Origin of the sequence: Mesorhizobium sp. M0152, assembly GCF_040322415.1 — a bacterium.
In the GTDB taxonomy this organism is placed as follows: Bacteria; Pseudomonadota; Alphaproteobacteria; order Rhizobiales; family Rhizobiaceae; genus Mesorhizobium.
The window spans coordinates 1-56,929 of sequence record NZ_JAMYTH010000030.1; the positions used below are offsets into that span (position 1 = coordinate 1).

Annotated in this window: 51 protein-coding genes, 2 pseudogenes and 1 riboswitch (1 of these 54 cut by a window edge); of the genes and pseudogenes, 37 read left to right on the forward strand and 16 right to left on the reverse strand. The window is 63.1% G+C overall.

From position 1 onward, the window contains the following. Positions 1 to 222: 222 nt before the first annotated feature. The 4 genes and pseudogenes from NKJ26_RS24635 to uraH all read right to left on the reverse strand — a co-directional run. A pseudogene (locus NKJ26_RS24635) lies at positions 223 to 420 on the reverse strand (XdhC family protein); the annotation flags it as partial. A gap of 62 nt (positions 421 to 482) precedes the next feature. Further along, a complete protein-coding gene (gene xdhB, locus NKJ26_RS24640; protein ID WP_352697743.1) occupies positions 483 to 2,822 on the reverse strand; it encodes a xanthine dehydrogenase molybdopterin binding subunit in 2,340 nt (779 codons plus the stop codon). Next, entirely contained in the window at positions 2,822 to 4,306 is a 1,485-nt protein-coding gene (gene xdhA / locus NKJ26_RS24645) for a xanthine dehydrogenase small subunit (protein WP_352697745.1), read from the reverse strand. The genes xdhB and xdhA overlap by 1 nt, the downstream gene beginning before the upstream one ends. A gap of 3 nt (positions 4,307 to 4,309) precedes the next feature. Continuing rightward, positions 4,310 to 4,684: a hydroxyisourate hydrolase gene (gene uraH, locus NKJ26_RS24650; RefSeq protein WP_352599882.1), complete on the reverse strand. Its 375-nt coding sequence runs from the start codon at positions 4,682 to 4,684 to the stop codon at positions 4,310 to 4,312. Between the two features lie 219 nt (positions 4,685 to 4,903). Between uraH and puuE the strand changes: the two genes are divergently transcribed. The 14 genes from puuE (at position 4,904) to NKJ26_RS24720 (ending at position 20,280) form a co-directional block, all read left to right on the forward strand. Continuing rightward, on the forward strand, positions 4,904 to 6,322 hold the full coding sequence (gene puuE / locus NKJ26_RS24655) for an allantoinase PuuE (RefSeq protein WP_352697747.1): 1,419 nt from the start codon (positions 4,904 to 4,906) through the stop codon (positions 6,320 to 6,322). Positions 6,323 to 6,332: 10 nt separating this feature from the next. Beyond that, entirely contained in the window at positions 6,333 to 7,196 is an 864-nt protein-coding gene (locus tag NKJ26_RS24660) for a bifunctional allantoicase/(S)-ureidoglycine aminohydrolase (RefSeq protein WP_352599877.1), read from the forward strand. Beyond that, a complete protein-coding gene (locus tag NKJ26_RS24665; RefSeq protein WP_352697749.1) occupies positions 7,193 to 7,699 on the forward strand; it encodes an ureidoglycolate lyase in 507 nt (168 codons plus the stop codon). Before NKJ26_RS24660 ends, NKJ26_RS24665 begins: the two co-directional genes overlap by 4 nt. After that, positions 7,696 to 8,289, forward strand: coding sequence for a nucleoside deaminase (locus NKJ26_RS24670; protein ID WP_352599874.1), 594 nt, complete (start codon positions 7,696 to 7,698; stop codon positions 8,287 to 8,289). Before NKJ26_RS24665 ends, NKJ26_RS24670 begins: the two co-directional genes overlap by 4 nt. A gap of 95 nt (positions 8,290 to 8,384) precedes the next feature. Further along, on the forward strand, positions 8,385 to 10,370 hold the full coding sequence (locus NKJ26_RS24675) for a CocE/NonD family hydrolase (RefSeq protein ID WP_352697751.1): 1,986 nt from the start codon (positions 8,385 to 8,387) through the stop codon (positions 10,368 to 10,370). A 154-nt stretch (positions 10,371 to 10,524) separates the two neighbouring features. Beyond that, positions 10,525 to 12,111: an ABC transporter substrate-binding protein gene (locus NKJ26_RS24680; protein ID WP_352599870.1), complete on the forward strand. Its 1,587-nt coding sequence runs from the start codon at positions 10,525 to 10,527 to the stop codon at positions 12,109 to 12,111. A 16-nt stretch (positions 12,112 to 12,127) separates the two neighbouring features. Next, positions 12,128 to 13,087: an ABC transporter permease gene (locus NKJ26_RS24685; RefSeq protein ID WP_352697753.1), complete on the forward strand. Its 960-nt coding sequence runs from the start codon at positions 12,128 to 12,130 to the stop codon at positions 13,085 to 13,087. A gap of 10 nt (positions 13,088 to 13,097) precedes the next feature. Then, the gene (locus NKJ26_RS24690; protein WP_352599866.1) at positions 13,098 to 13,922 is read left to right on the forward strand and encodes an ABC transporter permease; all 825 of its coding nucleotides are present in this window, start codon (positions 13,098 to 13,100) and stop codon (positions 13,920 to 13,922) included. After that, entirely contained in the window at positions 13,922 to 15,592 is a 1,671-nt protein-coding gene (locus NKJ26_RS24695) for an ABC transporter ATP-binding protein (RefSeq protein WP_352697756.1), read from the forward strand. Before NKJ26_RS24690 ends, NKJ26_RS24695 begins: the two co-directional genes overlap by 1 nt. Positions 15,593 to 15,619: 27 nt before the next feature. Then, a complete protein-coding gene (locus tag NKJ26_RS24700) occupies positions 15,620 to 16,504 on the forward strand; it encodes a hypothetical protein (protein WP_352697758.1) in 885 nt (294 codons plus the stop codon). Positions 16,505 to 16,531: 27 nt separating this feature from the next. Then, positions 16,532 to 17,371 (forward strand): alkaline phosphatase family protein, encoded by an 840-nt coding sequence (locus NKJ26_RS24705; protein ID WP_352697759.1) that lies wholly within the window; start codon positions 16,532 to 16,534, stop codon positions 17,369 to 17,371. Positions 17,372 to 17,604: 233 nt separating this feature from the next. Beyond that, positions 17,605 to 18,171, forward strand: coding sequence for a sigma-70 family RNA polymerase sigma factor (locus tag NKJ26_RS24710; RefSeq protein ID WP_352697761.1), 567 nt, complete (start codon positions 17,605 to 17,607; stop codon positions 18,169 to 18,171). After that, complete coding sequence (locus NKJ26_RS24715; RefSeq protein ID WP_352697763.1) at positions 18,168 to 18,836, forward strand: anti-sigma factor; 669 nt, start codon at positions 18,168 to 18,170, stop codon at positions 18,834 to 18,836. The genes NKJ26_RS24710 and NKJ26_RS24715 overlap by 4 nt, the downstream gene beginning before the upstream one ends. Next, the gene (locus NKJ26_RS24720; protein WP_352697765.1) at positions 18,826 to 20,280 is read left to right on the forward strand and encodes a S8 family serine peptidase; all 1,455 of its coding nucleotides are present in this window, start codon (positions 18,826 to 18,828) and stop codon (positions 20,278 to 20,280) included. Before NKJ26_RS24715 ends, NKJ26_RS24720 begins: the two co-directional genes overlap by 11 nt. Here NKJ26_RS24720 and NKJ26_RS24725 read toward each other — a convergent pair. Beyond that, positions 20,270 to 20,782 (reverse strand): DUF8737 domain-containing protein, encoded by a 513-nt coding sequence (locus tag NKJ26_RS24725; RefSeq protein WP_352697818.1) that lies wholly within the window; start codon positions 20,780 to 20,782, stop codon positions 20,270 to 20,272. The genes NKJ26_RS24720 and NKJ26_RS24725 overlap by 11 nt on opposite strands. A 102-nt stretch (positions 20,783 to 20,884) precedes the next feature. Here NKJ26_RS24725 and NKJ26_RS24730 point away from each other — a divergent pair, with 102 nt between their 5' ends. Further along, positions 20,885 to 21,793, forward strand: coding sequence for a LysR family transcriptional regulator (locus tag NKJ26_RS24730; RefSeq protein WP_352697767.1), 909 nt, complete (start codon positions 20,885 to 20,887; stop codon positions 21,791 to 21,793). A 140-nt stretch (positions 21,794 to 21,933) separates the two neighbouring features. Here NKJ26_RS24730 and NKJ26_RS24735 read toward each other — a convergent pair whose 3' ends face one another. Then, positions 21,934 to 22,956, reverse strand: coding sequence for a LacI family DNA-binding transcriptional regulator (locus NKJ26_RS24735; protein ID WP_352599852.1), 1,023 nt, complete (start codon positions 22,954 to 22,956; stop codon positions 21,934 to 21,936). Between the two features lie 363 nt (positions 22,957 to 23,319). Between NKJ26_RS24735 and NKJ26_RS24740 the strand changes: the two genes are divergently transcribed. From NKJ26_RS24740 to NKJ26_RS24760, 5 genes are all read left to right on the forward strand, one after another. After that, positions 23,320 to 24,675, forward strand: a complete 1,356-nt coding sequence (locus NKJ26_RS24740; RefSeq protein ID WP_352697769.1) for an ABC transporter substrate-binding protein — start codon at positions 23,320 to 23,322, stop codon at positions 24,673 to 24,675. A gap of 211 nt (positions 24,676 to 24,886) precedes the next feature. Next, on the forward strand, positions 24,887 to 25,900 hold the full coding sequence (locus NKJ26_RS24745) for a carbohydrate ABC transporter permease (RefSeq protein ID WP_352697771.1): 1,014 nt from the start codon (positions 24,887 to 24,889) through the stop codon (positions 25,898 to 25,900). A gap of 1 nt (position 25,901) precedes the next feature. Beyond that, positions 25,902 to 27,056, forward strand: a complete 1,155-nt coding sequence (locus NKJ26_RS24750) for a carbohydrate ABC transporter permease (protein WP_352599846.1) — start codon at positions 25,902 to 25,904, stop codon at positions 27,054 to 27,056. A gap of 4 nt (positions 27,057 to 27,060) precedes the next feature. After that, positions 27,061 to 28,725, forward strand: coding sequence for a beta-galactosidase BglA (gene bglA, locus NKJ26_RS24755; protein WP_352697773.1), 1,665 nt, complete (start codon positions 27,061 to 27,063; stop codon positions 28,723 to 28,725). A 30-nt stretch (positions 28,726 to 28,755) separates the two neighbouring features. Beyond that, positions 28,756 to 29,868 (forward strand): ABC transporter ATP-binding protein, encoded by a 1,113-nt coding sequence (locus NKJ26_RS24760; RefSeq protein ID WP_352599844.1) that lies wholly within the window; start codon positions 28,756 to 28,758, stop codon positions 29,866 to 29,868. A 76-nt stretch (positions 29,869 to 29,944) separates the two neighbouring features. On the opposite strand, the gene NKJ26_RS24765 is transcribed toward NKJ26_RS24760, so the two are convergent. From NKJ26_RS24765 to NKJ26_RS24780, 4 genes are all read right to left on the reverse strand, one after another. Continuing rightward, a complete protein-coding gene (locus NKJ26_RS24765; RefSeq protein ID WP_027023902.1) occupies positions 29,945 to 30,181 on the reverse strand; it encodes a DUF680 domain-containing protein in 237 nt (78 codons plus the stop codon). Between the two features lie 62 nt (positions 30,182 to 30,243). Next, positions 30,244 to 30,453, reverse strand: coding sequence for a DUF680 domain-containing protein (locus NKJ26_RS24770; protein ID WP_352697775.1), 210 nt, complete (start codon positions 30,451 to 30,453; stop codon positions 30,244 to 30,246). Positions 30,454 to 30,522: 69 nt separating this feature from the next. Continuing rightward, positions 30,523 to 30,729 (reverse strand): DUF680 domain-containing protein, encoded by a 207-nt coding sequence (locus NKJ26_RS24775; RefSeq protein WP_352697777.1) that lies wholly within the window; start codon positions 30,727 to 30,729, stop codon positions 30,523 to 30,525. Positions 30,730 to 30,796: 67 nt separating this feature from the next. Beyond that, entirely contained in the window at positions 30,797 to 30,997 is a 201-nt protein-coding gene (locus NKJ26_RS24780) for a DUF680 domain-containing protein (protein ID WP_352599838.1), read from the reverse strand. Between the two features lie 490 nt (positions 30,998 to 31,487). Beyond that, positions 31,488 to 31,690, forward strand: a riboswitch (cobalamin riboswitch). 110 nt (positions 31,691 to 31,800) lie between these two features. On the opposite strand from NKJ26_RS24780, the gene NKJ26_RS24785 reads away from it, so the two are divergent. From NKJ26_RS24785 to NKJ26_RS24815, 7 genes are all read left to right on the forward strand, one after another. Next, positions 31,801 to 33,048, forward strand: coding sequence for an aromatic ring-hydroxylating oxygenase subunit alpha (locus NKJ26_RS24785; RefSeq protein ID WP_352599836.1), 1,248 nt, complete (start codon positions 31,801 to 31,803; stop codon positions 33,046 to 33,048). A 101-nt stretch (positions 33,049 to 33,149) separates the two neighbouring features. Continuing rightward, positions 33,150 to 34,250, forward strand: coding sequence for an FAD-binding oxidoreductase (locus tag NKJ26_RS24790; RefSeq protein ID WP_352697780.1), 1,101 nt, complete (start codon positions 33,150 to 33,152; stop codon positions 34,248 to 34,250). Positions 34,251 to 34,376: 126 nt separating this feature from the next. Beyond that, on the forward strand, positions 34,377 to 34,808 hold the full coding sequence (locus NKJ26_RS24795) for a PqqD family peptide modification chaperone (RefSeq protein ID WP_352697782.1): 432 nt from the start codon (positions 34,377 to 34,379) through the stop codon (positions 34,806 to 34,808). A gap of 37 nt (positions 34,809 to 34,845) precedes the next feature. Beyond that, a complete protein-coding gene (locus NKJ26_RS24800; RefSeq protein ID WP_352697784.1) occupies positions 34,846 to 35,889 on the forward strand; it encodes a serine kinase in 1,044 nt (347 codons plus the stop codon). Further along, positions 35,886 to 36,638 (forward strand): glycosyltransferase family 2 protein, encoded by a 753-nt coding sequence (locus NKJ26_RS24805; RefSeq protein WP_352697786.1) that lies wholly within the window; start codon positions 35,886 to 35,888, stop codon positions 36,636 to 36,638. The genes NKJ26_RS24800 and NKJ26_RS24805 overlap by 4 nt, the downstream gene beginning before the upstream one ends. 1 nt (position 36,639) lies before the next feature. After that, positions 36,640 to 37,317: a glycosyltransferase family 2 protein gene (locus NKJ26_RS24810; protein WP_352599826.1), complete on the forward strand. Its 678-nt coding sequence runs from the start codon at positions 36,640 to 36,642 to the stop codon at positions 37,315 to 37,317. Next, on the forward strand, positions 37,314 to 38,789 hold the full coding sequence (locus tag NKJ26_RS24815) for a nucleotidyltransferase family protein (protein WP_352599824.1): 1,476 nt from the start codon (positions 37,314 to 37,316) through the stop codon (positions 38,787 to 38,789). The genes NKJ26_RS24810 and NKJ26_RS24815 overlap by 4 nt, the downstream gene beginning before the upstream one ends. A gap of 89 nt (positions 38,790 to 38,878) precedes the next feature. Here the strand turns inward: NKJ26_RS24815 and NKJ26_RS24820 are convergent. From NKJ26_RS24820 to NKJ26_RS24845, 6 genes and pseudogenes are all read right to left on the reverse strand, one after another. Then, positions 38,879 to 39,158, reverse strand: a pseudogene (locus tag NKJ26_RS24820) (molybdopterin-binding protein); the annotation flags it as partial. Between the two features lie 21 nt (positions 39,159 to 39,179). Further along, positions 39,180 to 40,400 (reverse strand): glycosyltransferase family 87 protein, encoded by a 1,221-nt coding sequence (locus NKJ26_RS24825; RefSeq protein ID WP_352697788.1) that lies wholly within the window; start codon positions 40,398 to 40,400, stop codon positions 39,180 to 39,182. A gap of 57 nt (positions 40,401 to 40,457) precedes the next feature. Next, complete coding sequence (locus NKJ26_RS24830) at positions 40,458 to 41,087, reverse strand: alpha-ketoglutarate-dependent dioxygenase AlkB family protein (RefSeq protein ID WP_352697790.1); 630 nt, start codon at positions 41,085 to 41,087, stop codon at positions 40,458 to 40,460. Between the two features lie 265 nt (positions 41,088 to 41,352). Continuing rightward, positions 41,353 to 41,826, reverse strand: coding sequence for a peptidoglycan-binding protein LysM (lysM, locus tag NKJ26_RS24835; RefSeq protein ID WP_352599818.1), 474 nt, complete (start codon positions 41,824 to 41,826; stop codon positions 41,353 to 41,355). Between the two features lie 91 nt (positions 41,827 to 41,917). Then, positions 41,918 to 42,355 carry an alternative ribosome rescue aminoacyl-tRNA hydrolase ArfB gene (gene arfB, locus NKJ26_RS24840; RefSeq protein ID WP_352697792.1) on the reverse strand — a complete coding sequence of 146 codons (438 nt, stop codon included), beginning with the start codon at positions 42,353 to 42,355 and terminating at the stop codon, positions 41,918 to 41,920. Positions 42,356 to 42,435: 80 nt separating this feature from the next. Next, a complete protein-coding gene (locus NKJ26_RS24845; RefSeq protein ID WP_352697794.1) occupies positions 42,436 to 44,046 on the reverse strand; it encodes a phosphoenolpyruvate carboxykinase in 1,611 nt (536 codons plus the stop codon). A gap of 345 nt (positions 44,047 to 44,391) precedes the next feature. On the opposite strand from NKJ26_RS24845, the gene NKJ26_RS24850 reads away from it, so the two are divergent. The 10 genes from NKJ26_RS24850 to addB form a co-directional block, all read left to right on the forward strand. Then, on the forward strand, positions 44,392 to 45,093 hold the full coding sequence (locus NKJ26_RS24850) for a response regulator transcription factor (protein ID WP_010912942.1): 702 nt from the start codon (positions 44,392 to 44,394) through the stop codon (positions 45,091 to 45,093). A 74-nt stretch (positions 45,094 to 45,167) separates the two neighbouring features. Continuing rightward, positions 45,168 to 46,952 carry a sensor histidine kinase gene (locus NKJ26_RS24855; protein ID WP_352599811.1) on the forward strand — a complete coding sequence of 595 codons (1,785 nt, stop codon included), beginning with the start codon at positions 45,168 to 45,170 and terminating at the stop codon, positions 46,950 to 46,952. Beyond that, positions 46,949 to 47,413, forward strand: a complete 465-nt coding sequence (locus NKJ26_RS24860; RefSeq protein ID WP_502903193.1) for an HPr kinase/phosphorylase — start codon at positions 46,949 to 46,951, stop codon at positions 47,411 to 47,413. Before NKJ26_RS24855 ends, NKJ26_RS24860 begins: the two co-directional genes overlap by 4 nt. Positions 47,414 to 47,577: 164 nt before the next feature. After that, the gene (locus tag NKJ26_RS24865) at positions 47,578 to 47,979 is read left to right on the forward strand and encodes a PTS sugar transporter subunit IIA (RefSeq protein ID WP_010912939.1); all 402 of its coding nucleotides are present in this window, start codon (positions 47,578 to 47,580) and stop codon (positions 47,977 to 47,979) included. Further along, positions 47,976 to 48,272 carry an HPr family phosphocarrier protein gene (locus tag NKJ26_RS24870; protein WP_352599809.1) on the forward strand — a complete coding sequence of 99 codons (297 nt, stop codon included), beginning with the start codon at positions 47,976 to 47,978 and terminating at the stop codon, positions 48,270 to 48,272. The genes NKJ26_RS24865 and NKJ26_RS24870 overlap by 4 nt, the downstream gene beginning before the upstream one ends. A 181-nt stretch (positions 48,273 to 48,453) precedes the next feature. Beyond that, on the forward strand, positions 48,454 to 49,854 hold the full coding sequence (gene ahcY / locus NKJ26_RS24875) for an adenosylhomocysteinase (RefSeq protein ID WP_352599807.1): 1,401 nt from the start codon (positions 48,454 to 48,456) through the stop codon (positions 49,852 to 49,854). A 199-nt stretch (positions 49,855 to 50,053) separates the two neighbouring features. Continuing rightward, positions 50,054 to 52,609: a sensor histidine kinase gene (locus NKJ26_RS24880; protein ID WP_352697796.1), complete on the forward strand. Its 2,556-nt coding sequence runs from the start codon at positions 50,054 to 50,056 to the stop codon at positions 52,607 to 52,609. 8 nt (positions 52,610 to 52,617) lie between these two features. Then, on the forward strand, positions 52,618 to 54,129 hold the full coding sequence (gene tsaE, locus NKJ26_RS24885; RefSeq protein WP_352697798.1) for a tRNA (adenosine(37)-N6)-threonylcarbamoyltransferase complex ATPase subunit type 1 TsaE: 1,512 nt from the start codon (positions 52,618 to 52,620) through the stop codon (positions 54,127 to 54,129). After that, positions 54,126 to 54,854, forward strand: a complete 729-nt coding sequence (locus NKJ26_RS24890) for a nucleotidyltransferase family protein (RefSeq protein ID WP_352697800.1) — start codon at positions 54,126 to 54,128, stop codon at positions 54,852 to 54,854. The genes tsaE and NKJ26_RS24890 overlap by 4 nt, the downstream gene beginning before the upstream one ends. Further along, on the forward strand, positions 54,851 to 56,929 hold the 5' portion of the coding sequence (addB, locus tag NKJ26_RS24895; RefSeq protein WP_352697802.1) for a double-strand break repair protein AddB. It continues 1,056 nt past the right edge of the window; the window shows 2,079 of its 3,135 coding nt (coding positions 1–2,079); its start codon is at positions 54,851 to 54,853; its stop codon lies beyond the right edge, outside the window. Before NKJ26_RS24890 ends, addB begins: the two co-directional genes overlap by 4 nt.

The window sequence follows — 56,929 nt, forward strand, 5'->3', positions numbered from 1 at the left end:
ACTGCACCCGCGGGGGGGGGCGCGGCCGCCGCGGGGGGGGGGAGGGGGCGGGGGGGGGGGGGGGCGGGCCCCGGGGGGCGGGGGGGGCCGGGGGGGGGGGGGGGGGGCCCCGGGGGGGGGGGGGCCCGCCGCGGCAGTGCTCGGCCCTGTTTTGGGTCGCGCACTGCCTCTGCCGACCCCCTCTGACCGCTGCGCGGCCATCTCCCCCTCAAGGGGGGAGAAAAGCATCTGCCTAGCCTTGTCGATGGCCATAAACTCAAGCTGGCCACCGCCAATGGTTCCGAAAAGCCCAGCCTGCGAGACCAGCATGAAGGCGCCCTTCTCGCGTGGCGTCGAGCCTTTGGTGCCGGCCACCTCGACCAGGGCAACCCGACCGGTTTGGCCTAGAAAGGCTTTCAGGCTTTGTACTTTCGACATCATCATTCGCATTCCCGTGCGGGAAATATAGAGTTTCTCAGCCCGGTTTGCACGTTTTGCCGGACTCAGGCCTCGGCTTTCAGGCGCTCGATCGCCATCAGCACGCGCTCCGGCGTTGCCGGGGCATCAAGACGCGGGCAGATCCTGTGATCGGCGACGCTTGCCACCGCGTCCGACAATGCATGCAGCACGGACATTGCCAGCGGGAATGGCGGCTCGCCGACCGCCTTGGAGCGATGGATCGTCGGCTCGCCCGCTTCCGACCAGTCGGCCAGCGTCACGTTGAAAATTTTCGGCCGGTCGGAGGCAAGCGGGATTTTGTAGGTCGACGGTGCATGGGTGCGCAGCTGCCCTTTGGTGTCCCACCACAATTCCTCCGTGGTCAGCCAACCCATGCCCTGGATGAAGCCACCCTCGACCTGGCCGAGGTCGATGGCGCGGTTCAGCGAGCGGCCGGTCTCGTGCAGGATGTCGGTGCGCTCGACCATGTACTCGCCGGTCAGCGTGTCGACCGAGACTTCAGAGCACGAGGCGCCATAGGCGAAATAGTAGAAAGGACGGCCTTCGCCCTTGTCGCGATCCCAGTGAATTTTCGGCGTCTTGTAGAAACCGGCCGCCGAGAGCTGAATGCGCGCCATATAGGCCTGCTTGACGAGGTCGGCGAAGGCGATCTCCTGGTTGCCGATACGGACCCGGTTGGGCAGGAACAGCACCTGGTCGCGCGGTACCTGGTATCTCTCGGCGGCGAAGTCGATAAGCCGGTCCTTGATTTGCCGCGCACCGTTCCGTGCCGCCATGCCGTTGAGATCGGTGCCGGACGAGGCTGCCGTGGCGGAGGTGTTCGGCACCTTGCCGGTGGTGGTCGCGGTGATCTTCACCTGGTCGAGGTCGATCTGGAACTCTTCCGCCACCACCTGCGCGACCTTGACATAAAGGCCTTGGCCCATCTCGGTGCCGCCATGGTTCAGATGCACCGAACCATCGGTATAGACATGCACCAGCGCACCGGCCTGATTGTAATGCGTGGCGGTGAACGAAATGCCGAACTTGACCGGCGTCAGCGCCAGGCCGCGCTTGATGAAACGGCTGTTGGCGTTAAAGGCCGATATCTCGCGCCGCCGCCGCGCGTAGCTGGCGCTCTGCTCCAGTTCGGCGACAATGCGGTGGATGATATTGTCCTCGACCGTCTGGTGGTAGGGCGTGACGTTACGGTCGCTGGTGCCGTAAAAATTCTTTTTACGGATTTCGAGCGGATCCTTGCCGACGGCAAAGGCAACCTCATCGATGACGCGTTCGGCGCCGACCATGCCTTGCGGGCCGCCGAAACCGCGGAAAGCTGTGTTCGACACGGTGTTGGTGTAGAGCGGCGCCGATTGCGCATGCACCGCCGGCCAGAAATAGGTGTTGTCGCAATGGAACAGAGCGCGGTCGGTGACGGGTCCGGACAGATCCGCCGAGAAACCGCAGCGCGCCGCGAACATGAAATCGACGCCGAGAACATTGCCGTCATCGTCGAAGCCGACTTCGTAGTCGACGAGGAAATCGTGTCGCTTGCCGGTGGCGATCATGTCGTCGTCGCGGTCGGGACGGATTTTTACCGCGCGATGGTGCTTCTTGGCGGCGATCGCTACCAATGCCGCAAACTGATTGCCTTGCGTTTCCTTGCCGCCGAAGCCGCCGCCCATGCGGCGGATTTCCACCGTGACGGCGTTGCTCGGCACGCCGAGCGCATGGCTGACCATGTGCTGGATTTCACTCGGATGCTGGGTCGAGGAATAGATGGTGACGTCCTGGTCCTCGCCGGGTACGGCCATGGCAATGTGGCCTTCGAGATAGAAATGCTCCTGGCCACCGATGCGCATTTCTCCTTTCAGCCGGCGCGGCGCTGCCTTGATCGCGGCGGCCGCATCGCCGCGCTTCAGGGTCAGAGGCGGCGTGACGAGCTTGTGCTCCTTCGGATCAAGCTCGCCAATATCGGTGACGAAAGGCAATTCCTTGTATTCGACCCGGACTAGTCTGGTGGCTCGGCGTGCCTGCTCGCGGGTTTCGGCAATGACGCAGAAGATCGGCTGACCGTGGAACTGCACCTTGTCGTCGGCCAGCACCGGCTCGTCGTGACGGCCGGTCGGCGAGATGTCGTTTTCGCCAGGAACATCCTTTGCCGTCAGCACATCGACGACGCCGGCGGCAGTACGCACCGCCGACAGGTCCATCTTGACGATCGTGGCATGCGTTGCAGTCGAAAGCCCGAGGCAGCCATGCAGCGTGCCCGCCGGTTCCGGCATATCGTCGATATAGACCGCCGTGCCGCTGACATGCTTATGCGCGGAATCGTGGCGCTGGTCGGTGGCGACACCGCCGGCGATCTTTTCAGCCTTGAGGTTTGACGTGGCGTGCTTGTTCATCACGCCGCCTCATGCCTTGAAACCTGGATCGGCTCTTTCGAGCCGCTGGTCTCGGCGAAGAAGCGCAGCAAAAGGTTGCGCGCCGCCAGCGCCCGGTACTCGGCCGAAGCCCGCATATCGGTGAGGGGCGTGAAATCCTTGGGATACTCTGCCATCGCCGCTTCAACCGTCTGTTCGCTCCACGGCTTGCCGAGCAGCGCTTTTTCGACGGCCGCAGCCCGCTTCGGCGTTGCCGCCATGCCGCCATAGGCGATCCGGATGTCCGCGACCGTGCCGTCCTTGGCCAAGGTCAGGAAAAAGGCGCCGAGCGCCGCCGTGATGTCTTCATCGCGGCGCTTGGTGATCTTGTAGACGGCAAACTTTGTTCCCTTGGCCGGTACAGGTACGTGAACGGCCTCGACGAATTCGCCAGGCTGCCGGTCCTGCTTGCCATAGGCGATGAAGAAGGTTTCCAGCGGGATCGTGCGCCGCTTGTTGCCCTTGCGCAGTGTCAGCCGTGCGCCTAGTGCAATCATCGGCGGCGGCGTGTCGCCGATCGGTGAGCCATTGGCGATGTTGCCGCCGATGGTGCCCATGTTGCGCACCTGTTCGCCGCCGATGCGATCGAACAACGGTCCCAGCGCCGGGATGCGTTTGGCGAGCGTCGAGAAGGCTTCGGAGTAAGTAACGCCGGCGCCGATGGTGATGACGTCCTTGTCTTCGGAAATGGTGCAAAGCCCGTCGAGATCGCCGATGAAGATCACCGGCGAGATGTCGCGCATATGCTTGGTCACCCACAGGCCGACGTCGGTCGAGCCGGCAACGATGGTGGCGCCAGGTTCCTTCTCCAGCACGGCGGCGAAATCATCAACGTCAGCCGGCACGACGAACCGCGCCTTGCCGGTGCCGATCTCGACACGGGCGCCGTCATGCATGGCCTCGAGCCTGGCCGTGATCGCCTTGCGCTCCGCGGCCAGCGGGTCCTTCGCCGCGTTCCCGTAGCTGGAAATGGCGCGGGCGGCGCGCATGATTGCCTCATAGCCGGTGCAGCGGCAGAGATTGCCTTGCAAGGCTTTTTCTATCGCCTCGTTCGACGGATCTGGTGATTTCATCCACAGACCGTAAAGCGACATGATGAAGCCCGGCGTGCAGAAACCGCATTGCGAGCCGTGGAAATCGACCATCGCCTGCTGCACCGGGTGCAACTGGCCTGGCTCGCCACGCAGATGCTCGACGGTGACGACATGGGTGCCGTCGAGCGAACCCAGGAAGCGAATGCAGGCGTTGACGCTTTCATAGACCAGCCCGCCACCGGCCGAGAGCTTGCCGACCAGCACGGTGCAGGCGCCGCAATCGCCCTCGGCGCAGCCTTCCTTTGTGCCGCGCAGCGAGCGGTCGAGCCGCAGCCAGTCGAGCAAGGTCGCATCCGGGGCCACCGACGAAAGCACGACGTCCCCACCATTGAGAATGAAGCGGATGTCGTTACGGATCTTGACCTTGGCCATGCCTCAGCTCCCCCTGTACGTCGAATAGCCATAGGGCGAAACGAGCAGCGGTACGTGATAGTGCACCGGCTCGGCCATGCCGAAGCGGATCGGCACACTGTCGAGAAAGGCCGGCTCCGGCAAATCCGTTCCCAAACCTCGCAGATAGTCGCCGGCGGCAAATACCAGTTCGTACTCGCCGATGCGGAACTCGCCTCCCGCCAGCAACGGCGCGTCGCAACGGCCATCGGCATTGGTGACGACGGTCTTCAGATGTGTCCGCGCATGGCCATCGAGGCGATACAGCGCGATCGACAGGCCGGCCGCCGGCTTGCCGGTCGCCGTGTCCAAAACATGGGTCGTCAGGCGCCCGCCATCGGCTTTCGACGTTTCTGCCATTGGCCGCCTCCCATTCCAATGCGAACGAACTGGTCCAATACGAATGAACTGCCCGCTACAGTGAACAACACTGATGAATTGTGCGCCAATTAAAGGCGATGCATAAGTCCCGGTCGAGCGGAGTGCGACAAAAACACTTTCAAAAATTTTCGGGGGAATGCGCGAGCGGTCCTTTCGATATCCTAATCATACTTCGGGCCATGCCCAGCGGGAGGGACGATGCGTTACACCAGGGACATGCGCGGCTACGGAGCCAATCCGCCGGATCCGAAATGGCCTGGCGGTGCGCATGTGGCCGTACAGTTCGTCGTCAACTACGAAGAGGGCGGCGAGAACTGCGTGCTGCATGGCGACAAGGCCTCGGAGGCCTTCCTGTCGGAGATCGTCGGCGCCGCACCCTGGGTGGGCCAGCGCCACTGGAACATGGAATCGATCTACGAGTACGGTGCCCGCGCCGGCTTCTGGCGGCTCCATCGCCTGTTCAGCGAGGCTGAGGTGCCGGTGACCTGCTATGGCGTTGCCACCGCGCTTGCGCGCTCGCCAGACCAGGTCGCCGCGATGCAGGAAGCCGGCTGGGAAATAGCCTCGCATGGGCTGAGATGGATCGACTATCGGGACCACAGCGCCGAGGATGAGCGCCGTGATCTCGAAGCGGCGATCCGCCTGCATTACGAGGTGACGGGCGAGCGCCCGACCGGCTGGTACACGGGCCGCACTTCGGTCAACACGGTGCGTCTGGTGGCCGAAGAAGGCGGCTTCGACTACGTGTCTGATACCTATGACGACGAACTGCCCTATTGGTTCGAGCATGCCGGCGGCAGCCAGCTCATCATCCCCTACACGCTCGACGCCAACGACATGCGCTTCGCCACGCCGCAAGGTTTCAACTCGGGGGACCAGTTCTTTGCCTACCTGAAAGACAGTTTCGACACGCTGTGCGCCGAAGGCAAGGCAGGCCGGCCGCGCATGATGAACATCGGCCTGCATTGCCGGCTGGTCGGGCGCCCGGGCCGCGTGGCGGCGCTGAAGCGCTTCGTCGATTATGTGAAGTCGCACGACAGGGTCTGGCTCGCGCGACGCATCGACATCGCCCACCATTGGCAAGAGAACCATCCCTACCAGCCGCCGGCGCTCAGGCCCTCGAAGATGGAGTTCGAGACGTTCGTCCACACGTTCGGCGGCGTTTTCGAGCATTCGCCGTGGATCGCCGAACGCGCCTATGAGCTGGAACTGGGCCCGGCGCACGACAGTTCGGGTGGCCTGCACAATGCGCTCTGCCGCGTCTTCCGCTCCGCCAGCGAGACCGAACGGCTCGGCGTGCTCAACGCCCATCCCGACCTTGCCGGCAAGCTGGCCAGCGCCAGGCGGCTGACAGCGGAATCGACCCGGGAACAGGCCTCGGCCGGCCTAGACGCGTTAACCGACAAGGAGCGCGAACTGTTCTCCAAGCTCAACGCCGCCTACGTCACCACTTTCGGATTCCCCTTCATCATCGCGGTGAAGGGCAAGACCAAGGAGGCGATCCTGGCGGAATTCGAGGCGCGCATCGGCAACAGCCGCAGCGTTGAATTCGAGACCGCCTGCAAACAGGTCGAGCGCATCGCGCTGCTCCGCCTCAGGGATATGTTACCGCAATAGGTTTGAACCCATGGATACGATCAGGATGCCCGAGCGAACCTATTACGCGCCGCAAGGCGGCCATTCCGGACAGAGCGAGCTGCTGACCGGCCGCGCCGTCTTCACCGATGCCTATGCCGTTATCCCCAAAGGCGTGATGCAGGACATCGTCACCAGCGCTCTGCCGTTCTGGGACAAGACCCGCGTCTGGATATTGTCGCGGCCGCTGTCCGGGTTCGCCGAGACGTTTTCGCAATATATTGTGGAGGTCGCGCCTGGTGGCGGCAGCGATCGGCCGGAACCGGACGAAGGCGCCGAGGGTGCGCTGTTCGTGGTCGAAGGCGAGTTGACGGTCCTGGTTGCCGGCAAAAAGCATAATCTAAGGCCGGGCGGCTTTGCCTTCCTGCCGCCGGCGAGCGGCTGGACGGTTCGCAACGAAAGCAAGGCCGATGTCCGCTTCCACTGGATTCGCAAGGCTTACGAAGCCGTCGACGGCATCGAAGCGCCGGAAGCCTTCTTCACCAACGAACAGGAGATCGCGCCGTCACCGATGCCCGGTACCGAAGGCCGCTGGGCGACGACGCGTTTCGTCGATCCGAACGATATGCGCCACGACATGCACATGACCATCGTCACGCTCGAGCCGGGCGCCGTCATTCCTTTCGCCGAGACCCATGTCATGGAGCACGGCCTCTACGTGTTGGAGGGCAAGGCGGTTTATCGGCTCAACCAGGACTGGGTCGAGGTCGAGGCTGGCGATTATATGTGGCTACGCGCCTTCTGCCCGCAGGCCTGCTATGCCGGCGGCCCGGGAAAATTCCGCTATTTGCTCTACAAGGACGTCAACCGCCACGCCAAGCTCGGCGGCGCCGGTATCGCAAGGCGGGCGCCGTGACCCGCATCGTCGCGCGGCCGCTGACCCGCGAGAGCTTTGCCGCATTCGGCGACGTCATCGACATGAGCGGCGACAACCATTACCCGATCAATGGCGGCAAGGCCGAGCGCTACCACGATCTCGCCACCGCCGAAGCGACGGGGCCGAACGGGCGCGTGCTGATCTCGATGGTGCGCGGCACGCCATACGAATTGCCGCTGAAACTGACGATGGTCGAGCGGCACCCCTTCGGCAGCCAGGCCTTCATCCCGCTGTCGCCGCGGCCGTTCCTGGTCGTCGTCTGCCATGATGGTGCCGAGGGGCCGGGCGAGCCGCAAGCCTTCATCACCGCGCCCGGGCAAGGCATCAACTACCGGCGCAATCTTTGGCACGGCGTGCTGACGCCACTCGGCGAGCCTCAGGATTTCGTGATCGTCGACCGTGGCGGCGACGGCTCCAATCTCGAGGAGTTCCATTTCTCGCACCCCTACGAGATTCATCTCCCTGACGAGACCCGGTCATGACCGACATTTCGCTGATCGACCGCCTGCTCGATGTGATCGAGCACGACATCGTGCCGAAAACGGCCGATGGTGTCGCCCTCGGCAACAAGCTGTTCGGCGCGGCGATCCTGCGCAAGGACGACCGTTCGCTAGTGCTGGCCGAAACCAACAACGAGATGGAGAACCCGCTCTGGCACGGTGAGGTGCATTGCCTGAAACGCTTCTACGAAATGCCTAAGGCGGAGCGCGTCGACACTGCTGACGCCATTTTTCTCGCCACACACGAACCCTGCTCGCTCTGCCTGTCGGCGATCACCTGGACCGGCTTCGACAATTTCTACTATCTGTTCAGCCACGAGGATTCGCGCGACAGCTTCGCCATCCCGCACGATCTGAAGATCCTTAAAGAGGTCTTCACTCTCGATCCCGGCGGCTACAATGCCGAGAACGCCTATTGGAAGAGCTTTTCGATCCGCCGGCTGGTGCGGGCGCTGCCCGAGGCCGAGCGCCAACGGCTGGAAGCACGCATCGGCAGGATTTCGGCGCGCTACGATGAATTGTCTGAGGCCTATCAGGAGAGCAAGGCCGACAACGACATTCCGCTGAATTGAGGGTGTGGAGCGGACTGGGCACAGGTCGCATTTTTCGCTGCTCCAGTCGCGAATGGCGATTGAAAGTGGCGTTGCCGCGGGGCGTTATGCTGACCATGAAAACCGTCACCGAATTTCCCCGCAAGGTCGTCGAATTCCCGGACATGGGCATCGTCATGCCCGACGGCTGCCGGCTGTCGGCGCGGGTGTGGATGCCGGAGGATGCCGGCGACGACCCGGTGCCCGTCATTCTCGAGCACCTGCCCTATCGCAAGCGCGACGGCACCATCTTTAGCGATCAGCTGACGCATCCCTATTTCGCCGGCCATGGCTACGCCGCGATCCGCGTCGATATGCGCGGCAACGGCGATTCCGAAGGGCTGATGGACGACGAATATTCCGAGCAGGAATTGCAGGACGCCTGCGACGTGATTGCCTGGGCTGCAAGCCAGCCCTGGTGCAACGGCAATGTCGGCATGATGGGCATCTCCTGGGGCGGCTTCAACTGCCTGCAGGTGGCGGCCAAGCAGCCGCCGGCGCTGAAGGCGGTGATCAGCCTGTGCTCGACGGTCGACCGTTACGCCGACGACATCCACTACAAGGGCGGCTGCCTGCTGATCGAGAATTTCGGCTGGGCCTCGACGATGCTGTCCTATTCGTCACGGCCGCCGGACCCGCTGATTGCCGGCGACAACCGTTGGCGCGACCTGTGGCTCAACCGGCTGGAGAACCAGACTTTTCTGGCTCCACTCTGGCTCAGCCACCAGCACCGCGACGCCTATTGGAAACGCGGCTCGATCTGCGAGGATTTTTCCGCCGTCAAGGCCGCCGTGCTGTCGATCGGCGGCTGGCATGACGGCTACCGCAACACCATCTCGCATCTCGTCAGCAACATCGGTGCGCCGGTCAAGGGCATCGTCGGCCCCTGGATCCACAAATACCCCCATTATGCGGCGCCCAAGCCCGCCATCGGCTTCCTGCAGGAAGCGCTGCGCTGGTGGGACCGCTGGTTGAAAGGTATCGACACCGGCGTCGAGGCCGACCCGGCATACCGTGCCTATGTGATGGACAGCGTGCGTCCCGCTCGCTGGCACCCGGAGCGGCCGGGCCGTTGGGTGGCGGAGCAGGAGTGGCCGTCACCCCACATCAAGGCGCAAGCGATCGAATTGATCCCGGCAGGCGGCAAACCAGCCATCGTCGCCTCGCCGCTGAATTGCGGGATGGCCGGCGGCGAATATTTCCCGTTCACCTTCGGCCCCGAACTGCCGGGCGACCAGCGCCCCGACGATGCGCTGTCGGTTTGTTTCGACCAGCCGCAACTCACTGAAGCGATCGACATCGTCGGCGCGCCGGAAGTCGAGGTGCGGGTCTCCTCCGACCGCCCGCAGGCCAACATCGCGGTCCGGCTCTGCGACGTGCACCCAGATGGCGCCTCGGAGCTGATTTCCTACGGCGTGCTCAACCTGACACACCGCAACTCGCATGAATTCCCGCAAGCCCTGGTGCCCGGCGAAACCGTGTCGGCGCGCGTGGTGCTCGACCAATGCGCTTACCGCGTGCCGGCCGGCCACCGCCTGCGCATTGCCGTGTCGAACGCCTATTGGCCGATGATCTGGCCTTCACCGGAGCCAGTCCAACTCACCCTGTCGACAGCGACTCTAGCTCTGCCGCTGCGGCCCCTGGCGACAGGCGACGAAGTGGCGTTCGCCGAGCCCGAAGGCGCCACTCCCTGGGCGACAAAAACGATCCGGCCTGCCAGTTCGGAGCGCCACGTCGATCGCGACGAAAAGACCGGAATAGTGACGCTTTCCATAACGGATGATTTCGGCGAAGTGCGGGATCTCGACCATGGGCTGGCCAATGGCAGCATCGCGCGCGAGATCTGGACGATCCATCCTGACGATCCGTCGTCAGCCACGGGAAAGACGCACTGGACGCAGGCCCTGTCGCGAAATGGATGGTCGGTGCGCACCGAAACAACCGCCGAAATGCGATCGGATGTGCAAAACTTCATCGTCAGTGCCAGAATCGAAGCCTTCGAGGGCGAAACGCTCGTTTTTGAGCGCATTTTCGAAGAAAAGATTCCGCGTGCGTTTCTTTGAGTGCTGAAGCCGTTGGTCCAATTGCGACGTGCGATTTACGCCACGGCATGTCGCATTCGGTCTTGCTTACCGCTTTCCCTTGCGGTCATTATTCCCCTTACAAGAAGCAAGAAAATCGACCGCAGAGTCGGACCAACAGAGTGAGGAACTCAAAATGTCAAACGAACTGGAATTCCTTAGCCGGCGCGTTGCGTCCGGCAAACTGAGCCGTCGTGATTTTCTCGGTCGGGCGGCAGCGCTCGGTGTCACCGCGACCTTCGCCAACTCGCTGCTTTCAAGTGCGGCACGCGCGGCGGGACCGGTCAAGGGCGGCACGTTGAAGGCCGGCCTTGTCGGCGGCGAATCCACCAACAGCCTCGACCCCGCGCTGTTCATGACGCAGGTGCCGTTCGCCTTCGGCAAGATGTGGGGCGAACTGATCGTCGAGCTGTCGCCTGAGGGCAAGCTCGAGAACCGCATCGCCGAGGAGATCGGCTCGTCGGACGACGCCAAGGTCTGGACGCTGAAGATCCGTGATGGGGTCGAATTCCACAACGGCAAGACGGTGACAGCCGAGGACGTGGCCGCCACGCTGGAGCGCCATTCGGACGAGAAGTCGAAATCGGGCGCGCTCGGCTACATGAAAGGCATCGAGACCATCAAGGCCAACGGCAAGGAAGTGGTGCTGACGCTGAAGGAGGCCAACGCCGACCTTCCCTACCTGCTCAGCGATTACCACCTGATCGTGCAGCCCAACGGCGGCAAAGACAAAGCCGATGCCGGCATCTCGGCCGGCCCCTATAAGGTCACCACCAATGAGCCCGGCGTGCGCCACGGCGGCGAGCGTTTCGCCAATTATTGGCAAGGCGACAAGATGGGCCATGCCGACCAGATCGAGATCATCGTCATCAACGATGCGACGGCGCGCACGGCGGCGCTGCAGGGCGGCCAGGTCAACATGATCAACCGCGTCGAGCCGAAGATCGTCGACCTGATCAAGCGTGTGCCGGGCGTCACCATCCGCAATCACGCCGGCCCCGGCCACTATGTGTTCATCATGCATTGCAACACGGCGCCGTTCGACAACAACGACCTCAGGATGGCGCTGAAGCTGGCGATCGACCGCGAGGAGATGCTGAACAAGGTGCTGCGCGGCTACGGCTCGCTCGGCAACGACTTCCCGATCAATTCGTCCTATCCGCTGTTCACGGAGATCGAGCAGCGCAAGTACGATCCCGACAAGGCCAAGTTCCACTACAAGAAGTCGGGTCATGACGGCGCCGTGCTGCTGAGGACGTCGGACGTCGCTTTCCCGGGCGCGGTGGACGCCTCCCAGCTCTTCCAGCAAAGCGCTGCAAAGGCAGGCATCAAGATCGAGCTCAAGCGCGAGCCCGGCGACGGCTATTGGAACGAGGTCTGGAACAAGCAGCCCTTCTGCGCCTCCTACTGGGGCGGTCGCTCGACGCAGGACCAGATGTACTCGACAGCCTATCTGTCGACTGCTGACTGGAACGACACGCGCTTCAAGCGTCCGGACTTCGACAAGATGGTGCTGGCCGCCCGCGCCGAACTCGATGAGGCCAAGCGCAAGCAGATGTACCACGACATGGCTGTCCTGGTACGCGACGAAGGCGGCCTGATCCTGCCGATGTTCAACCAATTCATCGACGCGACCGGTGCCAAGGTCGATGGCTGGGTGGACGATCCACACCAGGAACTGATGAACGGCTACGCCCTCGCGAAGTGCTGGCTGCAGGCCTGAGTCCGGCTTTGCGGATATGTCTTCACCCGTCCTGAAACTAATTGCCCAGCGCATCGCGCTGGGCATCCTCCTTCTGTTGGCCATATCGGTCCTGATCTTCGCCGGCACCCAAATCCTGCCCGGCGACGTCGCGCAAGCCATTCTCGGACAATCGGCGACGCCGGAGTCGCTTGCCAATCTGCGTGAACAGCTCGGGCTGAACAATCCGGCCTATATCAGGTATTTCCACTGGCTCGGCGGTGTGCTGACCGGCGATCTCGGCACCGCGATGTCGAGCGGCCAAGACATCGCCACGTCGATCAAGGGCCGGCTGTGGAACACGCTCTTTCTCGCTTTCTGGGCGGCGGTCGTCGCCGTGCCGCTGGCGATCATCCTCGGCCTGATCGCAGTGCGCTACCGCAATGGCTGGGTCGACAAGCTGATCTCCGGACTGGCGCTTGCGTCGACCTCCTTTCCCGAATTCTTCATCGGTTATGTGCTCGTCTATTTCTTTGCCGTGAAATGGCAGATCTTCCCGGGCATCTCGACCGTCTATGACGGCATGCCGTTCGGCGAGCGCATGCAGGCGATCGCCCTGCCTGCGGCCGCGCTGACGCTGGTGGTGCTGGCGCACATGATGCGCATGACGCGCGCCGCGATCCTCAACGTCATGCAGTCGGCCTATGTCGAGACGGCGGAACTGAAGGGCCTGTCGGCGTTCAACGTCATCCGCAAGCATGCCTTCCCCAATGCGATCGCGCCGATCATCAACGTCGTCATGCTCAACCTCGCCTATCTCATCGTCGGTGTCGTCGTGGTCGAGGTGATCTTCGTCTATCCCGGCATGGGACAATATCTCGTCGATCATGTCACCAAACGCGACGTGCCGGTGGTGCAGGCGGTCGGCCTGATCTTCGCCGCCGTCTACATCAGCCTCAACATCATCGCGGACATAGCTGCCATCGTCGCCAATCCGCGCCTGCGGCATCCAAAGTGAGGGGGCGGTCATGCTCGACATAAAACGCATCCCCATCCCGGCGCTGATCGGCATCGTACTGACGGCACTGTTCGTCTTGGCGGCAGTCTTCGCGCCATGGATCGCACCGCATGACAATGGCGAGATCGTCGGCGACGTCTGGGAACCCATGTCGGCGATGCATTGGCTGGGCACCGACAATCTCGGCCGCGATCTGTTATCGCGCATGATCTACGGCGCCCGCATCACCCTGTTCATCGCGGTGCTGGCCACCGCGTTGTCCTTCTCGCTCGGCGCCATACTCGGCTTCTCGGCGGCAGTATTCGGCGGCTGGTTCGACACGCTTCTGTCGCGCCTTGTCGACCTCCTGATGTCGATCCCGACGCTGATCATGGGCTTGGTCGTGCTCTCCGTTCTGCCGACCAACCTGGTGACGCTGATCCTGGTCATGGGCATTCTCGACTCGACCCGCGTCTATCGCCTGTCGCGCGCCGTCGCCGTCGACATCAACGTCATGGACTATGTCGAGGCCGCCAAACTGCGCGGCGAAGGCAGCGGTTGGATCATTTTCCGCGAGATCCTGCCCAATGCGCTGTCGCCGCTGGTCTCCGAACTCGGCCTGCGCTTCATCTATGCCGTGCTGTTCCTGTCGACGCTGTCCTTTCTGGGGCTGGGCGTGCAGCCGCCGGATGCCGATTGGGGCGGCATGGTCAAGGAAAACAAGGACGGCATCGTGTTCGGCATAGCCGCCGCGCTGATCCCGGCCGCGGCGATCGCGGCGCTGGCGATCTCGGTCAACCTGGTCGCCGACTGGATACTCAACCGCACGACGAGCCTGAAGGGAGGACGCGGGTGATGGCTGACAGCAAAGCGAAGCCCGGGCAAGCGAAACCGGGCGTGCTGCTCGACATCCGCAACCTGCGCATCGAGGCCACGGTGTATCCGCCCGGAGAGCCGCCGAAGAACATCGTGCTGGTCCACGACGTCTCGCTGACGCTGGAGAAAGGCAAGGTGCTCGGCCTGATCGGCGAATCCGGCGCCGGCAAATCGACCATCGGCCTGTCGGCGATGGGCTATGGCCGCGGCGGCGTGCGCATCACCGGCGGCGAGGTGATCCTCAACGGCCGCGACATCCTCAAGGGCGGCAAGCAAGGTTTTCGCAAATTGCGCGGCCGCGAGGTCTGCTATGTCGCGCAGTCGGCGGCCGCCGCCTTCAACCCGGCGCACAGGCTGATGGACCAGGTGGTGGAAGCCACCTTGCTGCACGGCACGGCAACGCGGGCCGAGGCCGAGAAGCGCGCGGTCGCGCTGTTCAAGAAGCTCAGCCTGCCGAACCCGGAAACTATCGGCGAGCGGTTTCCGCACCAGGTCTCGGGCGGCCAGCTGCAGCGCGTGATGACGGCGATGGCGCTGTGTTCCGAGCCGGACCTCATCGTCTTCGACGAACCGACCACCGCGCTCGACGTGACGACGCAGATCGACGTACTGGCGGCGATCAAGGACGCCATCCGCGACACGCATGTGGCGGCACTCTACATCACCCACGACCTTGCCGTGGTCGCCCAGGTTTCGGACGAGATCATGGTGCTTCGCCATGGCAGGCTGGTCGAATGGGGCGGCACCCGCCAGATCATCAAGGAGCCGCGCCAGGAATACACCAACGCGCTGGTGTCGGTGCATGAGATCGAACATGCCGAGCAGAAGCCGGGTACCAGTCCGTTCCTGTCGGTGAAGAACGTCACCGCGGCTTATGGCGGCGGCCACGTCAAGGTGCTGAAGAACGTCTCGGTCGACATCTATCCGGGCCAGACATTGGCCGTCGTCGGCGAATCCGGCTCCGGCAAGTCGACGCTGGCGCGCGCCATTACCGGTCTGTTGCCGCCAGAACAGGGAACCGTCACCTTCGATGGGCGGCCGCTGGCCAACCGGCTCGCCGACCGACCGAAGGAGGACCTTCGCCAGCTGCAGATGATCTACCAGATGGCCGACGTGGCGATGAACCCGCGCCAGACCGTCGGCACCATCATCGGCAGGCCGCTGGAGTTCTATTTCGGCATGCGGGGCAGGCAGCGCGATGCCCGCGTCGCCGAACTGCTCGACAAGATCGAGATGGGCAAAGGGTTCATCGACCGTTACCCGGCGGAGCTTTCCGGCGGCCAGAAGCAGCGTGTCTGCATCGCCCGCTCGCTCGCCGCCAAGCCCAAGCTGATCATTTGCGACGAGGTGACCTCGGCACTCGATCCGCTGGTGGCGCACGGCATATTGAAGCTTCTGCTCGACTTGCAGCAGGAGGAAAGCGTCGCCTATCTGTTCATCACCCATGACCTGGCGACGGTGAAGTCGATCGCCGATTCGATCGCGGTGATGTATCGCGGCGAGGTGGTCCGCTACGGCTCCAAGAGCAAAGTGCTGACCCCGCCTTTCGACGCCTATACCGATCTCCTGTTGTCATCGGTCCCCGAGATGGAGATCGGCTGGCTGGAAAAGGCGATCAAGGGACGGCGCATGGAGAGCGCGGGGAATTAGAATGGTTGCTTCGCTCAGGGCGATGTTGTGACACCAAACGAATTGCTGGAATACGAAACTCATTTTGCAGGTTATCAGAGTTTTCTAACAGGGAACGTTGAGAGAGATGCCCATTGGCATTTCGAAGCCCAGGAGACACATGCTCTTCATGTGCTTGATGCCATTCAAGGCCTTCAGCTAGAGATAGTCGAACTTAGTGGCAAAGTTAAAAATGAGGATGCCTTCTACAATCTGAACTTCGGAGCTGCTCGTCGCTCTCGGATGATATGGGGGGCGTTTCGCCAGCTACACTACATGATCGCCCCTAATCGTAACGATCCTATGTTACACGACGATGTTTTTGAGGCCGCGCGAGCTCTTAACGACATATATATCCACACGCGTGGAATGCTTGATAACTACGCTTGGACCTTGATTCATCTATTTGGCGATGAACCGTCAAAGGCGCTGCGCCGCAACGATGTCGATTTGTTCGGGAAGAAATTCCAATTGGCCTCCAGTTTCTCCGAGTTTAAGAGGATTCTAACTCCGTATGCCGACTGGAATCTCGAACTCAAAGAAAGGCGCGATCCAGTCGCGCACCGAATTCCACTTTCTGTTCCTCCATCGTTTCTCAACGATTCGGATGCGGCCGAATTTTCGGAAATGAATGAGCGATTCGACGCGGCTCGGCAGCGATTCTCGGAACTTGCCCAAAATGGCGCGCCGCAACCTGAAGCCAATGCTGCTTCCGCTGAGGCCGACGAACTCTATGAGCAGCTTCAGAAAATTGGGAGGTTCGTTCCCATAATCGTCCATGACCCTAAGCAGGGAGGCACTCGCATCTATCCAACAGTTCCGCAAGATATCGGAAGGATGGTGCGGATTAGCCGAGAACTAAACCACGGAATTTCTGAAAGACTTGGCTCATAATCATCTAACGTCGAGAGCACTACCAAAATGCCCGTCTCTTCCAAGCTTTTGCTGATCATCCTCGACGGCGTGCCTTACAGGAACTGGCGCCGGCTGATGGGCAATCTCGAAGGCTGGGTGCAATCCGGCGAGGCGCGGGTCTGGAAGATGCGCTCGGTGCTGCCGTCGACTTCCGCCTGCTGTTACGCCTCGATCCACACCGGTGTGTCGCCGCAGGTGCATGGCATCTTGTCCAACGAGAACCGGTTCCGCGTCGAGCAGCCCGATATCTTCTCCGAGGTCAGCAAGGCCGGCGGCAAGACCGGTGCCGTGACGCACTCCTACTGGTCGGAATTCTTCCGCGCCTATCCGTTCGACCTGGTCGAGGACATGGAGTTCGACGAGCCAGGCGGGCCGATCACGCATGGCCGCTTCCATACCATGACCGGCTACAACGCCCGCAACCAGATGACGCCGAGCGACGTCGACCTGTTCGCGACGCTGACCATGCTGACCAAACGCCATGGCATCGACTACGGCATCCTGCACACCTGCACGCTGGATTCGATGGGCCACCGCTTCGGCCATGACTGCCACGAGATGGACCATGCCGTCTATGCGATGGACGGTATGCTGGCGGCCTTTCTGCCGCGCTGGATCGAAGCCGGCTACGAGGTCATCGTCACCGCCGATCATGGCCAGACCGACCGCGGCCACCATGGCGGCCACGACGACGAGATGCAGGATTTCGCGCTCTATTATTTCGGCCTGGGCAAGGGACCGCAGGCCGACACGCTGCTCGACCAGCTGCAGCTCGCGCCGACAGTGCTGACGCGGCTGGGCGTGCCAGTGCCGGCGACGATGAAGGCGAAGCCGTTTTTGGGGTGATGGAGTAGCGCAACGCTGGTGCCGCCCCTCATCCGCCTGCCCGTCCTCCGCAGCAGCTGCGCTGCAGCTGCGGAGGGTGGACCGGCACCTTCTCCCCGTTTAGGGCGGTGAGAAGGGACACACTCTGGCAACCGCCCCGCTCTTCGGTTAGCTTTCAAATTCCTTGGCGGAGGATGAACCTTTTTGGACCGACCAGCGACAGAGCAGTCAGGAGCCAGGCGGCTCGACCGGCCATGACGGCGGCGATTGAGACCGATCGTGCGCTTGTCGACCGGGTCGCGAAGGGCGACCGGGCCGCCGTGCGGCTCCTGTTCATGCGTCACCACGCGCGGGTCTACCGCTTCGTGGCACGCCAGACGGGATCGGAAATGATGGCCGACGATATCGCCAACGAAGTGTTTCTCGAACTGTGGCGCCAGGCGCCGAGCTTCGAGGGTCGGTCCGAAGTCTCGACATGGCTGCTCGGGATCGCCCGGTTCAAGGCGCTGTCCCTGCTGCGCAAGAAGAAGGAAGACTGGATCGACGACGAGGCCGCCGCCGCAGTGCCGGACAGCGCCGACACGCCCGAGGTCGTCACCATGAAGGAGGACAAGGCCGCAGCCTTGCGCCGTCTCATCGACGCTTTGCCGGAAGAACATCGCACGGTGATCGACCTTGCCTATTATCATGGACAGTCGGTGACAGAGATCGGCGAGGTGCTCGGCATCCCTGTCGCAACCGTCAAGACCCGGATGTTCTACGCCCGCAAGAAACTCGGCGAGGCGTTGAAAGCCGCTGGATACGACAGGGGGTGGCCATGAGCGCCGCTGAAAAAATGTCGCGCCGCGACGAAATGGAAACGCTGCTTCCGTTCTACCTGAACGGCTCGCTGGAAGGTTCGGAGCTGGAAGCCGTCGAGGAATGGCTGGCCAGCGATCCGGCTGCACTTGCCGCCCTTGGCGAGGCGGAAGCCGAATTCTCCAGCACCGCCGCCGCCAACGAGGTCATCCGCCCGCCGGCCGATGCGCTCAGCCGTTTCGCCAAGGCGTTCGACGCCGAGGCCGGACCGGCGCGGGCGCCTGCGGGCTCGTCCTGGCTGGCGCAGGCCTGGGATCGCTTCATGGCGGTGCCGGTGGGCGTCGCCTGGGCGGCGGCCGCGGTGCTGCTGGCGCTGGTCATGGTCCAGTCGTTCGTGCAGCCCGGCGGCAAGGGCAATGATTTCGAGATTGCCGGCGCGCAAGACGACCTGGCGAAGATGCCGTTCGCCCTGGTGAAGTTCAAACCGGATGCCAAGATGTCGGATATTTCCGCTTTCCTAGATGGCAACGGGCTGAAAATCATCGGCGGGCCGAACGCCGACGGCGTGTTCCGACTTGGCATCCCCACCGGCAACGCGGCCGACTATACCAAGCAAATCGGCCTTATTGCCGCCCAGCCTTTCACCGAGACCGTGATCGAGGGAAGGAAACCTGCTGATGGCGGCTGAAGCGGCCATTCGATTTGCGGCAATTGTTGGGGCGGCGATGACAGTCGCCGCCATGCCCGCATCGGCGCAGACAGAAGATCCCAATCCCGACCGGACGAAGATCGATTGCCGCGACGAAAGCAGTGCAGCGGGAGTGGACTGCGCCGAGGGCGGCGGTGACGCGAATGGCGGACCGGGCGCGGCGCAGCCCGGCGCCGTCTTTTTGCCTGCCCTGATCGTCGATCTTTTCCCCAGTCCGGCCCAAGGTCCGGTGCCCCTGCCGACGCCCGCCACACGCCAGGATCCGGCAGGCGGCACGTCGCCAGCCGCCCCCTCGCAACCCGGAAGCTCGGTCGGCGGGCCGACCGTCTCGCCTACCGATCTCATCGCCGTTCAGCCGCCGCGCGCCGTGGTCGGCGATTTCGTGCCCGACGAGGTGCTGGTGACCGTCGACGGCGATGCCGGCGCCGTGCAGCAGATCGCGGCCTCCTTCGGCCTCGAAGTGCGCTCGCAGCGCCAATCGCGGCTGCTTGGCACCACTTTGGCGCGTTTCGGCATTCCCGACGGCCGCCCCGTCGGCGTCGTGCTGGCGCAACTGGCCGCCGACGGCCGCACCCAGCGGCGCGAGGCCAACCATGTCTATTCGCTGCAGCAGGCCGCAGGCATCGTCAACTATGCGTTCGAGCGCATAGCGCTCGATTCCAAGGCGGCCAGCGGGCAAGACGTCCGCATCGCGGTGATCGATACCGGCATAGACGACACCAATCCGGCGCTGGCCGGCGTCATCGCCGGACAGTTCGACGCCATGCCCGGCGTGCCGATCGAAAAACGCGATCATGGCACCTCGGTCGACGGGCTGATTGCCGGTGTCGGCGCGCTGGAGGGCATGGCGCCCGGCGCCAGGATCTATCACGCCCGCGCGTTCGAGGGCGGCAAGTCTACCATGGACGTCATCCTGTCGGCGCTCGACTGGGCGGCGGAGCAGGACGTGCGCATCATCAATATGAGCTTCGTCGGTCCGAAGAACGACCTGCTCGGGGTCGCCTGCCGCAATGCAAGGGCGCTCGGCATGGTGCTGGTTGCCGCCGCCGGCAATAACGGGCCGAAAGCGCCCTACGGCTATCCGGCCGCCTTCGACGGCGTCATCGCTGTGACCGCCACCGACGCCAAGGACGGGCTGATGCCGCAGGCCAATCGTGGCGCCTATGTCTTCATCTCGGCGCCCGGCGTCGAGATGGTGGCACCAAGCGGCGCCGGCTCGGACGTCGTCACCGGCACCTCGTTCGCGGCGGCGATCGTGAGCGGCGCCATCGCCAATCTCATCCATGCCGCGCCCGATCGCTCGGCCGACGATATCGAGAAAGCCTTGGCGGCAACGGCTAGGGATCTCGGCCCAAAGGGGCGTGACAACGACTTCGGCTATGGGCTGCTAGACATCAAGGCGGCAGGGGCGGCTAAGGAATGACCTGCTGCAAGTCACGTTTTTTCCCAGCCCGTACCAGAAGGTAGAATGCGGCGATGTGCGTGATCATCAGCAGCGGCACGTAGATGATCGGGATCGCATAGGCGGCGCCCAACTGCTCCGCGTGCGCAGGAAGACCGAGCTGGATGGCGTGGTAATAGGCGGCGATGAGATCGACCGTCCCCACGAGATTAAACGCCACGACGAGCGGCCAGAAGAGCCGAGGTATCCTCACCATGAGCAGCACCAGCATGGCCAACACTCCTGTTGCGAAATCGCCATAAGCGGCGAATACGGCAAATCCGGCGGGCAGATCGGGGCCGACGACGCCCGGAAGGATGAAGACGAGCCCGAAGAAGCGGAAGCTATGCAAGGTGGCAATGGCGCGTTGCGCCGCGACCCCGTCCATCGAGTTCAGCCACGGCAGACCGTAGGCGCCGAAGCAAAGCAGCCACGTGACATAGCCCAGGACAAGCTGGACCTGGAACAGGACTTCCGTGGACATCTGGCATCCTCTTGAGAGGTTGTTTTTCATGCTGTGTTCGAGCGTCATCAATTCCTAATCCCGCTTCCATAATTCGACCATCCGCTGTAATCGAAACAACCTATGAAGCAGAGCTACACAATCCGGCACGGCGCGCTGGAAGGCGTCGAGGTTTTCCTGGCCGTCGCCAAGCGCCGCAATTTCCGTCGTGCGGCCGCGGATCTCGGCGTGACGCCATCCGCGGTGAGTCAGGCGGTGCGTGCGCTGGAAGCGCGCATGGGTGCGGCGCTGTTTGCCCGCACGACGCGGAGCGTTGGCTTGACCGAGGCCGGTCAGCGGTTCCTCGACCGCGCCGGCCCTGCGTTCGAGGAGATCGTCGCGGCCGGCGAAGCCGCTCGTGACGTCGGGCAACGGCCGACCGGCCTGCTGCGGCTGTCCGTGCCTCGCGCCGTCGTGCCGCTGATCCTGGAGCCGATGATCGCGTCGTTCTGCCGAGCCTATCCCGAGATCGAGCTGGAGATCGCCGCGAGCGACGAGATGGTCGATCTCGCGGCCGGCGGGTTCGACGCCGGCATCCGCCTCGGCCAGTTCATCGCACCCGACATGGTCGCGGTGCGGCTGACGCCGCCTTTCACGTTCGTGGTCGTCGGCAGCCCGGACTATCTGGAACGCCACGGTTACCCCGAACGCGTCGACGATTTGCGCCACCATGCCTGCTTGCGCTTGCGCCGGTCGAACGGCGCCATAGCGCCCTGGTCATTTGTCGACGGCAACGGGTCGATCGAGGCTATGGTGTCAGGCCCGCTGATCGCGCACGACTATCCGACATTGCTGGGGGCCGCGATGCAAGGCGTCGGGCTGGCGCAGACGCCTCGACCTGTCGCCGAAGGCCCGATAGCCGAAGGAAAACTCAAGGCGGTGCTGGATCACATCGCCACCACGACGCCGGGCGTCTATCTCTATCATCCCGGCAAGCGCCAGGTCCTGCCGAAACTGCGCGCCTTCATCGATCATCTCAAATCCACAGACTGAGACGACAATGGGTTTGATCCCAAGCGGCTCACCGTTTCACGGAAGCGCCGAACGCTCTATCCCTTCATTTTAGGCAATTTGCTGGGGAAAGCGCTATGCGCTTTTCCGGGGAAACCGTTCACATTTTTCCTGGAATTGCCTTAGGCAGGCGCACCCGCCACCGAACCCCTGACCACCAGGTCGACCGGCCAGACCTCGCTGCGGGCGCCCTCCTCCAGTCCGGAGATCCGTGCCGCCAGCCGCTCGGCGATGCGCGCGCCGGCAAGACGGATGGACGAGCGCGTCGTCGACAACGGCACCGAAAAATTCTCCGGCCTCAGCCAGGGAAAGACGTCGTCATGGGCGATCAGCGACACGTCGCCGGGAATGGCCAGGCCGAGGTCGCGCACCGCGCGCACGACGCCCAATGCCATGATCAGACTGGAACAGGCGATCGCCGTCGGGGCGTCGCTCGCCTCCAGCAAACGCCTGGTGGCGCGATAGCCATTCTCTTCGGTCATGACCACCGAGCAGACATGATGTTCGCCCAGCGTCATCCCGCTTGCGGCCAACGCCCGGCGCACGCCGCGCTCGCGATGGACAGCGAAGGTCTCGCGGTCGTCGCCGTTGATCAACGCCAGCCGCCGATGGCCAAGCTGGATGAGAAGCCTGGCCGCCTCGTGGAAGGCACCCTCATTGTCTATGTCGAGATAGGGATAGTCGAAATCGAAGCCTTCGCTGCGGCCATGGACGATGAAGGGAATGCCGAGCGTGTTGACCAGCGCCACGCGCCGGTCCTCGGGTTTTGGCGAGGAGATGTAGACGGCGTCGACCTGCCGGTTGGCGACGATGCGCCGGTAGGTGGTCTCCTGGTCGTCGGCGTCGGCCGGCGACAGCACCAGGTCGAGTTCGTGCGCGCGGGCATAATCGCCAAGGCCGGACAGAAACTCGACGAAGTGCGGATCGATGTCGACGGCGGCTCCCGTCGGCAGGACATAGCCGATCATTCCGGTCTTGCCGGTCGCCAGCCGCCGCGCGCTCGGATTGGGGCGGTAGCCGTGGCGCTTGGCGGCGTCCATCACCCGCCGGCGGGTTTCCTCGTTGACCTCGGGATAGCCGTTCAGCGCTCGGCTTACCGTGGTCTGTGAAAGCGCCAGCATATGCGCGAGCTGCTTCAGGTTCACGAGAGGCCTCCACGCCCCAAAGCGCTTTTAAGTTGAATCGACCCAAGCGCCACAAAGGCGCGCTCATCCAGCAGCGACCATAAGCGCGGACGGGACGGGTTTGAAACAAGAATTTCTGCTGCACCGCCGAAAAAGCATGCTGCAGCGCACCTTTTCGAGCACCGAATGCCTGAAATTAAATCGATTAACCCGAGCGCCTCTTGACTCCCGAGTGATTCAATGGCGAGATCAGAAAAGCCAAAGCGCTTTGGAAGGCTCTTCGAAAGGTTGCGGTTCCTTTCCGACTGAGTCACAGTCCTGCGGCGTCGGCGGGCGGAATGGAGGTTCCGTCCGGTGTTTGTGACCCCACTGGGAGGAATACCGATGAAGAAAATGCTTTTGCTGGGCGCCGCGCTTGCCACGCTCGCCCTGAACGCGCCCGCGCAGGCTGAACTGAAGTTCAAGCCGGGCGAAGACAAGCGCTTCAACTGGGCAAATTACGAAGAGCTCAAGAAAGTCGACCTCAAGGGCGAGACCCTGTCGATCTTCGGGCCGTGGCGCGGCGAGGACGAAGGCCTGGTGCGCGGTGTACTCGATTATTTCTCGGAGGCCACCGGCGTCGAAATAAAATATTCCTCCTCGGAGAATTACGAACAGCAGATCGTTATCGACACGCAAGCCGGCAGTCCGCCCAACATCGCCGTGCTGCCGCAGCCCGGCCTGATCCAGGATCTGGCATCGAAGGGTCTTTTGACACCACTCGGCGACGATACCGCCAAATGGATCAAGGACAATTACGGCGCCGGCCAGTCATGGGTCGACCTCGGCACCTTCAAGGACAAGGACGGCAAGCCGGGCTTCTTCGCCTTCCCCTACAAGGCCGACGTAAAGTCGCTGGTCTGGTACTCGCCGGATAATTTCGAGGAAGCCGGCTACAAGGTGCCGAAGACGCAGGAAGAACTCGCCGACCTCGAGAAGAAGATCATTGCCGATGGCGGCACGCCATGGTGCATCGGGCTTGGTTCGGGCGGCGCCACCGGCTGGCCGGCAACCGACTGGGTCGAAGACCTGATGCTGCGCACGCAGTCGCCGGAAGTCTACGACAAATGGGTGAAGAACGAGATACCGTTCAACGATCCGGCGGTGGTCAACGCCATCGACATTTTCGGCAAGATCGCGACCGACGACAAGATGGTCGATGGCGGCGCCAAGGCGGTGGCGGCGACCGATTTCCGCGATAGCCCGAAGGGCCTCTTCTCGGTGCCGCCGAAATGCTACCTGCACCACCAGGCCTCGTTCATCCCGACCTTCTTCCCGGAAGGAACCAAGATCGGCCAGGACGCGGATTTCTTCTATTTCCCGCCCTACGCGTCCAAGCCTGACCTCGGCACGCCGGTGCTCGGCGCCGGCACGCTCGCCATGATAACGAAAGATAGCAAGAGTGCTCGCGCGTTCATCGAATTCCTGAAGATGCCGCTTGCGCACGAGATCTGGATGGCTGAAGGCGGCTTCGTGACGCCGCTCAAGACGGTCAACAAAGAGGCCTATGCCAGCGATGCGCTGAGGAAGCAGGGCGAAATCCTGGCCAATGCCTCGACCTTCCGCTTCGATGGTTCCGACTTGATGCCAGGCAAGATCGGCGCCGGCTCCTTCTGGACCGGCATGATCGACCTGGTCGGCGGCAAGTCCGCGCAGGACGTCGCCACCGACATCCAGAAGAGCTGGGACGCCATCAAGTAAAAGCTCGGGTAGTAAAACGTCTGGCAGCTGGCCTCGGCCGCACTTCAGAACTTCCTGATCCTCATACTGGATCCGGGCCTTGCCGGCCCGGATCCGACCGGCAGCGACGCCGGACCGGCTTTGCGTTCGATCGTTCCGACTAACTGAATCGGCGCATCATCCATCGCCAGGATTGTTCGGCCTGGCCGGTCATGCGCAGGGAGAGGGACCCATGGCGGCTCAGATTTTCTCGGCCATATTTGTCATCATCGTCGGCGTCGGCGGCTGTGTCGCCTATTTCTGGGGCGCCAACAAACTGCTCGACATCACCTTTCCCTCGCGCGGCGTCTCTGGTGCTGCCGCCGTCGACAATCTGCGCCGGCAAGGCCTGATCCGGCCCTGGCTGTTCGTCGGCCCGGCGATGATCATCCTGACCATCTACCTGATCTACCCGGTGGTCGAGACGTTGCGGCTGTCCTTCCTCGATCGCGGCGGCGTCAGCTTCGTCGGCCTGGCCAACTATCAGTGGGCCTTCGGCGACCGCGAGTTCCGCAATTCGATCCTCAACAATGTGCTCTGGCTGGCGGTGGTGCCTGCCGCCTGCACGTTCCTCGGCCTGATCATTGCCGTGCTCACCGACAAGATCTGGTGGGGCACGATCGCCAAGAGCCTGATCTTCCTGCCGCTGGCCATCTCCTTCGTCGGCGCCAGCGTCATCTGGAAATTCATTTACGAGTACCGCGGCGAAGGCCAGACGCAGATCGGCATCCTCAATGCCGTCATCCAGCATTTCGGCGGCCAGCCGCAGGTCTGGATATCGCTGCCGTTCTGGAACAATTTCTTCCTGATGGTGATCCTGATCTGGATCCAGACCGGCTTTGCCATGGTCATCCTGTCCTCGGCGCTTCGCGGCATTCCTGAGGAAACGCTGGAAGCCGCCGTCATCGACGGCGCCAACCCGTTCCAGATCTTCTGGAAGATCATGGTGCCGCAGATCTGGGGCACCATCGCCGTCGTCTGGACCACGATCACCATTCTGGTGCTGAAAGTGTTCGACATCGTGCTGACCATGACCAACGGCCAATGGAACAGTCAGGTGCTGGCCAATCTGATGTTCGACTGGATGTTCCGCGGCGGCGGCGATTTCGGCCGCGGCGCCACCATCGCCATCATCATCATGATCGCGGTCATTCCGATCATGGTCTGGAATATCCGCCAGGCCAATAAAGAGACGGGGGGACACTGAGATGGCCGTCGCGACCGGAAATTCCTTTGCCAGCCGCTTCGGCGTCCACATCGCGGTGCTGGTCTTCGTTACGATCTGGACCATCCCGACACTCGGCATCCTGGTCTCCTCGCTGCGCGACAAGAACCAGATCATCGCCTCGGGCTGGTGGAACTCGTTCGCCAGTTCCACCCAGACGGAAGCCGGCCGCCTGCCCGCTGCCTCGGCGCAGGTCGAGAAGGACGGCAAGTTCGTCCTCGAGGGCAATATCTTCGGCGATGGGGCCAAGCGCGACATCAGCGCCTTCGGCGTCAAGTCGGCGGCGCCAACGCAGTATTCCGCCGGCACGTCAGCCGATCTCGGCGACGGCGTGACCCTGCAGCTCAATGCCGACGGCAGCTTCGTCATGCAATCGCCCAAGGCATTCGAAGGCGATCGCGGCCAGCGTGTCTACTATGCCTCGTCGGCACCACCGAAATTCACCACCGACAACTACCGCACGGTGCTGTTTTCCGAAGGCATCGGCCGCTCGTTCATGAATTCGCTGACCGTCACCATACCGGCGACGGTCATCCCGATCCTGATCGCGGCCTTTGCCGCCTATGCGCTGGCCTGGATGCGCTTTCCCGGCCGCGCGCTGCTGATTGCGGTCATCATCGGCCTGCTGGTGGTGCCATTGCAGATGTCGCTGATCCCGCTATTGAAACTCTACAACGGCGTCGGCGCCTTCTTCGGCATGCCGTCGAAAACCTATCTCGGCATATGGCTGGCGCATACCGGTTTCGGCCTGCCCTTCGCCATCTACCTGCTCAGAAGCTACATTGCCGGGCTGCCGCGAGAGATCATGGAATCGGCGCGCATTGATGGCGCCAGCGATTTCGAGATCTTCGTCAAGATCGTGCTGCCGCTGTCGTTCCCGGTGCTGGCCTCCTTCGCCATCTTCCAGTTCCTGTGGGTATGGAACGATCTGCTGGTGGCGATGGTTTTCCTGGGTACGGAAGCAGACCAGATCGTACTGACCGCCAAGCTCAATGCGTTGCTTGGCTCACGCGGCGGCGATTGGGAGATCCTGACGACATCGGCCTTCGTGACCATCATCGTGCCGCTGCTCGTGTTCTTCTCGCTGCAGCGCTATTTCGTTCGCGGGCTGCTTGCCGGCTCGGTGAAAGGAGGCTGAGACAATGCAATCCGCTTTGAAGGCCAGTTCGAAGCCCGATCTCGCCGTCGACCGCGACTGGTGGCGAGGTGCGGTGATCTACCAAATCTACCCGCGCAGCTATCAGGATTCGAACGGCGATGGCATCGGCGACCTCAAGGGCATTATCGGGCGATTGCCCTACATCGCCGCGCTCGGCGCGGACGCCATCTGGATTTCGCCGTTCTTCAAGTCGCCGATGAAGGATTTCGGCTACGACGTCTCGGACTATTGCGATGTCGATCCGATGTTCGGCACGCTTGCCGACTTCGATGCGCTGACGGCGGAAGCGCACAGGCTGGGCCTCAAGGTGATGATCGACGAGGTGCTGTCGCACACCGCCGACATTCATCCGTGGTTCAAGGAAAGCCGGTCGAACCGCACCAATCCGAAAGCCGACTGGTATGTCTGGGCGGACGCCCGGCCGGACGGTACGCCGCCCAACAACTGGCTGTCGATCTTCGGCGGATCGGCGTGGCAATGGGACACCAGCCGCCAGCAATATTATCTGCACAATTTCCTTGCCGAGCAGCCGGACCTCAACTTCCACAACCGCGAGGTCCAGGACGCGCTGCTCGACGTCACCCGCTTCTGGCTGGAGCGCGGCGTCGATGGCTTCCGGCTCGACACCATCAATTTCTACTTCCACAGCCAGGGGTTGGAAAACAACCCGCCGCTGCCGCCCGAGGAACGCAACGACCAGACCGCACCCGCGGTCAATCCCTACAATTACCAGGACCACATCTACGACAAGAGCCGTCCGGAAAACCTCGGCTTCCTCGAACGGTTTCGCGCCCTGCTCGACGAGTATCCGGCGACGGCGGCGGTCGGCGAGGTCGGCGATTCGCAACGCGGGCTGGACGTGGTGGCCGCCTACACCGCCGGCGGCAAGCGGGTCCACATGTGCTATGCCTTCGACTTCCTGGCGCCGGAAAAGATCAGCGCGGCCAAGGTCCGCTCGGTGCTGGAGGCGTTCGGCAAGGCGGCCAGCGACGGCTGGTCTTGCTGGGCCTTTTCCAACCATGACGTGATGCGCCCGGCTTCGCGCTGGGCCGCTAACGAGGCCGACCCGGCCGCCTATCTCAAGGTCATCTCGGCGCTGCTGATGTCGCTGCGCGGCTCGGTCTGCATCTATCAGGGCGAAGAACTCGGGCTCGGCGAAGCCGACCTTCGCTTCGAGGATCTGCAGGACCCCTATGGCATCCGCTTCTGGCCGGAATTCAAGGGCCGCGACGGCTGCCGCACGCCGATGGTGTGGGATGGCAGCGCCACGAATGGCGGCTTCTCCTCGGCAAAGCCCTGGCTACCGGTGCCTGCCAAGCATCTGTCGCAAGCGGTCAATGTCCAGCAGGGCGATGAAGCGTCGCTGCTGGAACATTACCGGCGCTTCCTGACCTTCCGGCGCGCCCATCCAGCGCTGGCCAAGGGCGATATCACCTTCTTCGAAAGCGAGGGCGATACAGTTGCCTTCACCCGCCAGGCGGGCAATGAACAGGTCGTCTGCGTCTTCAACCTTGGCGCGAGGCCGGCCGAGGTTGACCTTGGCGGCCGATCGCTGCAACCTTTGTCCGGGCATGGATTCCCGGGACAGTCCGGCGGCGGTTCCGTCCGCCTCGGCGGCTACGGCGCCTGGTTCGGGCGTATCGACTGAATTTTTGAGGAAATCACTCGGAGGGAAATCATGGCCGATGTCACGCTAAGACAAGTGAAGAAGTCCTACGGCAATCTCAACATTCTCCACGGCATCGACCTCGATATCAAATCTGGCGAGTTCATCGTCTTCGTCGGCCCGTCGGGCTGCGGCAAGTCGACATTGCTGCGCTCGATCGCCGGGCTCGAGGAGATCACCTCCGGCGAACTCAGGATCGACGGCGAGGTGGTGAACGACGTGCCGCCTTCGAAGCGGGGCATTGCCATGGTGTTCCAGTCCTATGCGCTCTACCCGCACATGACCGTCTACGACAACATGGCGTTCTCGATGAAGATCGGCAAGGAGAGCAAGGCCGAGATCGACCGGCGCGTGCGCCAGGCGGCGGAAATCCTGCAGCTGACCAAATATCTCGACCGCCTGCCCAAGGCGATGTCGGGCGGCCAGCGCCAGCGCGTTGCCATTGGCCGCGCCATCGTGCGCAATCCGAAAGTATTCCTGTTCGACGAGCCGCTGTCGAACCTCGATGCGGCACTGCGCGTCGCCACGCGTATCGAGATCGCCAAGCTCAAGGAATCGATGCCCAACACGACGATGATCTACGTCACACACGACCAGGTCGAGGCGATGACGCTGGCCGACCGCATCGTGGTGCTCAAGGACGGCCATATCGAACAGGTCGGCACGCCGATGGATCTGTACAAGAAGCCAGGCAATCTTTTTGTCGCCCAGTTCATCGGCTCACCGGCCATGAACATCCTGCCGGCGACCATCGAAAGGACCGGAAACGCGACAATCGTCAGCCATGTCGGCGGTCGCAAGGCAACCGTGCCGATCTCGACGCCTGCTTCGGCAAAGGGGACGGCGGTAAGCTTCGGCGTACGGCCGGAGGATCTGATCATCGCCAGCGGTGGCGATTATCTGTTCGAAGGGACGGTCGACTATGTCGAACAGCTCGGCGAGGTTCAGCTCGTTTACATCGATATCGGCCGCGCCGATCTGCCCTTGGTGACCAAGCTGCCTGGCAATGTCGAGGTCAAGCGCGGCTCGACATTGCGGCTGAGCGCCAATGGCGAGGACCTGCATATATTCGACACCGAGGGGCGGTCCTTCGCGCTTCATGAAGCGGAAGCGAAAGCGGCCTGAGACGGAACCACGTCCCGATAACGAAAAAGCGGCGAGCCCAGGCCCGCCGCTTTTTTTTGGAAATCAGCTTCGGCTGTTAGCGGCCGAAGAGATTCCGGTCGCTGCCCTGAGGGGCGGACTTCGGTACGTCGCCCGCCGAATTGAGCAGCTTGTAGACGGGCGACTCGCTCTTGCGGATCGAGCCCGTGTGCGAGGTGTCGACGTTGACGGTCGCCTGCTTGTTGATGTCGGTGCCGCCAACGTTGTCGTTGCGGGCATAGGCGCTGCCGGCGGCAATCAGAAGAGCGGCGGCAGTGAGAACAATCTTTTTCATTTTTTGATACTCCGTATTCGCTAATCCAAGGCGGCGGCAAGCCGCCGCCTTGCGGTCAGATGTTAGTTGTTGCCGAACAGGTTGCGGTCGCTGCCCTGGGTTACAGGCGCCTGCGTGGCCGGCTCCGACTTGCCGGTCGAAGCCGTATACGAGCTGTCGACAGCGGTTGTGGCAGGCTGGTTGGCGCCATTGGAGCCAAAATTGTCGCTGCCGGCGAAAGCGCTACCGGAGATAGCCAGGACGGCGGCGGTAGCGAGGATGATCTTCTTCATTTCAAGTCTCCTGAATTTCAAGTTCCACCGGGGCGGGGGGGAAGCCCGCCGTCCACGGGGAATTGGCTGTTAGTTATTGCCGAAGAGGTTACGATCGGCGCCCTGGACGGGCTGCTTTTCAGCCGGAGCCGACTTCTGGGTCGAAGCCGTATACGAGCTGTCGGTCGAAGTAACCGCGGGCTGGTTGGCGCCGTTCGAGCCATAGTTGCCGCCATCGGCGAAGGCGCTGCCGGAGATGGCCAGAACGGCGGCGGCAGCAAGAATGATCGTCTTCATTTCAAGTCTCCTGAATTTGGTTTCACCAGGGCGGCGGGCGAGCCGGCCACCTGCTGGCAATCGGTTGTTAGTTGTTGCCGAAGAGGTTGCGGTCGCTGCCCTGAGCAGGCGTCTGAGCAGCCGGTTCCGACTTCTTGACCGAAGCGGTGTACGAGCTGTCGACAGCAGTGGCTGCCGGGGCGTTCGAACCATAGTGGTCGCTACCAATGGCGAAGGCGCTGCCGGAAATGGCCAGAAGGGCGGCGGCAGTGAGGACAATTTTTTTCATTTTAGGTACTCCAGTATTTTCCCGTCCGTCTAGCGGCGTGTCTTGGGAGGAAATCGCGTCGTTCGGACAGCCCCGATGTGGGAAAGTCATCTGGTCATTGCCAATCACGAAGTTGTTCCGACTGGACCATGAATCCACCTCTTGAAACTGGGCCAAAACCTTCTACTTGCGATTTTTCCCGTTAAATATCAGATGATTAGATGAAAGCTCCACTCCCATCACCAACTGTGTCGGAGGCCGAGTGTTCACACTGTCCTGCACGCACCGTCAACAGAAACGAACCGTTCGGTTCGATTTTAGGCGCTGCTAATAGTCACTTTTCGAAACCGTTAGCCCTTTTTGCTTCTGCCAAAGATCGAAACCCGACCCCCGGCGGGGCGGCGATGAGACGATTTCAAGAGCCCCGATCCTCGATCGAACTATCGCTTATGCGTGTCGCGCCGCATGGATGCGATGTCGTTTTCATGCCGACGCCACGACGCGTGTCGTGATTAGATCGCGCCATCTCAGGTGCCGCTTCGTGACGACGGGGCAGAGAATTGGGAAGCCGGTCAGAATCCGGCGCTGCCCCCGCAACGGTGGTGGAGTTCAAATCGCAACGGGAGACCACTGGGTGCAAGCCTGGGAAGGTGTCGCGATCGTCCGCAAGGACAACTCCAGAGCCCGGAAACCAGCCGAGATTCTAGACTCGACTGATCGCGGTGGGCGGTCAAGAGGCGGATGATGCATGCCGGCTCGCCCTGGCCTGCGTCCAATCCTTCCTCCATCACCACCATAGTCAGTCCTTAACGCGAGGACAGGACATGGATGTGCGCAACGACATGCTGAGGCTGCTGGAGAACCGCAGAGGCGGTTTCTCGCTCGAGCAGCCCTTCTACACCGACCCCGATTTCTTCAAGCTCGACATGGAGCTGATCTGGTATCGCGACTGGCTGTTCATCGGCCATGACTGCGAACTGCCGAAGCCGGGCAGCTATATCACCGCGCAGATCGGCGACTACCCGGTCGTCCTTGTCCGCGACCAGCAAGGCAAGATCAACGCCTTCCACAATTCCTGTCGCCATCGCGGCAGCCGCGTCTGCAACTCCGACAAAGGCACGGCCGCCAAGCTGGTCTGCCCCTATCATCAGTGGACCTACGAGTTGGATGGGCGCCTGCTTTTCGCCCGCCAGATGGCCGACGGTTTCGACAAGAGCCAGTTCGGCCTGAAGCCGGTCGCCTGCGAGAGCGTGGCCGGCTACATCTTCATCTGCCTGGCCAAGGAGCCGGCGGATTTCGCGCCGATGCGGGCGATGATAGAGCCTTATCTCAAGCCGCACCGGCTCAGCGAAGCAAAAGTCGCCTTCGAGAGTACGATCGTCGAGAAAGGCAACTGGAAGCTGGTCTGGGAAAACAACCGCGAGTGCTACCACTGCGCCGGCAACCATCCCGAACTCTGCAAGACGTTTCCGGAAGCGCCTACGGTGACCGGCGTGCAAGGCGCCGACAGCGACCCGGAAATGCTGGCGCACTGGGCGAAATGCGAGGCGGCCGGCCTGCCGAGCAAGTTCCGCATCGATCCGGCCGGGCAATACCGCGCCACCCGCGCGCCGCTGCTGCGCGATGCCGTCAGCTACACGATGACGGGCAAGCGCGCGGTCAAGAAGAACCTGTCAGACAGCGTTGCCACCGATCGGATCGGTTCCTTGCTGCTCTACCACTATCCGACAACCTGGAACCACATCCTCGGCGACCACGCCGTCACCTTCCGCGTGCTGCCGATCAGTGCCACGGAAACCGCCGTGACGACGAAATGGCTGGTGCACAAGGATGCGGTCGAAGGCGTCGACTACGATCTCGCCGAACTCACCCATGTCTGGACGGAGACCAACGACCAGGACCGCCGCATCGTCGAGGAAAACGCCTTCGGCATTCTGTCGCCGGCCTACGAGCCCGGTCCCTATTCGGAACTGCACGAAGGTGGCGTCATCCAGTTCGTCGAATGGTATTCGTCGTTCATCGGCCCGCGCCTGGCCGGCGATGGCAGGCCGGCCCTGCGTAGCGTCGCCTAGAGCAATTTTTTTTGTAGCCAAGCGGACACGCTTGGCTGCAAAAACGCAGCGTCTTGGGATCAAGCGATGCACGGAACACAGGGGACAAGAGGATGAATGCGATGACGGACCTTGGCCTCTATCGTCATCTCGACCAGATGGCACCCTGGAACGACCGGCTGCAGGTGCTGGAAGTGATCGGCGTCAGCGACGAGGCGCCCGACGTGAAGACCTTCACCTTCCGTTCCGACAACCAGACCTGGTTCCGCTACAAGCCGGGCCAGTTCGTGACGTTGGAGCTGCCGACCGCCGATGGGCCGCTGATGCGCACCTACACGCTGTCGTCTTCACCGTCACGGCCGTTCTCGATCGCGGTGACGGTAAAGGCGCAGGCCGGCAGCGTCGGCACACGCTGGATGTTCGAACATTTGAGGCCCGGTTCGCACGTCAAGGCCTATGGGCCGGCCGGAGACTTTTCGCTGCACAGCCACCCGGCGGCCAAATATCTGTTCATCTCGGCCGGCTCCGGCGTAACGCCGATGATGTCGATGCTGCGCTGGTTGAACGACTGCGCGCCATGGACCGACGTCGGCTTCGTCAACTGCGCGCGGCGCGCGGAAGAGATCATCTTTCGCAAGGAGCTCGAACTGCTCGGCGGGCATATGCCGGGCCTGTCACTCGGCTTCATGATCGAAGAGCGGTCTAGCCGCGAGGGCTGGTACGGGCATATGGGCCGGATCGACGCGATCCGGCTGCCGCTGCTGGCGCCCGATTTCCGTGAGCGCGAAATCTTCTGCTGCGGTCCCGACCCCTTCATGCGTGCGGTACGCGGCATGCTCGAGGCAGCCGGCTTCGACATGACGAAATATCACCAGGAGAGCTTTGCCGCGCCGATGGTGGAGGAAATCCCGGCACCGTTCACAGCACCGGCAGAAGACGGTACTGCCGGCCCTGTCGAGGCCGTGACGCCGATCCGGTTCACGCTTTCGGATGTCGATGCGGACTGCGTCGCCGGCCAGACCGTGCTGCAGACGGCGCGCGCCTCGGGCGTGCGAATTCCCGCCGCCTGCGAATTCGGCCTGTGCGGAACCTGCAAGGTGAAGAAAGTCTCCGGCGCTGTCGAGATGAGCCACAATGGCGGCATCCTCGATCACGAGGTCGACGATGGCTTCATCCTGGCGTGCTGCTCGAAGCCGCTGTCGGCGCTGGAAATCGAGGCGTAAGCGGCGAGCACCCGAACCGAGCCCGTGCCTTGCCAAGAAAGAACCCGGTGTTTACAGGCGTTGTAGGGGAAGCAGTCGCACCAGCCGGCGGGTTGGCTGTGGCAATTGCAGGGCGGGACAACACCGATGGGTCATTCCGACGTCTACACGGTCGCGAGCAGCGACATCGTCTTTGAATCTTTCGACGGCGAAGCCGTGGTGCTCGACCTCTCGAATGGCAAGTATTTTGGTTTCTCCGATTCCGGCAGCAGGATCTGGGAGGCGCTGTCATCCGGCGTACCGCCCGTTCAGTTGATCGGAGCGGCGACCCGAGTTGGAGAGGTGACCGCCTCCGAGATCGGCCGGTTCGTTGCGCAACTCCTCGAGTTCGGCTTGCTCGCACCTGCCGCCGATGCACCGGCGCAGATGCCTTCCGAGACCTTGCTCGCCGACTTGGCCCGTGCCGGCGACCCGCTCCACGTCGAGATCCATGACGACCTCGCCGACCTGATCCTGGTCGACCCCATCCACGAGGTGGAAGAGCCCGTCGGCTGGCCGGCGGTCAAGCAGGCAACCTGAACGGCTGTTATCAGGCGACCACGGGGGCCGGGCGACCATGTCTAGCATCACGCTGAAAACCCTGCCCGACTATGCGCGTCACGTGCTGGCGGCAGCGGAAAGCGCGGCCGGCGACTATCACGTCACTCGCAAGGTTCATTTGCCCCGGCTGGAGATCACGGTGCGTATGGGCGCGGGAGTCCTGGCGAGCGCCGTCGAACAGGCTTTCGTTCCGGCGCCGGTTGCCGGACCCGGCAAATGCAGCATTTTCGTCGCCGATCCACAAATAGAGGGCGTCCCCGCACCGGCAGGTTGGGGCCGGGCGTTTTTTACTCCTCATGCTTTCGCCAGCCGGCTGGCCGAGGCAGGATTGCGTGGCAACTATTTTCACGATCTGGATTTCTGGCAGTTCTACGATCCGCAACATGGCGTTGGCGTGCAATTGATGGCCTCGGCCGACGCCTTCCCACCCTGGGAGCCGGGTGCGCCGCTGCGGGCCTTTCTGCATTGGGAATATGCGGCCCGCGGCATGCGGCTCGCCCATGCAGGAACGCTCGGCATCGACGGCAAGGGCATCCTGCTTGCCGGCTCGGGTGGGGCCGGAAAATCGGGAACGGTCGTCGCCGGGCTGCTCAACCGGCTCGACAGTGTCGGCGACGATTATGTGCTGATCGGCATGGCTGCGGCAGTGACCGCCTATCCCCTGTTCGCCACGCTCAAACAGGATCCGGAGGGTTTTCGTCGCCTGGGACTGGACCGGAGGCTGACGTCGTACGGCCCGCTCAACTGGCAAGGCAAGCATCAGTTCCACATTGGCGACATAGCGGCCCGGCCGATGCCGTCAAATCTGGACATCACCGCTCTGGTGGTGCCACATATCAGCGGAGGCAGGGCCAGTTCGATCATACCGCTGTCGCGAAAGGAAGCCATGATTGCACTGGCACCGTCCGGTATCGCCCAGATGCCGGGCGAGCGCGAAAGTGGCTTCCGCTTTTTCAGCGACCTCACGCGCCTTCTGCCGTGCTACCGGCTGTCGCTGGGGACAGAGCCGCAGGAGATAGCCGGTACGATCGCGGATTTCATGATGCGGGGCACAGCATGAAACTGAGCGTGATCATGCCGGTCTACAATCGTGAAGATCATGTCGGCCCGGCGCTGCGCTCCCTGCTCAGGCAACGCGACGCAGCCGATCTCGACATCATCGTCGTCGATGACGGTTCCACCGACGGCTCGGCCGCGGTTATCCGGTCGCTGATCGAGGAGGCTCCCTGCATCCGTCTTGTCCAGCAAACCAATGGCGGAGTGACAAAGGCGCGCAACGCCGGTCTGCTGCAATTGCCGCGGCACGCAGACTTCGTGTCTTTCCTCGATTCGGACGATATTTCGCCGGCCGGGCGCTTCAGGGCGGACCTTGCCTGTTTTGCCGGCGATCCCGGCCTCGATCTGACCTACTCGCGGATGATGCTGGTCGACGGCATCGACGACGACACGCTGCAACCGGCCGCCGACAGCCATTGCATGACGGTGCGGGGAATCCACCTGTCGGCGGGCATCTTCAGCCGCAAGCTGATCGAGCGCATCGGCGCCTTCGACGAGGCGTTCAAGCAGGCCGAGGACACCGACTTTCTGCTGCGCGTCTTCGAAAGCGGCCCCAAATTCGTCATGCCCGATACGGTCGCGCTTTACTACAGACGTCATCCGGGAAACATGACCAAGCAAGCCGATACGGCACTGCGGGAATTCATGCGTGCCATTCACAAGTCGATGAAACGGCGCAAGGCCGATCCTTCCTTGCACAGGGTCGAGGGTATCTTCGATTTCAAGGAACTCGCAGACTGGCGCTTTATGTAACATGCCTGGCTATGGCGTCATCATTCCAGCTTTCAACGCGGCCACAACCATTGCCGAGACACTGGCCTCGGTGATGGCGCAAACGGTGAAGCCCGATGACATCGTCATCGTCGACGACGGCTCGACCGATGATCTCGCCGGGATGATCCATGCTCTCGGTATGCCAATACGCCTGCTGCGGCAAGAAAACGCCGGACCTGGCAGCGCCACGACCCGAGGCATCGCGGCCCTGTCGACGCCGTTCATCGCCACGCTCGATGCGGACGATCTGTGGCTGCCGAACAAGATTGAGCGGCAGCTGGCGCATTTCGCAGAAGCTCCGGCAACGTCGGCGGTTTTCTGTCACTGGCGGACCTTCCGCGACGATCGGCCCGACGCGGCCGAGGCCGCCGCCTTGCCCGGCTGGGCGCGGACGACCATGGTAATCCGCCGTGACGTGGCCGACGCCATCGGCCCCGTGGTCGATCCGCCAGGGGGCCGTGGCGAGATGATCGACTGGATCGCCCGCGCCAGGGAGGCAGGCTTCGTTCTCGGCATGATGGATGAGGTGCTGGCCTTGCGGCGCATAAGGCCAGGCAGCCTGTCATACGGACGCGATCCGGCACGCGACCGCGGCTACCTCCAGGTAGCAAGGCTCGCCATGCAGCGGCGAGCGCAGAACAAGGCAGGCACCCGTTGAAGGCCAAGCCAATTCGCCGCATCGGCCGCCGCTTTCCGGACTATGGCTGGTCCTGGCCGACGGGTGGACTCGACCAGTTGCTCAAGGCGGCGCTGCTTGCCAATGAGGACGCCGCCGCAAGTTACGCCACGCTCTGGCTTGACGCGAACGATATCGATCTCGTCTCCTTCCGGGAACACCGGCTGCTGGCTGCCGTCTCCGACAGGTTCGGCAGGAAATTGGCCGGCCATACCGCCTACCCGCGTCTCGTCGGCCTGCAGAAGATGCTGTGGACCAGATCCCGCATGGCGATGCGTGAAGCCGAACCGGCGCTGAAGGCAATGGCGGACGCCGGATGCATGGTGATGCTGATCAAGGGCGCCAGCCGGATCGCCCTCGACACAGCGGCGCAGCGTGGCCGGGTGGCGCACGACATCGACATCTTGGTGCGCCCGCAGGACCTGCAAACGGCCTTCGACGTCCTGCGCGACCGCGAGTGGCAGATCGCCACCGGTGTCAGCCCGCAATATCTGCGGACAAGACTGGCGTCGCTACGCTCGATGAATTTTTTCAAGAGCAATTTTGGCGACATCGACCTGCACCAGCTCGCTTATGACGGGTCGCAGCAAAGCCACGAAGACGACCTGGCGATCTGGCGGCGGGCGGTTGCAGCCGAGTTCAGCGGCGTCGACGTGCTGGTACCGTCGCCGGCCGACCGCATCGCGCTGGCCATCGGGCATGGCGGGCTCGACGCCCACACGCATAGCGACTGGCTGGTGGACTGCGCGGTGGCCCTGCGCGGCGGCGATGTCGACTGGGATGTGTTCCTTGACGTCGTCGCCAGGCGCGGCCTAGCCGTCGCGGCAGCGGTGGCGTTGTCCTATCTGGCGCTTGAGATCGGTGTTCCAGTGCCGGAGACGATGTTGGTCACGGTCATCGAGATGGCCGACCACGCTGGCCTTTCGCGCTGGTCGGGAGTGCTGCAAGCCAAGCCACGGACCGATTTCGGCAGGCTGGTCTGGCTGTCGCGTGGCCTTGCCAAGCAATTGCGGCTGCGGCGAAAGAGCGGCCGGCTGCGGCAGGATCCGCCAGCCAAGGCCTGGCGCGGCAGGCCAGCCCGCAACGAGCCAGCCGAAGCAGCGTCGCTATCGGTGTTCTCACAAGCCATGCCCTGCCCGCCGACGGCAGGAGACATGATGCTGGACATCACGGTCAGGATCAGCGTTCCACCGGTCCGCCGCCGCATCGAAATGGAGATCAACGCCGATGATCACCATTTTGCGCGCCTGCGCGCCATGGCCATCAGCCGGTCCGGTGGAGAACGGGTGCTGCACTTTCGCGGCAAGGTGACGCTTGACGGCGAGAAGCACGCCTTGACTCTTGAGGCGAGACCCTCCCGGCAATTCCGGCAATGGCACGATGAGGCGACCGTCGCCGCCTACGGCGCACTGCCGTTCCAGTTGGTCTCGGCGATCTTTTCACCGCTGCGCTGACAACGCCGCGCCGCCGCATCCCGACCCGTGCCGCGCGATTGTGAAAAAAGCGGCGGCGACACGTCTCCCGAACCAGCCGTTTCCATTCAGACGCCCTGCCATGCCGTATCGAACTTTGGTCCACGCGGTCACGCAATGGATGTCGCGCGTCATCCTGGTCAGCGGCAAAGCGTTGAACTCGGCCCAGTTCCATTTCCTGACCGGTCTCGGCCCGTGCTTCAACGTGAACGTCCAATCCTCGGTGGGCAGATGTGGCGTCGGTCCCGCCGACAGCACCGGAAATCCCTGCTCGAGATGTTGGCCGGGCGGGATGCGCGCATCGCTATCCGTTGGCGGACGCCGTCCCGAAAAGAAGCCTCGGGGGACCATTGCGGTAATTCCTCGCTGCAACTAGCGTGTGTGGCTTCCCGGCGCCTCTGAAACAACGTTCCCACGTTCGCGGGCACTTATGCCGACGAGCATCCATGCCGACAGGGACAACGGCACCAGCACGCCAATCCCCAGCCCGGCACCATTCACCAGATGAGCGATGGCAGGATAGAGCCAAATAAACGCCAGGAAAAGCCGAGGTATATTGGCGCGTGTCGAGAACAAATAAGCGACCGCAATGGCTAGGCCTACAGTGTCGTAGCTGTAGCCGTAAGGCGTCGCCACCGTCGCCAGCACGACGGTAAGGACCACCCTTTCGCCATGGTCGACTTGCCGCCGGGGCAGCCAGATCCAAATGGCGGCGGTGATCGCGGCGATTGTCGCGACAGCCTGCATCGCGTAAGCCACCGTCAAGTTCGACCCGCATGCGCGCGCCAGGAAGAACATGGTTGCGGCATTGGACTGGTAAGACTGGGGATATTGCGCCTCCAGTATTGCGGTCATCAAGGGACGGGTTTCGGTCCAGAACAGCCGCCAGACGTCAAATCCGAGCATGGCGCCGGTCAGGACGAACAGCGCAGCCGATGAAAGGACAGCGGCGGCGATGGCGCGCCAATTGCCGCTCGCCAGCAGGCAGAACGGAACCAGAATGCCGAGATGCGGCTTGACCGTCAACAACCCGAACAGCACCCCGGCCAGGATCGGCCGCCTTGGTACAACCGCCAAGCCACCGATGAGAAGCGCGGTGGTCAAGGCGCCGTTCTGGCCGAAGATGGCATTGATGAACACGGCCGGGCACACAAGGATGGCCGCTTCGGCAAATGTGGCCAGTTTCAGCGGCCGCACCGCCAGCCACAGGCAAAAGATGGTACCGAACGTCCAGACGAAATAGGCCGAAAAGATTGGCAGTAAGGCGAGCGGCATGCCGAAGATCAGGATGCTGGGCGGATAACTCCATTCTTGATCGGGAAGGTCGGGCGAGAACATCTGTCGCAGCGTCGCGCGGTAGGCGTCGACGTCGAACAGCAACGCGACATGACGGTCGAGCGCCATGCGTCCACCGGCCCACAGGTTGGAGAAATCCCAGTAGGGCAGGCGGTCGCTGAGTTCGGAGAAGCCGTGCTCGTCGAAGGTCCACAAAGCGAGGTGGTAGCGCAACCCAATCAGGATTCCGGTGCACAGCACCAAGGCACCGAAGCGCAGATCGGATTGGCTGGGGGCAGTCTGATTGACCAGTGCCATTGCGGTGTTTTCCAAAAACCTTGCCGGCCCTGATAAGGGATGCGCGTTAAGATCGGCTTATGCGGAGCCTTCGTCCGGCTTCGTCACCCGCCGCAATGTCAGATTGATCCTGCCGCCGTTCTTCAGCAGCGCCGAGGTCGAGGGGTAGATGCGGTCGACGCCGTGGAAGCAGAGGCGGCCCTCGCCACCGAGCACGACGACGTCGCCGCTTTTCAACCTGAACGACTTGGTGCCGCCCTCGCGCGTCGTCTGGCCGATCCTGAACAGGCATTCGTCACCCAACGAGACAGAGACGACGGGGGCTGAGAAATCGGTCTCGTCGCGATCCTGATGCAGGCCCATTTTTGCGTCCGCCGTGTAGAAATTGACCAGGCATGCCTCAGGCGGATGCCGGTAGCCCGACACCTGACGCCAGAGATCTAGCAGGCTCTCCGGGATAGGCGGCCATGGTAGTCCGGTCAGCGGATGCGTCGGCTGATAGCGGTAGCCTCTTTCCTTGTCGGTGACCCAACCGAGCGGACCGCAATTGGTCATGCGAACGCTCATTTCCTTGCCGGTGCGCGGCATGGCCGGCACAAACAGCGGCGCCTGTTGCACGATGCTTCTCACGTCCTCGACCAGCCCCTCCTGGGCAGTGCGGGACAGATAGGCCGGCATGTGGCGAACGCCCTTGGGCAGAACGAGCATGGGTTGGCTCACCTCGCGAATGGTTCGGGCCGCAACATGCCACCGTCAAAGGAAAACGGCGACCCGAAAGCGCTCGCCGATCTCACCGAGATATTGGCGTGGGATCGCGCTATGGGCGCGCGACGGCGTGCAACAGCGGCTATTGCTACATGGGTCAGGGCCGCAACATCACCGCTTCGTTGAAGCGCCCGCGGTAAAATCAAAAACGCCGCGCGTCCTTTCGGATGCGCGGCGCCTTGATTTCGCTGCTTCGGTGCGATCCGCTTCAGCCAAGTTCGGGAATGCGCAGGACCTGGCCCGGATAGATCTTGTCGGGATGGGTCAGCATCGGCTTGTTGGCTTCGAAGATCACCGTGTTCTTGGCGCCCTGGCCCTTGCCGTAGCTCTTCTCGGCGATCTTCCAAAGATTGTCGCCCTTCTGCACGGTATAGAAGGTCGGCTCCTTAGCCGGGCTTGCCGCCTTGCCGGCGTCCGGCGCGACCTGCAATTCGTCGGCCTGCACCTTGGAGACGCCCAGTGTGTTGCCTACGGCGATGACCGCCTTTTCGAAGATCGACTGGTCCTTGACCACGCCCTTTAGCACCGCCGTATCACCCTGAACCACGACTTGCACGCCATCGGTGCCGAGCTTGTGTGAATCGAGTTCCTTCTTGAGCGTGTCGGCCGTGGGTGCGGCTTCCTCGTCGCCGCCGATGCCGAGTTTCTTGCCGACGCTCTTGACGAAATCGAACATGCCCATCTGCGATCTCCGTTGCTGTGGTGGGTAACCGCAGCTTGCCACCTGCAACCCAGAATTGGAAGGCACCGGCCCAGTGCAGCCTTCGCGGTGCTTAATCGTTCTCTATCCGGCCACGCAGCTTCTTGATCGTGCCGCGTCCGGCCTTGCTCTTCAATCGCCGCTCCACCGCGCCTTTCGACGGCCTTGTCTTCTTGCGCGGCGGTGGCGGCGGTTCCGCGGCCTTGGCGACAAGCGCCGCAAGCCTCGCTCGCGCATCGGCCCGGTTCTGCTCCTGTGTGCGAAAACGCCCGGCCTCGATGACGATGACGCCGTCCTTGGTGGCGCGCTGGCCGGCAAGCTTGATCGTGCGGGCGCGCACGCGCTCCGACAGGCCGGCCGCGTTCTGCGCATCGAAGCGCAATTGCACGGCCGTAGCCACCTTGTTGACGTTCTGGCCACCGGGACCCGACGAGCGGATGAAATCCTCGTGCAGGTCGCCTGGGTGGATCACCGCGTCGTCGCCAATGATGATCTTGTCGTCCGAAGTCATGGCGCAGTCATGGCGCGGCGGATCGAAAAAGAAAAGGCCCGATCGAAACCGGCCCCCAATAGTGCTGAGCGGCGTGGCGATTACTCCGCCGCCTCCTGCATGCGCGGCGCTGCCCCCAGCACGACGGCGTCGACGTGGCTCTCGAACTTTTCGAAATTGACGGCGAACATGCCGACCAGCCTTGCCGCTTGCCGGTCATAGGCAGCCTTGTCGGCCCAGGTCGATCGCGGGTCGAGAATGGTGCTGTCCACGCCCGGAACAGCCACCGGCACCTCGAAGCCGAAATTGGCGTCGGTGCGGAACTCGGTTGCGTTCAGCGAGCCGTCGAGCGCGGCGGCAAGCAAGGCGCGCGTCGCCTTGATCGGCATCCGCCTGCCGGTGCCGTAAGCACCGCCGGTCCAGCCAGTGTTGACCAGCCAGCAATCGGCGCCATGGCGGGCAATAAGCTCGCGTAGCAGATTGCCGTATTCCGACGGATGGCGTGGCATGAACGGGGCGCCGAAACAGGTCGAGAACGTCGCTTCGGGCTCGGTCACGCCCTTTTCGGTTCCGGCCACCTTGGCGGTGTAGCCCGAGAGGAAATGATACATCGCCTGCGCCGGGGTCAGCCTGGCGATCGGCGGCATCACGCCGAAGGCGTCGGCGGTCAGCATGATGATGTTCTTGGGATGATGGGCCTGTCCCGTCTTGCTGGCATTGGGAATGAAGTCGAGCGGGTAGGCGCAGCGCGTGTTCTCGGTGAGCCGGCCGTCGTTGAAGTCCGGCACGCCATCGGCGTCGAGCACGACGTTTTCCAGCACCGTGCCGAAGCGCTGCGTGGTGGCGAAGATTTCGGGCTCGGCTTCAGCCGAAAGCTTGATCGTCTTGGCGTAGCAGCCGCCTTCGAAGTTGAAGATGCCATGCGGTCCCCAGCCATGCTCGTCGTCGCCGATCAGCGTGCGCGACGGATCGGCCGACAGCGTGGTCTTGCCTGTGCCCGACAGGCCGAAGAAGATGGCTGCGTCGCCATTTGGCCCCTCATTGGCCGAGCAGTGCATCGGCATCACGCCCTTTTGCGGCAAGAGATAATTGAGCATGGTGAACACCGACTTCTTCATCTCGCCGGCATAGGAGGTGCCGCCGATCAGCACGATCTTGCGCATGAGATCGACGGCGATCACCGTTTCGGTGCGACTGCCGTGGCGGGCGGGATCGGCGCGGAAGGACGGCAGGTCGATGATCGTCATCTCGGGCACGAACCGCTCGAGTTCGGCTGCGTCGGGACGAATGAGCAGATTGCGGATGAACAGCGAATGCCAGGCGAATTCGGTGACCACTCGGGTGGGGAGCTTCAGCTCCTCGTCGGCACCGCCAATGAGATCCTGCACGTAAAGATCCTTGTCGGCGGCATGGGCACCGAAATCGGCGAGCAGCGCATCGAACTGGGCCGGCGAGATCGCCTTGTTGTTGTCCCACCAGACATGCGGCTCGGTGGCGGCGTCGCGGACGACGAACTTGTCCTTGGGCGAGCGGCCGGTGTGCTGTCCGGTCTCGGCGACAAGCGCGCCGTGCGCGGTCAACCGCGCCTCGCCGCGCCGGATCGAGTCCTCGTAAAGGGCCGCCGCACCGAAATTGTAGCGCACCACGCCGGTGGTCTTCAGGCCGATATGATCGATCGCGCAAGCCAAATTGCGTTTGCCGACTTCCGACATTGGTGTCCCCTTTCTTCGATTTGCCGCATCTTTGCCGGCGCATTTCCAGCATGCCCACCAAGCGAGCTAAGATGGTCAGAACCAGAAAAAGCAAATGATATCAAATCATTAATCGATTTAAATATTTTGAAAGTTGTTTAAATCGTTTATATGTGCGAAAAGTTTCGCGGTTGCCCAAAGGATTGGCAGCGTTCGTTCGTCCAATCCGTGTCGAGGTAGGATTGTGGCCGCCGGCACACCGCCCGTGACAGCGGGCAAGGCCTATGCCACATTTTGTACCTAATTTGTCCTGCAAAAGCCCCTTCTCGACGAAAGAAGGGACAGCTCATGAGGGAGCCGCTAGAAATGGCAACAATCGCGCTTGTCGATGACGACCGCAACATTCTGACATCGGTGTCGATCGCCCTTGAATCCGAGGGGTACCGTGTCGAGACCTATACGGATGGTGCGTCCGCGCTGGAAGGCCTGGCGGCGCGACCGCCAAACCTGGCCATTCTCGACATCAAGATGCCTCGCATGGACGGCATGGAGCTTCTGCGCCGGATGCGCCAGAAGTCCGACCTGCCGGTGATCTTCCTGACCTCCAAGGATGACGAGATCGATGAACTGTTCGGCCTCAAGATGGGCGCCGACGACTTCATCCGCAAACCGTTCTCGCAGCGCCTGCTGGTCGAGCGGGTGCGCGCCGTACTGCGCCGTGCCAGCGCCCGCGAGGCTGCGGCAAAGGCGCCCAGCCAGCAGGCACGCTCGCTCGAGCGCGGCCAACTCGTCATGGACCAGGAGCGCCATACCTGCACCTGGAAAGGCGAACCGGTGACGCTCACCGTCACCGAATTCCTGATCCTGCATTCGCTGGCGCAGCGGCCCGGCGTCGTAAAAAGTCGTGATGCGCTGATGGATTCGGCTTATGATGAGCAGGTCTATGTCGATGACCGCACGATCGACAGCCACATCAAGCGGCTGCGCAAGAAGTTCAAGGCCGTCGACGACGACTTCGAGATGATCGAAACCCTTTACGGAGTCGGATATAGGTTCCGCGAAGCGTGAGTTGATGCATGTCACCCCGGGTTTCGGGACAACGATACGCATCATAACGAAGACTAGGCGGGAGCTGCTATTCGATGGCAGTTGAAGCACAGCGAAGCAGACCGGCGGGCGCTGCCAGGCGGCCGTCGCGCATCATGCCGTCCTTCGTTTCGAAGATCACGGTGCCAATGCGCCGCTTCCTCGGCCATCACATCTTTTCCAGCCTGACGCGGCGCATCCTGTTCCTCAATCTTGCCGGACTGGCCGTCCTGGTCACCGGTATTCTCTATCTAAACACCTTCCGCGACGGGCTGATCGACGCCCGCGTCGAAAGCCTGATGACCCAGGGCGAGATCATCGCCGGGGCGATCGCGGCATCGGCGACGGTCGAGACCGATTCGATCAGCATCGATCCTGAAAAACTGCTCGAGTTGCAAGCCGGCGAAAGCCTGGGGCCAGGCTCCGATCAGCTCGACAATCTGGATTTTCCGATCAATCCGGAGCGCGTCGCGCCAGTGTTGAGGCGGCTTATCTCGCCGACCAGGACGCGTGCGCGCATCTATGACCGCGATGCCAACCTGCTGCTCGATTCGCGCCATCTCTATTCGCGCGGCCAGATCCTTCGCTACGACCTGCCGCCGGTCGAGGAGGAAGAACCCGACCTTGTCGAGCGCATCCAGAAGTTCATCTTCGACTTCTTCCGCAACACCGACCTGCCCGTCTATCACGAACAACCGGGCGGCACCGGCGCCGCCTTCCCGGAAGTGGTCAAGGCGCTTACCGGCAGCCCGTCCACCATCGTGAGGATCAGCGAGCAAGGCGAGCAGATTGTTTCGGTGGCGGTGCCGATCCAGCGCTTCCGTGCGGTTCTCGGCGTGTTGATGCTGTCGACCGAAGGCGGCGACATCGACAAGATCGTCGCCGCCGAGCGCAAGGCGATCCTGCGGGTCTTCGGCATCGCGGCTCTGGTCACCGCTATCCTGTCCATGCTGCTGGCTTCCACCATCGCCAACCCGCTGCGGCGGCTGGCGGCGGCGGCGGTGCGCGTACGGCGCGGCGTCAAGAACCGCGAGGAAATACCCGATTTCTCCGACCGGCAGGACGAGATCGGCAATTTGTCGATCGCCGTGCGCGACATGACCAACGCGCTCTACGCTCGCATCGAGGCAATCGAAAGCTTCGCCGCCGATGTCTCGCATGAATTGAAGAACCCGCTGACCTCGCTGCGCAGCGCCGTGGAAACCTTGCCGCTGGCGAAAAACGATACTTCCCGCGCGCGTCTGATGGAGATCATCCAGCACGACGTCAAACGGCTGGATCGTCTCATCACCGACATTTCCGATGCTTCCCGTCTCGACGCGGAGCTGGCGCGCGAAGACGCGGGAACCGTGGATCTGAAGAAATTCGTCACCGATCTCGTCGCCGTGTCGCGCGAGACGACCCGGCACAAGAAGGCCGTCGAGATCGAACTCAGGGTCGCCAAGCTGCCGCAGGGCGTCAAAGGCTATTTTGTCGTCGGCCATGATCTGCGCATCGGCCAGGTCATCACCAACCTGATCGAGAACGCCCGCTCCTTCGTTCCCGACGACCACGGCCACATCACGCTGTCGCTGGCGCGCGCCGGGAAGTTCAACATCCTCACCGTCGACGACAATGGTCCCGGCATCCGGGCCGACAACATCGATCGCATCTTCGAGCGCTTCTACACCGACCGGCCGGCCGGCGAGGCGTTCGGCCAGAATTCGGGCCTTGGCCTGTCGATATCCAGGCAGATCGTCGAGGCCCATGGCGGCACGCTGACGGCCGAGAACATACCCGGTACCAAGCCCGGCGAGATCAAGGGTGCGCGCTTTGTCGTGACGCTGCCGGCCGAAGCGTGATCGCCAGTCCAGTCGTGCGGCCTGAAAATATCCATGCAACGGCGCTTCTGATCGGCGAGCGCGGCATTCTGGTCACCGGCGCATCCGGTTCGGGCAAGACGACGCTGGCGCTGGCACTTATCGATCATTGCCACCGGCGGGGACTGTTCGCGCGGCTGGTCGGCGACGATCAGCTTTTCGTGGAGGCGCACGCAGGGCGGCTGGTGTGCCGCGCGCCCGCTACGATCGAAGGCCTCATCGAGGTGCCGGGGCTGGGTCCGCGGCGCCTGCCGTTCGAACCAGCCTGCGTCGTCGACCTGCATGTGCGCCTGCTGCCGGCGGATGAAACCGCACGCTTTCAGGAGGATGCCAGCGACAGCATCGCCGGCTACGCGGTGCAACGCATCGACCTGGTGCAACGCAATGTCACTGCTGCCTTGCCAGCAGTGATGGCGCGGCTGCCGATGGCGCCTTTTCTATGATCCGCCCGAGGTTTTTTGCTGCAATGCGTCAAAATGGCGTGGGCGGGCGCAATTTTGGGCTTGTCAACGGGCCGCGCGTCGACAAGATAGCGCTCCCGCCGCCTGGAATGGCTGGCGAGCATAAAATGCGCCTGTGAAGCGGCGATGACGGGAGCCACCAAAGAATGATCGGACTCGTGCTTGTAACGCACGGTCAACTGGCCACCGAGTTCCGACATGCCGTCGAACATGTCGTCGGGCCACAAGACAATTTCGAAACCGTGGCGATCGGCGCCGATGACGATATGGAGCAGCGTCGGCGCGATATCGTCGATGCCGTCGCCCGTGTCGATACCGGGGCGGGCGTCATCGTGCTGACCGACATGTTCGGCGGCACGCCCTCGAACCTTGCCATCTCGGTGATGGAGTCCGGCCGCACAGAAGTCATCGCCGGCATGAACCTGCCGATGCTGATCAAGCTGTCCTCGATCCGCAAGGGCGACAACATGGCGGCGGCGCTCGACGAGGCGCAGGCTGCGGGCCGCAAATACATCAACGTCGCCAGCCAGCTTCTGAGCAGCAAATGAACGCACTGCCCCCGGAAAAAGACCAGATCGTCCGGGAGTTTCCAATCGTCAACCAGCGCGGCTTGCATGCGCGCGCCTCGGCGAAGTTCGTCCAGCTCGCCAGCGGCTTCAACGCCTCGGTCCATGTCGAGAAGGATGGCGTCAGGGTAGGCGGCACCTCGATCATGGGCCTGATGATGCTTGCGGCAAGCCCAGGCTACTCGATTCGCGTCACCGCCAGCGGGCCCGAGGCCCAGGAGGTCATGGACGCCCTGGAGCAGTTGGTAGCCTCCCGCTTCGGCGAGGAAAGCTGACCTCCTGCACCGCCAAAGCACGCTTGAGAGACATGCAGGGATAAAGATTTCTTTATATCCCATTGTCCTCCCAAGCGTGATCTGCTAGTCAGGCCGGCAATTCGCGCCCTTTGACGTGCCTGTTGGCGCGGGCGCATCCGCAACCAATTCGCAGCAAGAACAACCGCATCGGAGCACTGCCATGACGGGTACCAAGGATTATGTGGTCGCCGACATTTCGCTTGCCGGCTGGGGCCGCAAGGAACTCGATATCGCCGAGACCGAAATGCCGGGCCTGATGGCCTGCCGCGAGGAATTCGGCGCCAAGAAGCCGCTCAAGGGCGCGCGCATCACAGGCTCGCTGCACATGACCATCCAGACGGCGGTGCTGATCGAGACGCTAAAGGCGCTCGGCGCCGACATCCGCTGGGCTTCCTGCAACATCTTTTCGACCCAGGACCATGCGGCCGCGGCCATTGCCGAGACCGGCATCCCGGTCTTCGCCGTCAAGGGCGAGAGCCTCGAACAATATTGGGACTACACCGACCGGATCTTCCAGTGGGCCGACGGCGGCCTCTCCAACATGATCCTCGATGACGGCGGCGACGCCACCATGTACATCCTGATCGGCGCCCGCGCCGAAGCCGGCGAAGACGTATTGTCCAACCCGCAGAGCGAGGAGGAGGAGTATTTCTACGCGCAGGTCAAGAAGCGCCTGAAGGCTTCGCCCGGCTTCTTCACCAAGCAGAAGGAAGCCATCCGCGGCGTCACCGAAGAAACCACCACCGGCGTCAACCGGCTCTACCAGCTGCAGAAGAAGGGCCTGCTGCCCTTCCCCGCCATCAACGTCAACGACTCGGTCACCAAGTCCAAATTCGACAACAAGTATGGCTGCAAGGAATCGCTGGTCGACGGCATTCGCCGCGGCACCGATACTATGATGGCCGGCAAGGTCGCGGTCGTCTGCGGCTATGGGGATGTCGGCAAGGGCTCGTCGGCCTCGCTCAAGGGCGCCGGCGCCCGCGTGAAGGTGACCGAGGTCGATCCGATCTGCGCGTTGCAGGCGGCAATGGACGGCTTCGAGGTCGTGACGCTGGAAGACGCGGCACCGACCGCCGACATCGTCATCACCACCACCGGCAACAAGGACGTCGTCACTCTCGACCATATGCGGTCGATGAAGGACATGGTGATCGTCGGCAATATCGGCCACTTCGACAACGAGATCCAGGTCGCGTCGCTGCGCAACCTGAAGTGGACCAACGTCAAGCCGCAAGTCGATATGATCACCTTCCCGGATGGCAAGCGGATGATCCTTCTGTCCGAGGGCCGCCTGCTCAACCTCGGCAACGCGACCGGCCACCCGAGCTTCGTCATGTCGGCATCCTTCACCAACCAGGTGCTGGCCCAGATCGAGCTGTTCACCAAGTCCGATCAGTACCAGAACCAGGTCTATGTGCTGCCCAAGCATCTCGACGAGAAGGTCGCGCGCCTGCACCTCGACAAGCTGGGTGCCCGCCTGACCGAATTGTCGGGTGAACAGGCCGCCTATATCGGCGTCACGCCCCAGGGCCCGTTCAAGCCGGAACACTACCGCTATTAACCAAGCGTACATTTGCCACTAGATATTGACGCCGGGCGATTGACTTTTCGCCCGGCTTTATTTTTGCGCGCGATCAGCCTTCACGGCGATTCGGCGAGGGTTTATTGTCAGGTGATTCGCGACGCTTCCGGCCCGAAAGGGGAACCGAAAAGCGCGTGTCAGGGCGGTCTTGCATTCAGGCGGCGGAGAGGACCAAGACATGCCGGGGCAACACCCGCACAGAGCGGGACGGGCCGTTTCCGGCGGCCATGACGATTCGGAGACCATTGGCTCCGCCACCCAGGGCGGGCGCCTTTCATGGCGCGGCCGTGCGGGCCTGTTGCTTGCCGGATCCACGCTGGCCAGTCCGTTCCTTTGTGCGGTGACCCATGCCCAGAACGCCGGCGTAGCGCCGCCGAACCCTTCGGTCAGTACGGTCGAGGTCATGCAGCTTGCCGTCTTCGTCGGGGTGATGGGCGCGGCATTCCTGTCGGCCATCGTCCTGATCCGCGAACGGGCCCGCACCTCGGCCGAAAATGTCGAACTGAGGAGCCGCATCGCCGATGTCAACGCGGCGCTGCGCCGTTCGGAGGCGCTGCTCAATCTGCGCGACCAGCGCGTGGTCGTCTGGGCCTCGGAGAACAAGAAGCCCGAACTCATCGGCACATTGCCCGTCGAAAGCGGCGCTCCGGAGGAGCGGGCCGCATTTCTCGCCTTTGGCCGCTGGTTGATGCCGCGTTCGGCGGCGGCGCTGGAGCACGCCATTGCGGCCTTGCGCGAAAATGCCAGGTCGTTCGATCTCGTCATCGAATCTCAGGCCGGCGCTCCGCTCGAAGTGCACGGCCGCAAGAGCGCTGCCCATGTGCTGGTGCGGTTCGTTTCGCTTTCCGAAACACAGCGCAGCCAGGCCCGACTGAAACTCGACAACCAGCGGCTCGCAGCCGAGCACGACACCCTGGTCGGCCTGCTCGATGCGCTGAAGATGCCGGCATGGTTGCGTGACGAGCACGGGCGTCTGAAATGGGTCAACCGGGCCTATGCCGACGCGGTCGAAGCCGAAAGCGCGGAAGCCGCCGTCCGTGACGCCAAGGAATTCCTCGGCGGCCAGGCGCGCGACGCAATCGCCGTCCAACACAAATCGCACCCGGTATTCGAGCAGTCGCTTTCCACCGTGATCGAAGGCGACCGCCGCGTGTTCGCGGTGACCGATTTCGCCGGTGCGGACGGCTCGGCAGGCGTTGCCAGCGACACCAGCGCCATCGAGACGATCCGCGGCGAATATGAGCGGACCGTGCGAAGCCACGCCGACACGCTCGACCAGCTCAACACCGCGGTCGCCATTTTCGACACCGACGAAAAGCTGCGCTTCTTCAATCAGGCATTCCAGAAACTATGGGGACTCGACAGCGGTTTCCTGCACAGCGGGCCTGACAACGCCCTGCTGCTCGACCGGCTGCGCAGCGAAGGCAAGATCGCCGAGCAGCCCGAATGGCGCCGCTGGAAGGAAGGCCTACTCGGCGCCTACCGCGCGGTCGAATCGCAGGAGCACTGGTGGCATCTGCCTGATGGAAAGACCATTCGCGTCGTCGCCAACCCGCAGCCCAAAGGCGGCGTTACCTGGGTGTTCGAGAACCTGACCGAGAAGATGGACCTCGAAAGCCGCTACCGGACCGCAGTCCGGGTCCAGGGCGAAACATTGGACAATCTCGCCGAAGGCGTGGCGGTGTTCGGCCCCGATGGCAGGCTGCGGCTATCCAACCCGGCCTTTGCCACGCTGTGGGGGCTGGGCGCGGAAGCCGCCAAGCCCAATGTGCACGTTTCCACGATACGCGACCTTTGCGACCGGCAGGCTGCCGACAGCCCCTGGCCCGGTTTCGTCGCCGCCATAACCGGGTTCGACGATGAGCGCCGCGACCGCCACGGCCAGACCGAGCTCAACAACGGCACCGTGCTGCGTTACGCCGTGATTCCGCTGCCTAACGGGCAGGTGATGATGACCTTCGTCGATGTCACCGACAGCGTCCATGTCGAGCGTGCGCTCAAGGACAAGAACGAGGCGCTGGAAAAGTCGGACCAGCTCAAGAACGACTTCGTCCAGCACGTGTCCTACGAGCTGCGTTCGCCGCTGACCAACATCATCGGGTTTACCGAACTGCTTTCGCTGCCGGCGACCGGTCCGTTGACGCAGAAGCAGCGTGAATATGTCGAGCATGTCGGCTCGTCCTCCTCGGTGCTGCTGACCATCGTCAACGACATTCTGGACCTCGCCACCGTCGATGCCGGCATCATGCAGCTGGAAATTTCCGAGGTGCATGTCGACCGCACCATAACCGCCGCGGCCGAACTGATAGCCGACCGGCTGGAGGAGCATTCGATCCGGCTCGAAGTCGACGCCGCCGCGGCGCCGAAAACGTTTCACGGCGACGAAACGCGCATCCGCCAAATCCTATACAATCTGCTCAGCAACGCCGCCAACTACGCGCCGGAGGCAAGCACCATCCGGCTCGCATGCCGCCAATTGGCGGACGGTGTCGAATTCTCGGTTCACGACGACGGCCCCGGCATGCCGCCTGATGTGCTCGATTCGGTGTTCCGCCGTTTCGAGCCGCGCGCCAATGGCGGCCGCAGGCGCGGCGCCGGCCTCGGTCTGTCGATCGTCAAGAGCTTTGTCGAACTGCATGGCGGCGGCGTTCGCATCGAAACCGGCAAGGACAAGGGCACGACCGTCATCTGCACCTTCCCCGACATGCCGGGCATCCGCGCCGCGGCCGAGTAGCGCGTTCGATGACGAGCTTTGTGCTGGAGCGTTTGCTCACTGATGAGACACAGACAGCGCGGCTGGGCGAGGATCTCGCGCTGTCGTTGCGCGCCGGCGACGTGCTGGCGCTCAAGGGCGATCTCGGTGCCGGCAAATCGACGCTGGCGCGCGCGCTGATCAGGACGCTGGCCGACGATGCCGGCCTCGATGTGCCGAGCCCCACCTTCACGCTGGTGCAGAGCTACGACACGCGCATCCCGGTCCATCATTTCGACCTGTACCGCCTGGGCTCAGCGAGCGAGATCGACGAGTTGGGTTTCGACGAAGCGCTGGCGCAAGGCGCGGCCCTGGTCGAATGGCCGGAGCGGGCAGAGGCCTATCTGCCGAAGACGACCGTTCTGATCGAACTCGTCCAGCAAGGCGAGGGCCGGCTGGCGAGAGTGTCGGGGCAAGGCGCTGCCTTCGAGCGCGCGGCGCGCTCGCTGGCCATGCGCGGTTTTCTCGAGGGCGCCGGCTGGGGCGAAGCACGGCGCCGCCATTTCATCGGCGATGCCTCGGCCCGATCGTACGAAATCGTGTCGCTTGCCGGTCATAGACAGCGTGTGCTGATGAACTCGCCGCGGCTGGTGCTCGGGCCGCCGGTCCGCGACGGCAAGCCCTATGCCGTGATCGCCCACACCGCGCAGTCGGTGTCGGCCTTCGTCGCCATCGACCGTGCCTTGAAGGCCGGCGGCGTCAGCGTTCCGGAAATCCACGCCGAGGACCAGGACCAGGGATTCCTGCTTCTCGAACATCTCGGTTCAGAAGGGTTTCTCGGCAAGGACGGCGAGCCGCTGGCAAAGCGCTATGCCGCGGCGGCCGAACTGCTGGCCATGATGCATGGCCTGACATGGCCGCAACGCCTAGAAGCGCGACCGGGGCGCTTCCATGATGTGCCGCCTTTCGACCGTGACGCGATGATGATCGAGGCCGACCTGCTGGTCGACTGGTACGTGCCGGCCATATCGGGTAATCCAGCGAGCGATGATCTACGGACTGGCTACGCCAAGGAATGGAACGCGCTTTTCGACCGGCTGCAAGGCCGCGAGTACACGCTGATGCTGCGCGATTTCCATTCGCCCAACATCATCTGGCGCGGCGATCGTTCCGGGCATGACCGCCTCGGCATCGTCGATTTCCAGGACGCCCTCATCGGCCCGTCAGCCTATGATGTGGCATCACTGGCCATGGATGCCCGCGTCACCATATCGCCCGAGATAGAAAAGCAGACGCTCGACGCTTACATGGCGGCGCGCCACGCAGCGGGGGCTTTCGACCAGGCAGGTTTCCTGGAATCCTATGCAATCATGGCGGCGCAGCGCAATTCCAAGATCCTGGGCATCTTCGTCCGCCTCGAAAAGCGCGACGGCAAGCCTTATTATCTGAAGCACCTGCCGCGCATCCGCGACTATTTGCGGCGGGCGCTGTCCCATCCGTCTCTGGCCGGCCTGCGGGATTTCTACAACGCGCATGGATTGCTGGAGGAGCGCGCGCTGTGACAGCAGGACCAGACACCGCGATCGTGCTCGCCGCCGGGCTTGGCAAGCGCATGCGGCCGATCACCGACACCATTCCCAAGCCGCTGGTCAGGATCGCCGGCAAGACCTTGCTCGACTGGAGCCTCGACAGCCTGGCCGCGGCCGGCGTCGGCACGGCGGTGATCAACGTCCACTATTTTCCCGAACAGATCGTCGCCCATGTCGCGGCGCGCCGCGCGCCACGGATCATCATTTCCGACGAGAGCGCACAACTGCTCGATTCCGCCGGCGGCATCGTCAAGGCGTTGCCGGAACTGGGCGAACAGCCCTTCTACATCCTCAACGCCGACACGTTCTGGATCGACCACGGTCCCCTCAATCTCAAGCGCCTCGCCCTTGCATGGGACGCGACGAAAATGGATATTCTGCTGATGCTGGCGGATCTCCATCAGGCGACCGGACACTGCGGCAGCACCGATTTCCTGGTGGCGCCGGATGGCGCCTTGTGCCGTTCGAAAGGTGACCCGGCGGGGCTGATCTATGCCGGGGCCGCAATCATCCATCCGCGCCTGTTCGGGGCCGCACTGGCCGGACCGCACTCGCTCAACGCCTATTTCGACACAGCCATTGCCGCCGGCCGCCTGTTCGGCATGCCGATGCATGGCCACTGGATCACCGTCGGCACTCCCGATGCCATTCCGCTCGCGGAAGCGGCGGTCGCCGGCGCGCTAGCCGAGTCACAATGAGCGGCTCAAGCCGCGTTTTCTCAATTCCCCCTGGAGCGCCGTTTCTGCCGACGCTTGCCGAGGCGCTGCTTGCCGGCCGCCTGATTCCTGGTTTTCGTTTCGACGGCGATCCGCTCGCCCTGGCCGATGTCACCATCTACGTCCCGACGCGCCGCGCCGCGCGTGCCTTGCGCGGTGTCTTCGTCGACAGCCTGGCCTCGCGAGGCGGCGGCGGTTCGGCGATCCTGCCGGTCATTCGTCCGCTCGGCGAATTCGATGAGGATGAGGCCGCATTCGAGACCGAACCGTCGGCGGCAATCGATCTTGCGCCGCCGATCGCGGCGACCGAACGCCTGTTGCTGCTGACGCCGCTGGTGCGAGCCTGGAAACGCCGGTTGCCGGCACATGTCGAGGCCCTTTTCGCGGAGGAAATCGTCATCCCGGCCTCTACCGCCGACGCGATCTGGCTGGCGCGCGATCTCGCGGCGCTGATGGACGAGATCGAGACGGAAGGTTCGGACTGGACCAGGCTCACGGCGCTGGTGACCGGCAACCTTGCCGGTTGGTGGCAGGTGACGCTCGAATTCCTCGGCATCGTCACAGATGCCTGGCCGCGATTTCTCGAGGAGCGCGACCGTTCCAATCCGGCCGCGCATCGCAGCGCGCTGATCCGGGCCGAAGCGGCGCGGCTGCGGCGTAATCCGCCTGCCGGGCCAGTCATTGCCGCGGGATCGACCGGTTCGATACCCGCCACGGCCGAACTGCTTGCCGCGATCGCCCGCCTGCCCGCAGGCGCCATCGTGCTGCCTGGTCTCGACCGGACGCTGGACGAAGCGTCCTTCCAGGCCATTGCCGCGCCTGGCGCACGTCCGGCGGTGCTTGGCCATCCGCAATATGGCCTGGCCAAACTGATCAACAAGATCGGCGTGCTGCGCGGCGATGTCGAGGAGGTCGGCGCGGCCGAACCGCGGCTTGCGCTTCGAGCGGCCCTGGTCGGCGAGGCGCTCCGGCCGGCCGAGACCACCGAGCTGTGGGCCGAGACGCGGAACAGTTTTTCAGCGCCCGATGTCGCCGACGCGCTGGCCGACGTGACGCTGCTCGAAGCGGCCAGCGAGCGCAATGAGGCCGTCGCGATCGCTGTCGCGCTGAAGCGCGCGGTCGAGCAACCCGGCCAAAGGGCTGCCCTCGTCACCGGCGATCGCGCCCTGGCGCGCCGCGTCGCGGTCGAGCTTCAGCGCTTCGGCGTCGTTGCCGACGATTCCGGTGGCATGCCGCTGGCCAACACGCCGGCGGCCAGCTTGCTCCGGCTGGCGCTCGAGGCAGTGTTCCGGCCAGGCGATCCGGTTAACCTGCTGTCGCTGCTCAAACACCCGCTGCTCGGCCTCGGCCTCGAACGTGCAAGCGTTCGCGGTGCGGCGGAACTGGTCGAACTGGTGGCGCTGCGCGGCGGCACCGGGCGCCCGGACATCGTTTCGCTGCCGGAACTGTTCGAAACCCGTCTCACCCGCCTCGGCGATGACAGCCGGCCGCCCTTCTGGTTTTCCCGATTGACCGTGCGTTCCATCGAAGACGCGCGGAACCTCCTCGCACGCCTGACGCAAGCCCTGGCGCCACTGACGGCGTTTCGTGGGGAGACGGGTGCAGATCTTGCCGCGCTGGTCAAAGCCAGCGTTATCGCACTCGAAAATCTCGGACGCACCGGGGATGGCGGCCTTGGCGAACTCTATGCCGGCGACGCCGGCGAAAAGCTCGCCGAACTGTTGCGCGGGCTGGTCGCGGCCTCCGCGCCGCTGTCGTTCGCGGCGAGCGAATGGCCAGATGTGATGGACGCGCTGATCGCGCCCGAGACGGTCAAGCCGGCCCAAGGCACCGACAGGAACATCGCCATTTGGGGCGCTTTGGAAGCGCGGCTGCAGAGCGTCGACACGCTGGTCATCGGGGGTCTCAACGAAGGCGTGTGGCCGCGCAAGCCGGAGAGCGACCGCTTCATGTCGCGGCTGATGAAGACCGGCATCGATCTCGAACCGCCGGAGCGGCGCATCGGCCTTGCCGCGCATGACTTTCAGATGGCGATGGGCGCGAAGAAGGTGATCCTG

What these genes read in the sequence shown, in the direction of transcription:
- NKJ26_RS24720 (WP_352697765.1), top strand. Translation starts at nt 18,826, where the DNA reads ATGGCGGCTGAAGCGGCCATTCGATTTGCGGCAATTGTTGGGGCGGCG.
- NKJ26_RS24740 (WP_352697769.1), top strand. Translation starts at nt 23,320, where the DNA reads ATGAAGAAAATGCTTTTGCTGGGCGCCGCGCTTGCCACGCTCGCCCTG.
- NKJ26_RS24800 (WP_352697784.1), top strand. Translation starts at nt 34,846, where the DNA reads ATGTCTAGCATCACGCTGAAAACCCTGCCCGACTATGCGCGTCACGTG.
- NKJ26_RS24695 (WP_352697756.1), top strand. Translation starts at nt 13,922, where the DNA reads ATGGCTGACAGCAAAGCGAAGCCCGGGCAAGCGAAACCGGGCGTGCTG.
- NKJ26_RS24750 (WP_352599846.1), top strand. Translation starts at nt 25,902, where the DNA reads ATGGCCGTCGCGACCGGAAATTCCTTTGCCAGCCGCTTCGGCGTCCAC.
- NKJ26_RS24780 (WP_352599838.1), bottom strand. Translation starts at nt 30,997, where the DNA reads ATGAAAAAAATTGTCCTCACTGCCGCCGCCCTTCTGGCCATTTCCGGC.
- NKJ26_RS24830 (WP_352697790.1), bottom strand. Translation starts at nt 41,087, where the DNA reads ATGCTCGTTCTGCCCAAGGGCGTTCGCCACATGCCGGCCTATCTGTCC.
- NKJ26_RS24670 (WP_352599874.1), top strand. Translation starts at nt 7,696, where the DNA reads ATGACCGACATTTCGCTGATCGACCGCCTGCTCGATGTGATCGAGCAC.
- NKJ26_RS24795 (WP_352697782.1), top strand. Translation starts at nt 34,377, where the DNA reads ATGGGTCATTCCGACGTCTACACGGTCGCGAGCAGCGACATCGTCTTT.
- NKJ26_RS24675 (WP_352697751.1), top strand. Translation starts at nt 8,385, where the DNA reads ATGAAAACCGTCACCGAATTTCCCCGCAAGGTCGTCGAATTCCCGGAC.
- lysM (WP_352599818.1), bottom strand. Translation starts at nt 41,826, where the DNA reads ATGGGCATGTTCGATTTCGTCAAGAGCGTCGGCAAGAAACTCGGCATC.
- NKJ26_RS24810 (WP_352599826.1), top strand. Translation starts at nt 36,640, where the DNA reads ATGCCTGGCTATGGCGTCATCATTCCAGCTTTCAACGCGGCCACAACC.
- NKJ26_RS24680 (WP_352599870.1), top strand. Translation starts at nt 10,525, where the DNA reads ATGTCAAACGAACTGGAATTCCTTAGCCGGCGCGTTGCGTCCGGCAAA.
- NKJ26_RS24865 (WP_010912939.1), top strand. Translation starts at nt 47,578, where the DNA reads ATGATCGGACTCGTGCTTGTAACGCACGGTCAACTGGCCACCGAGTTC.
- NKJ26_RS24775 (WP_352697777.1), bottom strand. Translation starts at nt 30,729, where the DNA reads ATGAAGACGATCATTCTTGCTGCCGCCGCCGTTCTGGCCATCTCCGGC.
- NKJ26_RS24760 (WP_352599844.1), top strand. Translation starts at nt 28,756, where the DNA reads ATGGCCGATGTCACGCTAAGACAAGTGAAGAAGTCCTACGGCAATCTC.
- puuE (WP_352697747.1), top strand. Translation starts at nt 4,904, where the DNA reads ATGCGTTACACCAGGGACATGCGCGGCTACGGAGCCAATCCGCCGGAT.
- xdhB (WP_352697743.1), bottom strand. Translation starts at nt 2,822, where the DNA reads ATGAACAAGCACGCCACGTCAAACCTCAAGGCTGAAAAGATCGCCGGC.
- NKJ26_RS24715 (WP_352697763.1), top strand. Translation starts at nt 18,168, where the DNA reads ATGAGCGCCGCTGAAAAAATGTCGCGCCGCGACGAAATGGAAACGCTG.
- NKJ26_RS24725 (WP_352697818.1), bottom strand. Translation starts at nt 20,782, where the DNA reads ATGTCCACGGAAGTCCTGTTCCAGGTCCAGCTTGTCCTGGGCTATGTC.
- NKJ26_RS24690 (WP_352599866.1), top strand. Translation starts at nt 13,098, where the DNA reads ATGCTCGACATAAAACGCATCCCCATCCCGGCGCTGATCGGCATCGTA.
- ahcY (WP_352599807.1), top strand. Translation starts at nt 48,454, where the DNA reads ATGACGGGTACCAAGGATTATGTGGTCGCCGACATTTCGCTTGCCGGC.
- NKJ26_RS24685 (WP_352697753.1), top strand. Translation starts at nt 12,128, where the DNA reads ATGTCTTCACCCGTCCTGAAACTAATTGCCCAGCGCATCGCGCTGGGC.
- NKJ26_RS24710 (WP_352697761.1), top strand. Translation starts at nt 17,605, where the DNA reads ATGACGGCGGCGATTGAGACCGATCGTGCGCTTGTCGACCGGGTCGCG.
- NKJ26_RS24805 (WP_352697786.1), top strand. Translation starts at nt 35,886, where the DNA reads ATGAAACTGAGCGTGATCATGCCGGTCTACAATCGTGAAGATCATGTC.
- uraH (WP_352599882.1), bottom strand. Translation starts at nt 4,684, where the DNA reads ATGGCAGAAACGTCGAAAGCCGATGGCGGGCGCCTGACGACCCATGTT.
- NKJ26_RS24880 (WP_352697796.1), top strand. Translation starts at nt 50,054, where the DNA reads ATGCCGGGGCAACACCCGCACAGAGCGGGACGGGCCGTTTCCGGCGGC.
- tsaE (WP_352697798.1), top strand. Translation starts at nt 52,618, where the DNA reads ATGACGAGCTTTGTGCTGGAGCGTTTGCTCACTGATGAGACACAGACA.
- NKJ26_RS24825 (WP_352697788.1), bottom strand. Translation starts at nt 40,400, where the DNA reads ATGGCACTGGTCAATCAGACTGCCCCCAGCCAATCCGATCTGCGCTTC.
- NKJ26_RS24705 (WP_352697759.1), top strand. Translation starts at nt 16,532, where the DNA reads ATGCCCGTCTCTTCCAAGCTTTTGCTGATCATCCTCGACGGCGTGCCT.
- NKJ26_RS24660 (WP_352599877.1), top strand. Translation starts at nt 6,333, where the DNA reads ATGGATACGATCAGGATGCCCGAGCGAACCTATTACGCGCCGCAAGGC.
- NKJ26_RS24855 (WP_352599811.1), top strand. Translation starts at nt 45,168, where the DNA reads ATGGCAGTTGAAGCACAGCGAAGCAGACCGGCGGGCGCTGCCAGGCGG.
- NKJ26_RS24870 (WP_352599809.1), top strand. Translation starts at nt 47,976, where the DNA reads ATGAACGCACTGCCCCCGGAAAAAGACCAGATCGTCCGGGAGTTTCCA.
- NKJ26_RS24845 (WP_352697794.1), bottom strand. Translation starts at nt 44,046, where the DNA reads ATGTCGGAAGTCGGCAAACGCAATTTGGCTTGCGCGATCGATCATATC.
- NKJ26_RS24790 (WP_352697780.1), top strand. Translation starts at nt 33,150, where the DNA reads ATGACGGACCTTGGCCTCTATCGTCATCTCGACCAGATGGCACCCTGG.
- NKJ26_RS24765 (WP_027023902.1), bottom strand. Translation starts at nt 30,181, where the DNA reads ATGAAAAAGATTGTTCTCACTGCCGCCGCTCTTCTGATTGCCGCCGGC.
- NKJ26_RS24770 (WP_352697775.1), bottom strand. Translation starts at nt 30,453, where the DNA reads ATGAAGAAGATCATCCTCGCTACCGCCGCCGTCCTGGCTATCTCCGGT.
- xdhA (WP_352697745.1), bottom strand. Translation starts at nt 4,306, where the DNA reads ATGGCCAAGGTCAAGATCCGTAACGACATCCGCTTCATTCTCAATGGT.
- NKJ26_RS24785 (WP_352599836.1), top strand. Translation starts at nt 31,801, where the DNA reads ATGGATGTGCGCAACGACATGCTGAGGCTGCTGGAGAACCGCAGAGGC.
- arfB (WP_352697792.1), bottom strand. Translation starts at nt 42,355, where the DNA reads ATGACTTCGGACGACAAGATCATCATTGGCGACGACGCGGTGATCCAC.
- NKJ26_RS24850 (WP_010912942.1), top strand. Translation starts at nt 44,392, where the DNA reads ATGGCAACAATCGCGCTTGTCGATGACGACCGCAACATTCTGACATCG.
- bglA (WP_352697773.1), top strand. Translation starts at nt 27,061, where the DNA reads ATGCAATCCGCTTTGAAGGCCAGTTCGAAGCCCGATCTCGCCGTCGAC.
- NKJ26_RS24745 (WP_352697771.1), top strand. Translation starts at nt 24,887, where the DNA reads ATGGCGGCTCAGATTTTCTCGGCCATATTTGTCATCATCGTCGGCGTC.
- NKJ26_RS24730 (WP_352697767.1), top strand. Translation starts at nt 20,885, where the DNA reads ATGAAGCAGAGCTACACAATCCGGCACGGCGCGCTGGAAGGCGTCGAG.